The sequence below is a fragment of the Rhodococcus sp. IEGM 27 genome (assembly GCF_033142305.1).
Taxonomy (GTDB): domain Bacteria; phylum Actinomycetota; class Actinomycetes; order Mycobacteriales; family Mycobacteriaceae; genus Rhodococcus_F; species Rhodococcus_F oxybenzonivorans.
Map to the genome: position 1 here is coordinate 115,344 of NZ_JAWLSG010000011.1, position 40,648 is coordinate 155,991.

The 40,648-nt window shown below is 63.0% G+C and carries 36 protein-coding genes (1 of these 36 running past the window's edge); 18 read left to right on the forward strand and 18 right to left on the reverse strand.

The window, feature by feature from the left end:
• From R4P95_RS28180 to R4P95_RS28240, 13 genes are all read right to left on the reverse strand, one after another.
• Positions 1 to 1,395, reverse strand: partial view of a Mu transposase C-terminal domain-containing protein gene (locus tag R4P95_RS28180; protein ID WP_397517774.1) — the 5' portion only. Its footprint begins 561 nt before the window's first position; only the first 1,395 of its 1,956 coding nucleotides appear in the window; it begins with the start codon at positions 1,393 to 1,395; the stop codon falls past the left edge of the window.
• A 119-nt stretch (positions 1,396 to 1,514) separates the two neighbouring features.
• Entirely contained in the window at positions 1,515 to 2,273 is a 759-nt protein-coding gene (locus R4P95_RS28185) for a TnsA-like heteromeric transposase endonuclease subunit (RefSeq protein WP_317747426.1), read from the reverse strand.
• A gap of 352 nt (positions 2,274 to 2,625) precedes the next feature.
• Complete coding sequence (locus tag R4P95_RS28190) at positions 2,626 to 3,480, reverse strand: TniQ family protein (protein WP_317747427.1); 855 nt, start codon at positions 3,478 to 3,480, stop codon at positions 2,626 to 2,628.
• Between the two features lie 59 nt (positions 3,481 to 3,539).
• Positions 3,540 to 4,598, reverse strand: coding sequence for a TniB family NTP-binding protein (locus tag R4P95_RS28195; RefSeq protein ID WP_397504830.1), 1,059 nt, complete (start codon positions 4,596 to 4,598; stop codon positions 3,540 to 3,542).
• Entirely contained in the window at positions 4,589 to 6,670 is a 2,082-nt protein-coding gene (locus tag R4P95_RS28200; RefSeq protein ID WP_317747429.1) for a Mu transposase C-terminal domain-containing protein, read from the reverse strand. The genes R4P95_RS28195 and R4P95_RS28200 overlap by 10 nt, the downstream gene beginning before the upstream one ends.
• On the reverse strand, positions 6,667 to 7,431 hold the full coding sequence (locus R4P95_RS28205; protein ID WP_317747430.1) for a TnsA-like heteromeric transposase endonuclease subunit: 765 nt from the start codon (positions 7,429 to 7,431) through the stop codon (positions 6,667 to 6,669). The genes R4P95_RS28200 and R4P95_RS28205 overlap by 4 nt, the downstream gene beginning before the upstream one ends.
• Positions 7,432 to 8,318: 887 nt before the next feature.
• Positions 8,319 to 9,965: a M23 family metallopeptidase gene (locus R4P95_RS28210; protein ID WP_317747431.1), complete on the reverse strand. Its 1,647-nt coding sequence runs from the start codon at positions 9,963 to 9,965 to the stop codon at positions 8,319 to 8,321.
• On the reverse strand, positions 9,965 to 12,244 hold the full coding sequence (locus R4P95_RS28215; RefSeq protein WP_317747432.1) for a hypothetical protein: 2,280 nt from the start codon (positions 12,242 to 12,244) through the stop codon (positions 9,965 to 9,967). The genes R4P95_RS28210 and R4P95_RS28215 overlap by 1 nt, the downstream gene beginning before the upstream one ends.
• Positions 12,241 to 14,751 (reverse strand): ATP-binding protein, encoded by a 2,511-nt coding sequence (locus R4P95_RS28220; protein WP_317747433.1) that lies wholly within the window; start codon positions 14,749 to 14,751, stop codon positions 12,241 to 12,243. The genes R4P95_RS28215 and R4P95_RS28220 overlap by 4 nt, the downstream gene beginning before the upstream one ends.
• Positions 14,752 to 14,765: 14 nt before the next feature.
• Positions 14,766 to 15,386 carry a hypothetical protein gene (locus tag R4P95_RS28225; protein WP_317747434.1) on the reverse strand — a complete coding sequence of 207 codons (621 nt, stop codon included), beginning with the start codon at positions 15,384 to 15,386 and terminating at the stop codon, positions 14,766 to 14,768.
• 135 nt (positions 15,387 to 15,521) lie between these two features.
• The gene (locus R4P95_RS28230; protein ID WP_317747436.1) at positions 15,522 to 15,872 is read right to left on the reverse strand and encodes a hypothetical protein; all 351 of its coding nucleotides are present in this window, start codon (positions 15,870 to 15,872) and stop codon (positions 15,522 to 15,524) included.
• Between the two features lie 6 nt (positions 15,873 to 15,878).
• Positions 15,879 to 17,087 carry a conjugal transfer protein gene (locus R4P95_RS28235; protein WP_317747437.1) on the reverse strand — a complete coding sequence of 403 codons (1,209 nt, stop codon included), beginning with the start codon at positions 17,085 to 17,087 and terminating at the stop codon, positions 15,879 to 15,881.
• Positions 17,084 to 17,347, reverse strand: a complete 264-nt coding sequence (locus R4P95_RS28240) for a hypothetical protein (RefSeq protein WP_317747438.1) — start codon at positions 17,345 to 17,347, stop codon at positions 17,084 to 17,086. The genes R4P95_RS28235 and R4P95_RS28240 overlap by 4 nt, the downstream gene beginning before the upstream one ends.
• A 491-nt stretch (positions 17,348 to 17,838) precedes the next feature.
• On the opposite strand from R4P95_RS28240, the gene R4P95_RS28245 reads away from it, so the two are divergent.
• Genes R4P95_RS28245 through R4P95_RS28255 form a run of 3 tightly spaced genes read left to right on the forward strand, consistent with a single transcriptional unit; the run spans position 17,839 to position 20,832 of the window.
• Entirely contained in the window at positions 17,839 to 18,525 is a 687-nt protein-coding gene (locus R4P95_RS28245) for a sigma-70 family RNA polymerase sigma factor (protein ID WP_317747439.1), read from the forward strand.
• The gene (locus R4P95_RS28250) at positions 18,525 to 18,788 is read left to right on the forward strand and encodes a hypothetical protein (RefSeq protein WP_016880439.1); all 264 of its coding nucleotides are present in this window, start codon (positions 18,525 to 18,527) and stop codon (positions 18,786 to 18,788) included. Before R4P95_RS28245 ends, R4P95_RS28250 begins: the two co-directional genes overlap by 1 nt.
• 16 nt (positions 18,789 to 18,804) lie before the next feature.
• The gene (locus tag R4P95_RS28255; RefSeq protein WP_317747440.1) at positions 18,805 to 20,832 is read left to right on the forward strand and encodes a cutinase family protein; all 2,028 of its coding nucleotides are present in this window, start codon (positions 18,805 to 18,807) and stop codon (positions 20,830 to 20,832) included.
• Positions 20,833 to 21,081: 249 nt separating this feature from the next.
• Here the strand turns inward: R4P95_RS28255 and R4P95_RS28260 are convergent, their stop codons facing one another.
• The 3 genes from R4P95_RS28260 to R4P95_RS28270 form a co-directional block, all read right to left on the reverse strand.
• Positions 21,082 to 21,666 carry a Shedu immune nuclease family protein gene (locus R4P95_RS28260; protein WP_317747441.1) on the reverse strand — a complete coding sequence of 195 codons (585 nt, stop codon included), beginning with the start codon at positions 21,664 to 21,666 and terminating at the stop codon, positions 21,082 to 21,084.
• A 10-nt stretch (positions 21,667 to 21,676) separates the two neighbouring features.
• Positions 21,677 to 21,844 (reverse strand): hypothetical protein, encoded by a 168-nt coding sequence (locus tag R4P95_RS28265; protein ID WP_317747442.1) that lies wholly within the window; start codon positions 21,842 to 21,844, stop codon positions 21,677 to 21,679.
• Positions 21,845 to 22,055: 211 nt separating this feature from the next.
• Positions 22,056 to 22,367 carry a hypothetical protein gene (locus R4P95_RS28270; protein ID WP_317747443.1) on the reverse strand — a complete coding sequence of 104 codons (312 nt, stop codon included), beginning with the start codon at positions 22,365 to 22,367 and terminating at the stop codon, positions 22,056 to 22,058.
• Positions 22,368 to 22,898: 531 nt separating this feature from the next.
• Here R4P95_RS28270 and R4P95_RS28275 point away from each other — a divergent pair.
• On the forward strand, positions 22,899 to 23,426 hold the full coding sequence (locus R4P95_RS28275; RefSeq protein ID WP_317747445.1) for a hypothetical protein: 528 nt from the start codon (positions 22,899 to 22,901) through the stop codon (positions 23,424 to 23,426).
• A 7-nt stretch (positions 23,427 to 23,433) separates the two neighbouring features.
• On the forward strand, positions 23,434 to 23,655 hold the full coding sequence (locus R4P95_RS28280) for a hypothetical protein (RefSeq protein WP_317747446.1): 222 nt from the start codon (positions 23,434 to 23,436) through the stop codon (positions 23,653 to 23,655).
• 12 nt (positions 23,656 to 23,667) lie between these two features.
• Here R4P95_RS28280 and R4P95_RS28285 read toward each other — a convergent pair whose 3' ends face one another.
• Complete coding sequence (locus tag R4P95_RS28285; RefSeq protein WP_317747447.1) at positions 23,668 to 23,964, reverse strand: hypothetical protein; 297 nt, start codon at positions 23,962 to 23,964, stop codon at positions 23,668 to 23,670.
• A 781-nt stretch (positions 23,965 to 24,745) separates the two neighbouring features.
• On the opposite strand from R4P95_RS28285, the gene R4P95_RS28290 reads away from it, so the two are divergent.
• From R4P95_RS28290 to R4P95_RS28325, 8 genes are all read left to right on the forward strand, one after another.
• Positions 24,746 to 25,453: a hypothetical protein gene (locus R4P95_RS28290; RefSeq protein WP_317747448.1), complete on the forward strand. Its 708-nt coding sequence runs from the start codon at positions 24,746 to 24,748 to the stop codon at positions 25,451 to 25,453.
• Between the two features lie 902 nt (positions 25,454 to 26,355).
• Positions 26,356 to 27,324, forward strand: a complete 969-nt coding sequence (locus tag R4P95_RS28295) for a ParA family protein (RefSeq protein ID WP_208964440.1) — start codon at positions 26,356 to 26,358, stop codon at positions 27,322 to 27,324.
• A 1,213-nt stretch (positions 27,325 to 28,537) separates the two neighbouring features.
• The gene (locus R4P95_RS28300; protein ID WP_317747449.1) at positions 28,538 to 28,795 is read left to right on the forward strand and encodes a hypothetical protein; all 258 of its coding nucleotides are present in this window, start codon (positions 28,538 to 28,540) and stop codon (positions 28,793 to 28,795) included.
• A 192-nt stretch (positions 28,796 to 28,987) separates the two neighbouring features.
• Positions 28,988 to 34,366, forward strand: coding sequence for a telomere-binding protein (locus R4P95_RS28305; protein WP_317747450.1), 5,379 nt, complete (start codon positions 28,988 to 28,990; stop codon positions 34,364 to 34,366).
• Positions 34,366 to 35,097 (forward strand): terminal protein, encoded by a 732-nt coding sequence (locus R4P95_RS28310; RefSeq protein WP_317747452.1) that lies wholly within the window; start codon positions 34,366 to 34,368, stop codon positions 35,095 to 35,097. Before R4P95_RS28305 ends, R4P95_RS28310 begins: the two co-directional genes overlap by 1 nt.
• A 150-nt stretch (positions 35,098 to 35,247) precedes the next feature.
• Positions 35,248 to 35,733: a hypothetical protein gene (locus R4P95_RS28315; RefSeq protein WP_397504832.1), complete on the forward strand. Its 486-nt coding sequence runs from the start codon at positions 35,248 to 35,250 to the stop codon at positions 35,731 to 35,733.
• On the forward strand, positions 35,730 to 35,891 hold the full coding sequence (locus tag R4P95_RS28320) for a hypothetical protein (RefSeq protein ID WP_317747455.1): 162 nt from the start codon (positions 35,730 to 35,732) through the stop codon (positions 35,889 to 35,891). The genes R4P95_RS28315 and R4P95_RS28320 overlap by 4 nt, the downstream gene beginning before the upstream one ends.
• 32 nt (positions 35,892 to 35,923) lie before the next feature.
• The gene (locus R4P95_RS28325; protein ID WP_317747456.1) at positions 35,924 to 36,457 is read left to right on the forward strand and encodes a hypothetical protein; all 534 of its coding nucleotides are present in this window, start codon (positions 35,924 to 35,926) and stop codon (positions 36,455 to 36,457) included.
• Between the two features lie 213 nt (positions 36,458 to 36,670).
• Here the strand turns inward: R4P95_RS28325 and R4P95_RS28330 are convergent, their stop codons facing one another.
• Entirely contained in the window at positions 36,671 to 36,994 is a 324-nt protein-coding gene (locus tag R4P95_RS28330) for a hypothetical protein (RefSeq protein WP_317747461.1), read from the reverse strand.
• On the opposite strand from R4P95_RS28330, the gene R4P95_RS28335 reads away from it, so the two are divergent.
• From R4P95_RS28335 to R4P95_RS28355, 5 genes are all read left to right on the forward strand, one after another.
• Positions 36,923 to 37,474, forward strand: coding sequence for a DUF3560 domain-containing protein (locus tag R4P95_RS28335; protein ID WP_317747460.1), 552 nt, complete (start codon positions 36,923 to 36,925; stop codon positions 37,472 to 37,474). The two genes, R4P95_RS28330 and R4P95_RS28335, sit on opposite strands and share 72 nt — an antisense overlap.
• Complete coding sequence (locus R4P95_RS28340) at positions 37,368 to 37,664, forward strand: hypothetical protein (protein WP_317747462.1); 297 nt, start codon at positions 37,368 to 37,370, stop codon at positions 37,662 to 37,664. Before R4P95_RS28335 ends, R4P95_RS28340 begins: the two co-directional genes overlap by 107 nt.
• Entirely contained in the window at positions 37,661 to 38,008 is a 348-nt protein-coding gene (locus R4P95_RS28345; RefSeq protein WP_317747457.1) for a hypothetical protein, read from the forward strand. Before R4P95_RS28340 ends, R4P95_RS28345 begins: the two co-directional genes overlap by 4 nt.
• 222 nt (positions 38,009 to 38,230) lie before the next feature.
• Positions 38,231 to 39,205: a DUF4192 family protein gene (locus R4P95_RS28350; protein WP_317747458.1), complete on the forward strand. Its 975-nt coding sequence runs from the start codon at positions 38,231 to 38,233 to the stop codon at positions 39,203 to 39,205.
• Between the two features lie 225 nt (positions 39,206 to 39,430).
• A complete protein-coding gene (locus R4P95_RS28355; protein ID WP_317747459.1) occupies positions 39,431 to 40,405 on the forward strand; it encodes a DUF4192 family protein in 975 nt (324 codons plus the stop codon).
• The last annotated feature ends 243 nt before the right edge of the window (positions 40,406 to 40,648 follow it).

Sequence of the window (40,648 nt, forward strand, 5' to 3'; positions counted from 1 at the left end):
CGACGGCAACAGCGCGATGTAGTCATCAGGTGACAGCGGGACCGGCACGTAGCCGGCGACGGTGAGCAGCGCGGCGTACTTCTCGTTAGGGGTCAGCACCCGCTGCGGGTTCAGCGGGTCGCGCAGGCCGTCGTGGGGACGGTTCTGCCAGGAGGTGACAATCCATTCGTCGAGCAGGTCCTGCATCTCGATCAGGGAGAACACCGCCTGCTGGTCGGGATCGACGCCGCGGTGTTCGACCGAATCCCCAAGATAACCGGTAATGTACTGGGCGAAGAGGGTTTTCACCGATTCAAGGGTGCGTTCGACGATCGGTTTGTCGGTGGGAGTGTCCTCGTGCGCGGGCTGCGCATTGATCCCGAAGGTGCGGCAGGCGCTGTGGAACGTCGACGACAGGTAGACGCTGCCGTGGTCGTAGACGATGGTTTCGGGCACGATCACCGGGCGCGTCGCGGCGTTCTCGAGTCGGGCGTCGACCTGGCGCATCACCTGGTACGGCAGCGCGGAATAGGCCATCGACACCGCCTGTGGCCAGCCAGGGCGCATCGGCTCGGGGGTCATCGCCTTCGCTAGCAGCAGGGACGCGTCCACCGCTCGGGTCGTCGGGCGCAGCACCGCCGCGGCGATCGTGCGGGTCGCGACGTCGACGAGTCCGGTTAGCTCGACGCGCCCGTTCACCTCCTCGTCGAGACGGATCGCGACGTCGAACGGCGTGGAGTCGATCTGCATCCACTCACCGGGCCGGGTAGCCACCACGGTCCCGAATGGACCTTCGGGCTGGTGGGCGAGGCTCCGGCGGGTGCGGGCCGAGCCAGTCGCGTGGCGGGCTTCCCGCAGCCGCCCCAAGAGCCTGTTAAACGTCTGCTGGGAGGGAATGGGCACCGTCTCGTCGCCGTGTTCGGCGCGGACGGCCTGGTCGACGGCCCGTTTCAATCGGGTGGCCGTGCCGGTGGAGGCGGTGGTGTTCGCCGCGAGCGCGTGACGCAGGGCATCGACGTAGCGGTCGTCGACCCGGCCGGTCGGCGAGGTCCGACGCACCGGGCGCTTGTCGATCAGCGCCTCGAGTCCGGTGGCCGCATAACGGCGCCGGTAGCGTTGGAACACCTCCAACGACATCGGACGTTCCGATCGTGCGAGTTCGCCGATCTTGGCGAGTTCGCGCTGCCGGAGCGTGGTGCGGGTGATGTCGTACTCGGGGCGCGGAGCACGTCCGGCGCCGCCCTCGGTGATCGGGATCCCGTCGAGCACCTCGGTGACGTGAGCCTCGAGCCACAGCGCGCGCTCGCGTATCCGTGGGGGCAATGCGTCGAAGTACAGGGGCGCGAGGGGTCGGCGTCGATGCGCCGACGAGATGGACTCGAATGTCGGATCATTCAGCAGCGCAGTGACCTTCATCGCCGTGGTGCGGCCGTCGGAGGTGGCGAGCATCGCGGCGTGTCCGTCGATCCCGACCAGCTCGTAGGGCGTGCCACCGAACTGCAGGAAGTCACCGAGACGGAGGTGGGCCGACGCGGTCACGGCGCGCCGCCGGCGGTGACGACGGTGTCGAGCATCAACGGCCGACGGGAGAGGTCGGAGTGCAGCCGCTGGCGCCACAAAAGATGAAACAGAGTCGGCACCACGATAACGCGGTCTCCGACCGCGTCCGCCGCCGCGTGGATCGGCATGCCGCCCGTGCCGGACACGGCGGCGACGAGCGCATCCGCGATGTCGTCGTCGGCGGCTCGATCGTGCCGGTACCCGGCGAGCCAGCGGAGGTTCGCTGCCCGTACCGGCGGCTGCTCGCCGACCCGGTGGTAGACCCAGCCGACCTTGTCGCACATCTGCGCGGTGGCATCGAACGCAATCGCATCGTCGGGCCCGATCCGATCGTCCGGGCGCACATCGACGACGATGCCCTCACCGCTCACCGACCGCAGGAAGAAATCCGGCGTGTGTGCCCGACGCCGCTCGCCAGCACCCGAGTATTCGAGTCGGAACGGTTGCGCGGCGATCCCGCAGACCTGGGCATCGAAATCCGCGTCGATGAGGAAATCCCGCTCCACCCACGACTCGAACGTCACGTGACGATGCGTGGTGGCACACCACCATTCCCCGCTGAAACTCTTCTTACCCTTGAACGACGGGCACCCACGGACCGGCCGAACACGGCTGAACTCGATCGTCCACAGCTCATCCGTCGTCACCGAGAGCGTGGTGTCCCCGACGGCGGGGAGATAGGTGATCGTCTCGCCGCCGGCCCGCTGACGTGACACCGCGGTGGGGACCGGCATTCTCACAGAGTAGAAGCGCAGAGCTCCGAAGTCCGACAACTATGTGAGCGTGTCGCGGACAATGCAGCAACTTCAGTGGAATTCCGACAGAAACACTGAGCGAGGACACGTATCAGATCTGCTGAGTCGGCATCAGATGTACTGTACTGAGTCAGGACAAATCTGTCCTGGCTCAGTGAATCTGGCGAGATGACCGAGTCTCTCACCTGCTGTTCGCCATGTTCATTGAGTCGCCGCGGTGGCCGGTGACTCAAAGAATCTGGCGAGCGTGGAACTGGTGCTGTGTTGTTCGTTGCGTCGGTCGGGACGGCAGTCGGCCCATTCCGGTCGGGCTGATGGGTGGCTTCGTGACTCAGAGTATTTGAGGCGCGTAGAAGTTTCGGGGTGGTCGGCGCTTGGGCCAGTCGATGCTGGCGTGGGTGAGACGGTCGATCCATTGTGCGATGGGGTCGCTGTTGTGGCGTGGCCAGTAGGGATGCCGTTCGCCGGATGTCCGCCATCCGAGCTCGGTGAGGAATCGGGTGCAGGTTTGCTGCCTGGAGGCGACCTGACGCCAGTGCGGCGAGGCGAGTAGTGCGGCGATGTTGACGACGTTGGGGTAGCTGGCGGCCAGGTATTCGAGGTCGTCGAGGGCGATGACAGGTCGCGTAACCGGTTTGAGGATGCCGAGTCTTTCGGTGACGCCGCTGTGGGTGGGGATGGAGGCGAGGTTGTTCCAGAATGCGCGGGCGACGGTGAAGGCGTATTGGGTTGGTTGTGGTCCGCGCTGTAGGGCGAGGCGGCGGTGTTTGGAATGAGCGGCCAGGACGGCGGGTGTGCCGCTGATGTCGAGCACGTCGCGGCGATGGGCGCGCTGGAATTCGCCGCCGCTGACCCAGAGTCGGTGTTTCGGGCAGGCGTGGACGTAGGACGGGTAGTAGCGGGTGACTCGGCCACCGCGGTGTCGGTTCGTGCAGGCTGGGCATGCCGGTCTCGGCCAGTCGGCGAGGAGGGACGAGTCGGTGTGCCGGTTCGCCAGTTGGGGAAGTGCGCGAGTGAGGTGTTCGCGCGAGTAGCCGGTGATCGTGACGAGCCTGGCGAGGTTGTCGGGCCGGATGCGCGGTCCCCGCCGGTCGGGGGTGAGCCCGAGATGAACCGTCAGCGTCTCGTAGCTGATGTGGTTGATGACGGCGAGGCGACGCAGGTAGGACTCGATCGTCTCGTTCATTGCGGGTGGGATGGGAACGGGTAACTGCCGTGCTTGGCCTAGCGCGGGCCGTCGCGATGTCACGCGACGCTGCCTCGCCGTTTGGGTGAACGCTTCTTCGGCGCGGACTCCGGCTGGATGTTGGCGGCCCGGTCGAGTCGCTGGGCGTCGAGGTGGGCTTTGGTGATCTTCTCGCTGCCGTCGAGGATTGCGTCGATGGCGGCGCCGCGGATGAGGTGGGACAGGCTGCCGAGCATCCCGTGGGTGCGCTGGTAAAGGTACTGACCCTGGCGAGCGAGGGTGCCGGATTTGTGCTGGTGCAGGCGCAGCGCCTGTTCGAGGGTGACGACGAGGGCGCGCCAGTGTTCGCGCTGCCCGCTGCTGCCGTAGGCGAACGGGTGGGTGGAGATGGTGGCGAAGCGGCTGGCGATCTGGCGGCCGCGGATGCCGGAGAACAGGCCGGCGTGCTCGACGTCGATTCCGGCGTAGACGAATGTCGCCGGGATGCGTTCGGAGAAGTACTTCAGTTGATCGGAGACTTCCGCGCCCGCGCGGGTGGTCAGCGAGATGTTGTGGATCTCGTCGACGAGGACCAGGTCGCAGCCGACGTCGCAGAGGACCGCGCAGACGGAGTTGGTGATATCGGTGAGGTTGGAGCGGCCGGTGACCGGAAGGCCGAGGAACCGGGCGAACTCGACCGCGACCATCCGTGCGGTTGCGGCTGGGGGCAGGGTGATGTAAACGACCGGAATCCGTTTCCCCCGAACCGGATTGCGCAGCCGGGTGTGAAGCTGATGCGCCAGCCCGAGCTGAGTCAACGCAGTGGTCTTTCCGGTGCCCGCGCCGCCGGTGACGATCAACCCGCGCCGCGCCGAGATCTGGCGGCGATTGAGGATCAACAGTCGCCGAACGGTCTTCGTGATGTCCTGAATCGTCGGGGTGTTCACCACGATCAGATCGGAGTGATAATCCAGCCGGCTGTCGTCGTAGTCGGCGCGTTCGGGCGGTGCCAACTCGCGGCAGTCTTCACGCAGCTCAGGGGCAGTGCGGTCGCGGCCGACCCAACGCGTCCAGCCCTCCTTGGTGGTGAGCGGTGCGTCCGGCGGCGGGTCGAATTCACTCCTCCTGGTCACAGCCACCGCTCCGCCTCCGCTGCGGCGTCGAAGACACCGAACGGGATCACCGTGCCCAACTCGCCGTCATCGCCGCCGTCCTCGTCGAAGTCGTCATCGTCGTCGAGCTCGCGCAGATCGACCGGCTCAGGAGAGGGCCGGTGAGGGGTCGCTGCTCGGGTGCGGGCGGCGACCTTGCGATCCGCCTTGGTCCCGGCCGCCGGTTCGGTGTCTGGGCCCGCTGACGCGCGGTCCAGAAGGTCAGCCAACGCCCGCGCGGCCGCCGTCTCCACCGGTTCCTCGGTCCGCCCGGAGTCGGCGACGATCTGACGGGCATGGCGCCAAGTGAAGTCCGCAAACGGCGCCGACACCATCGGCAGATGCGTCCAGGCCGCCCGGATCCAACCGCCGTCATGGTGGTTGCGGACGAACACTTGGGTCAGGTCGTAGGGGTCGTAGCGGACCTCCCAGGCGCCGCCTCGGGCGGTGACACCGGAATGCTGCCGGCGGTAGGGATTGAGTGCGCGGTCGTCGTAGGTGCGCCGGTCGATCCGGACGCCGTAGTCGTTGATCGTGCGCCAGTGTGAGGGCAACAGTTCGAGATAGTCTTCACCGGTCAGCATCAGCGGTAGATAACCGGCGGCGCTGACCAGCACCGCATACATCTCGTTGGGTGAGCACGCCCGTCCGGTGTCCGGGCTGAGCAGCCCCTCGTGTGGTCGGCGCTGCCAGTGGATCACCCACTCGTCGAACAGGTCCTGCAGCTGCGCCAGTGACCACACCGCCTCCGATTCCACCGCCGCGCCGCGACGGGTCACATCCCGGCCGGTGTAGCCGGCGACGTGCTGGCAGAACAGGGTGTTGATCGACTGGAACGTCCGCTCGATCACGCTGTCGTCGGTCGGGGTGCGCGGATGCGACGGCTGCAGCGAGATCCCGAGCGTCTCACAGGACCGCACGAACGTCTCCGACAGAAAGACCTTGCCACGGTCGCAGCCGATCGTTTCCGGCACGATCACCGGTTTCGCCGCGGCCTGCTCCATCCGGGCATCGATATCGGCCAGGCTGCGATGCGGCAGCCGCGAGACCGACATCCGCAGCGCCTCCGCCCAACCCGGGCGCATGGGCTCCGGCACCAGCATCCGCGCCAGCAGCAACGACGCATCCACGGCCTTCGTTCCCATCGGCCGCAACACCCCGGCGGTGATTGTGCGGGTCGCGACATCGACCCCAGCCGTCAGCTCGATCCGCCGCGCGATCCCGTCGTCGAACACCGCCAACACATCCAACGGGGTGGTGTCGATCTGAACGTGCTGGCCCGGACGCGACGCCCACGTCGCCGTGAACGGTCCGGCCGGCCGATTCGCCGCCGACCGCCGCGTCGTGGCGGCACCGAAGGTGTGCCGGCCCGTGGACATCGCCGCGACCAGGCGATTGAACGTCGCCTTCGACGGCAACCCCACCACCCCGTCCCCGTGCCGTTCGGCCAGGATCGCTTCCACCCGCAGGCGCAGCCGGTCCCGGGTGCCGGTCGACCGCCTCGTCTCGCCGTCCAGCGCGTCCCGGATCGCGTCCACCACCCGCTCATCGGTGCGCCCGTAGACCGACGTCGACCGCGCGGAACGGCCGTCGACCAGCCCACGCACTCCACCGGATCGGTAGCGTGCCCGCATCCGCTGCACGGTTCTCACGCTGGTCGGGGTCCCGGCGGCAGTGAGCTCGGCGGCCTTGGCTGCCTCACGCTCGCTCAGGGGCCGCGATCCAGGATCGTATTCCGGCCGCGGTCGGCCATCCGGGGCGCCACCCGGCGGCAGCCCAGTCTCCAACTCGACAAGGTGACGTTCCCAAAACCGGGCAAGCTCAGCCTGTTCCCGGGGCAGATCATCGAGCCCGTGACCGGCCAAGCCGCCCGGAGATCGCGCCGCACCGCCCCCTCCGACGATGCGGAACCCGTCGGACGCGACCAGGTGCACCAGTGACACCGCCAACGGCTCCCCGCCCGAATTCACCAGCCGCACCATCGTTCCGGACACACCAGCTACCTGGTACTCGTCATCGTCGAACACCACCCGGTCACCGACCTTGAGCACCCGCGTCATCGGCCCACCCCCGCCACGATCGACCACCCCTCCAGACGGACCGCCAGATCCACGACCAGCTCCCTCGACCACAGCAGGTGATAAAGCGCAGGCAGGACGGCGATCGGATCACCCACCGAGCGGGCTCCCTCGATCAACGGCCGCGGTTCGGTGAATGCTGCCAGCAGCGCCGACACAGTCGGCTCGATCCGGTGCCGGCGATGTCGATACCCGGCCAGCCACACGACATTCGCCAACCACACCGGATCATGCCCGGTCACCAGTCGATACCCCCACCCCATCTGCTCGCAGGCACGCCCGGTCGCGGCGAAAGCGGCCTCATCCCTCGGCTTGATCCGCTCTGCAGGACGACAGTCGATCACTACGCCCCGGCCGCCGGACATGCGGGCAAAGAAGTCCGGCGCATGCGACCGCGCTCGCACCCCATCCGACCAGAACAGCCACAACGGTTGCGCAGCAAACCCCACCACATTCTCGTCGAAATCCAGCGCCATCGCCTCGTCCCGCTCCAGCCATGACTCGAACGGCACATGCGCGCCGGTCGTCTCCGAGTAATAGAAACCCGGGTTGCTGCGCTGCCCCCGATACGACGGGAACCGTCGAACCGGTGAAACCCTCTCGAACGCCACAGCCGCAGCCGCCGACAACGGCCCACGCACCTCGTCGCCATCGGGGTCCGTGAATGCCACCTCGAAACCCCGCAGCTCCCCTCCAGAAACACCACCCGACACGGCGCGCAGCGCTGTTCCCGCGTCAGCCACCCATCACCACCCGTTCGCCTCGGTACACCGGTGCCCCCACCGCCCGGGTGATCATGCCAGATTCGCCAGATTCACTGAGTCATGCGCCAGATAGTCTGTCCCACTCGCCAGATTCACTGAGTCGTCGCCAACTTCGCCGAGACAGGACAAAATCCCCGATTTGCACCACCGCCCCTTGACACGTGGTTTACGCTCCAAACAGCGCAACGAAGAGAGCATGGATGGAGCGAATCCCCCGCGTAGGGGTATACTTCCGCTCAGGCAACAACCCATCTCACGCGTGTTGATCCGTTCCTCCTTGAGCCTCGCTTGCGTACCTGTCCTTGGCGCCATGCCACTGATCTCGCTGGTCTCGCACAACGATCGCGAACCCGTCCCAACGCCGTCCCGCCACCGCCGGCATCCGTTAACGGGGTCAACCGGCAGGGCTCCTCTGAACGAACAGCTCGGCGTCGCCGCTCGCTCGCGGCAGGGGCGGAAGAAATGGTTGCTCCGCCAGTCCGAGTAACGCTGCCGGCCGGGCAGCAGTCAGTTACCCTGGGCCTGGGTTTGCAGTACGAGTTTCACGAGTTCTCGAAAGCGCCAACTTTCGACCTCACCTCAGAAAAGTGACGGCCCGGCCAAGGTCATAAGCGGAGGACCTGCCAAGTCCTCCTCGCGAAAACACCCCCCGCCAGGGGTTTTTTCGTGTCTCTGAAGGTCTGCGCTGATGTCCCGAGGCGGGACCGCTTACCCCCTTATTGCCAAGGGGTCGGACTTCACCCGGGACGGGCATGAATTCGCCTCACCCTGCCCGAGTGCGCACTTTCCACTACTACCGAGCGGTGGGTGGCCGGCCTTAGTGCCGGGCGCCGATCTTCGGTGTGGCAATCACGTCCGAGCGAGTGTCAGGCCGCCAACTTCTTCATGTGCTCACGCACGGCCGGTACGTATGCCTGAGTCTGGCCGAATGGCGGAATCCCGCCGTAGGTGACGACGGCACCCTCCCCGCCGTTGTAAGCGGCGATGATCAGATCGGTGAAGTCGCCCTTGACGGCTCCACTGTCGTGATGCGGTCGAAGGTAGTCGGCGATGTGGCAGAGATAGCGCCCTTCCGAGGCGATCGCGTCGTACGGATTGAACGTGTCGGCAGCGTTCGGTGGTTCCGCTTTTCCGCTTCGATCTAGACCTGAATCCGTACCGAAAGCCTTCCAGGTCTCCGGCATGAACTGACTAATTCCTTCGGCGCCGCCCTGGTTTACGCCATCGCCCTTGCTGACCGCCTTTTCGTTGAACCCGGACTCTTGTTGAACGATGCCGGCAACCAGAACCGGGCTCACCTCTGGGCACAGAGACCCAGCAGCCGAGACTGCGTTGGTGTATTGAGGCGGGATGCTGCCAGGGGCGACTTTGGTCTGATCGCCGATCTCTGGCGGGCACGGCTCAGCGGCGGTCGTACCGCCCGGAGCGCTGCCGTACTTGGTGTCTCCAGTCGGCATCCCGCCGCCCTTGAGTGTCACGTGTACGTGGTCGAAGTGGTTTGCAGTGTAGCCGTGGCGGTCCTCCATCAGCGACCAGTCACCGGTGCCATCCCAGTAACGCTGTTGCCAGATCACGTACTCGACATTGAGGGCCATTTTGTTCTGTTGGAGGTACCGGGCGATCTTGTCGCCGAGCGCCTTCCCTTGGGCGCTCGCGGAGTCGGGAATCATGATGTCGACCGCGCGCCCGTCGGGGTGGTCCTGGGCGACGTCGTCCGTTGGGCGCCATCCGCCGATGGTTTTTACTTCGGGGAAGGCCGCCGCGATTGTGCGCATGACGCGGATCGAGTCGACCTGCATGTGCGCTTCGCTGCCTTTGTCAGCGGGCAGCGGCGGGAGATCTCCACCGGTGGAATCGGTATGTGCGACCAGCTCTGCTGGTCCTCCACTCGACGAGATGGTTCCTTGTTGCTTGAGCCACGCAATGGGATCTACGCCGCCGCCCAGTGACCAGCCTCCGGGGTAGATGCCGAAGTGAAGATGCGGTCCGCTCGACTGTCCTTCGCTCCCCACCTTGCCGATCAGTTGGCCCGCTGTGACCTTGTCTCCGGTGTGGACGAGGACCCCGGCCCCCTGCATGTGCCCGTACAGGGATTCGACGATCTGGCCATCGATGGTGTGCCGGATCCGAATCCAGTGTCCGTAGCCGGCGGCGGGCTCGGCGGCGATGACTTCGCCGTCACCGGCGGCGTAGAACGGGGTGTCCAGTGGTGCTGCGTAGTCCTGGCCGTCGTGCATGCCTGTCTCGCGCATACCGAAGGGTGAACTGATTGTGTAGGTGCCTTCGGCCATCGGGACCGCGAGGGATCCGGGCTTGATTCCCATGAGGCCGCCGGCGTCTGGCACAGGTTGACCGCAGTTCGTGTCACTACCGGTCGTCGCGAGGATGACCAGTATCGGAGCCATCATGATGACCATGGCGAAGGCGGGTATTCCGGCGAGCAGCCACCACCACCTTTTCGGGCTGCCTTCCTGTGTGTCCGGGGTCGACGGTGGTGTGTCGAGGAGCGTCATCAGCGAACTCGGTGGGCCAGTGCGCTCGGCTTGACTACCGGCGCGGATCCGGACTGCGCGGCGGCAGCGAGCAGCTGAGCAGTCTTCGACCCTGAACCGTTGGGGATCCCTGTTTCAGGAGAGGCTGGTTTGACTGGTCGCGGGGTGCGGCTCGGTGTAGTCGGCAACATCACCGGCGCCCCAGATGTGGTGGTGAATTCGCGGAATCGGCGACCGTCAGGACCACTTGTTGTCGTGGCCGAGGCGCGGACCTGGCCAGGGTTGGCAACCGGCAATGACGGGGCGACCCCAATGGGGTGCTTGATGCCGGCCTTGTCCGACACCGCCGTCTTCGACAGTCGACTCCGGACAGCGTCGGCAGCAGCGTTCGTAGCGGCGGTTCCACGACTGGACTGGGCACCGATCGTGCCTGAGGTGGACTTCGGGTAGCTGTCGGGATCGGCGATCGAGTCGACCTTGTTCTTCGCTCTCTTCGCCGTCGAGGAGAGGACCCGTCCAGCAACCAGCACGGCAGCTGCCCCGCCGGTTGCTGCGGTCGACGTGGCTCCGGCTGCGACTTTTCCGGTCGTTGCCGCGGCAGTGCCGGACTTCTTCGCTAGTGCTCCTGCCCCCTTTACCACGGTCTTTCCACCCTGGTACATGTGGCGTCCGTTGGCGGCCATCGCAGCGATGTCGCGCGCTGTGGTGGGCGTTGAGCGACTAATGGCGGTCGGTGCGGCGTTAGGCCGTTTAGCCAGAATTGTTGCCAGGTTGTCCGACATTCGCTTCATTCCCTTGACCGCTTGGCGGAAGAGGAGAAGTGCGATGACCAGGAAGATGTCGACGAAGAACACCGTGCGGATCAGGTTCGATTCGTCTGCAGCGAAGAGATCCTCGACGACCATGACGTATCCGACGAGGAAGACGATGGCGAAGATCATCTGCAGCAACGCCATTGCGACGTTGGCAATGGTCCGCCAGAACTGCCCGCGCATCGAGGGTGCGATGGCGAGGACGACTCCTGGTATCGATTTGATGGCATTGCCGATCGAGACACCTGCGGCGATGATCAATCGGCCGGCGAGGTAGATCGCGAAGGCCATGAGGAGTGCGCCGGCGAAGATCAGGAAAAACAGGCCCATCGCTTGTCCGGGACCGGGGTTGTCGGCATAGGCCTTCATCGGCCCCTCCTCCCCCTCACATGTGGCGATGGCATCTTTGACGCGGTCTTCCGGTTTCGCGTCGGGATTGATCAGGTCAAGGGCTACGCCTGCCCCAGGGGCGATCTCGGAGACGACGTCCTGCGCTTTGTCCGCGAGTCCAGGCTCCTTGGGCTTCGCGAGGTACGCGGCGTCGAACTCTTTGACGCATTTCCCGTTGTTTTCCGGGGCATCGAGAACGACTCCGAAGTTGATCAGTTGCGTTGGTTGGCGGATGAACGTATCGATGAGTTTCGATTCGATCGTTTCGATCTCTGTCTGCGGGTTTCCGCTGGTATCACCGCCGTTCGCGAGCCCTGAGGCGACTTCCAGGCCTGCATCTCGCGCCGACAGCACCAGTCCGTCGTCCCCGAGGACGCGATCGACCGGGTTCGAGAGAACCCCCACGGCCGCGGCCGCGATGACGCAGGACATGAGGAGCTCGTAGATTCCGGTGGAGAATCGGCCGCGGATGATCCAGATGGCAACGCTGAGTCCGGCGACTGTGAGCATCAGCGGGGTCAGCGCGAACTGGTCGGTGATGGAGGTGACCGAGTCGGCGATGGTGCGCACGGGCGTGAGGATCAACTCGAGCCATTCGAACGAGAGCACCCAGGTGATGAACCAGATGGCCGTTGCCATCAGGAAGCGGAAGACCTCGTACTCGAGGGTGATGATGTACGCCCAGATCATGCGCCAACCGCCGCCCACCGAGGCGTTGCCTTTGTCGATGGACAGGAAGTAGCCCCACGCGTCGATGCCGTGCGAATCTTTCAGATTCATCCAGGCGAAGAACGGGCTCGCACCGCCGCCGCCGGCGGGATCGGCGAGAGCCGGGGTGGCCACGATCATCAAGAGGGCGCCGGCCGCGTGCCAGCCAGCGATGAGACGGATGAGTAGCCGGCTCCACCAGCGTGCCCACAGCCAGCGGGTTACTGGACGGGTCAGGTGTATCAGTGCGGTCAACCAGGATTGCGGAATCCATGCGGTGACAAGCCACAGCAGTGAGCGTTTGGCCGCGGCGCGAACACTGAAATACTCCCGGGGTTCGGGGGCGCCGACCACCTCCCGTTCACGGGAGGACGCCGCGGCCGCGGTCATGCTTTCACCAGCTTGTTGTCCTTCGGAGTGGTCGACACTGCAATTCGGCGAGACTCGGTTGCCGGCAGCAGCGTCTTGATACGACCGACGTTTCCGCCGCCATCACGCATGTAACCTTCACCGCGGCGGTGAGGTTCGACGTACTTGTCTTTTCCGGTTACCGGAGCTGTCTGCTCCATGTATTGCTTGACCAGTCCGTAGTCGTCCGGGTCGAGGCCAAGCCATTCAATGGCGCGCTTGGCGAGGGTTTCGTCTGTATGACGGTGCGCGATGCGGGTCTTGATCAGTCCGCGCAGTTTCGGGGTGCCGAACGCGCAGTCCTGGTCGCCGAGTCCCACCGCGGCAGAGGACTTGCGGCCCTGCAGCACGAAGTCCTCGACGATGTCGACTCCGTCGTCGGCGTTGAGGAGGTGGTGTGCCTCGTCGACGAGGAACAACGCCATCTGGTCGGGGTCGGCGAAGCACTGTCCGCGGGCGACCTTCGCAATCAGGGTGTACACCGCGTGACCGAACCGCTTCTCCAGCGGCAGGTTCTCGTAGAGGTGCTGCTTCTCGGTTTGCAGCTGGGTCGGCAAGTCGACCTTGTGGGTGCGGAAAATGATGCCGGGAGCAGTAATGGGCAGCGGGGGTAGATCTTTACCGAACAGTGCCGCCGCGTAGGTGCGGCGGGCGTAGACGTTCATCGCTTCGCCGAGATCTTGGGCGTGGGCGATCGGGCAAGCACCGGACAGGAGGTGTTCGGTCAGATCGCCCAAACCCTGGTAGGGGTGCTCTGCGCGGTATACGGGCTCGAGCACCTTCGCCAATGCGATTCCCAGGTCTGAGGAAGGCTGGATCCGGAGCAGTGTCAGCAACACGGACTGAGCCATTTCTGCTGCGACCCCGGCCTCGAAGATCCTCAGTGGATCCATGCTGTATTCGGGTTCGACGAGGTCGACCACGACTGCCTCGGTGACGGCGCGGGCCCAGTTGGCGTACTCGCCGAGATCGCTTTGGTCGATACCGATGACCTGCCCCCCGCAGTCGACGACCTGGCCGGCGATCACCTTCATGGTGACCGACTTGCCCGATCCGAGCTCACCGGTGACCGCGAAGGATCCGGACTGGTCGCGCAGGGACTTTCCGGCGACGTCGTGGTGAACCACACCGATCCGAGAAGTGGTGATGTTCAGTGCCAACAGCGGACCGCTGCCATCGCCGAGATCGTTGCGAATGAACGGCATGTACGCCGCGAAATGCGTCGACGTTGTGATTTGAGCGAACTCGCGGACGATCTTCGATGTGGGAACGCCAGGCAACATCGCCCACCACAGGTCTTCCTGGTAGCCGACCGGCGCGACCACCTTGTATTCCTGCTGTTCGAACGCTTTCACCAATGCCTTCGCATCAGCGAGTGCACGCTCCTCGGAATCAGCTCCTACCGCGAACAACGCCGTCCAGGAAACCTCGACCTCATCGCGGTTCGTCTCGAGCAACGAGGTGTATTCGGTCAACGCGGCGGCAGCGAGGTCGAGAACACCTTGGCCGCCGGCCAACTCTCCTTCCCGCTGTTCGTACTGCTCCTTCAGGTTCTCAAGCGCGCGCTTGTTCGCTCGCATGACATCGAAACCGGCGGTGACCTTGAGCCGTACGGCGAAATCGACATCGATATCGCCGAAGTCGTCAGCGAGGGTGAAGAACTCCGAGCCGGGGAAATAGACGCCACCGGCGGGGGTGTCAGCGAGCGCGAGGAGCACTTGGTAGGAGGCAGGGTGGTCGACGAATTCGTACGGCTGGTCGACTTTCAGGACCCGACTGAACGTCGGGACCTTGCCTCGCCAACCCGAAGCCTTCTCTCGATCCGATTGGGCGCCCTCGTCGATCCGGCATGCGGACAGGGCTGCACCTGACTTTGCTCCTGGCGTCACGGCTGCGTCCGGCAGGTCAGGGTCGGCCTGCAGTCCGCGCGTCATCGCGTGCTGCCACAGCCACACCATCTGAGCGGGAGTGGCCGGTTGCGCATCGAAGACACCGGGGATGTCGGCCATGATCCGGTTGGCCTGCCGGACACGGGCCCGGATCTCGTCATCGTCAATTGCGGTCCGCGGCAGCCCGATGTAGTCGGCGAGTGTGGTCCAGGCCGAATGAGCCGCGACCTTGACCTGATCGACGACCTTGGGTGTGGTCAGCGGAATGCTCAGCCAGTAGATCCGCTGCCCCGGGCGGTATAGCTCGATCGAGTCGAGAGTCGCTTCGCATTCGGTTGCCCAGTCCGGGTGTGCATCGAGATCGACGCCTTCGGTCATTCGGGAAACGATGGCTTCGGCGCTCAACGATGCTGCGATGCCCATCAACAGTGACTCGCCCGGCAGGGCGCGGACGAGCATCGTGTGCAGGGTACGAGCAGTGCGCTTGTCCACGTCGGGGCGGTAACCGTAGTCGATGCCCGTGAGCACATAGTCCGCCCAGACAACGCCAGACTTCGTCCACCGGATATTCGCGGCCATTGACAGTGTCTGCTGTTCCATAGTGGCGGTGCTTTCTACTCGGAGGTGCCTGCAGCAGCCAGAGCGAGGAGTTCCTTGACGCTCGATCGGGAGGCGCGATGGGTGGGCCCGCTTGCCGGTGGGAGCACCGGAGCGGAGGTCTGCGGTCGTGGTGCGACAGGTTCCGCCGATGCGGTTTCAGTGACCTCAGCGGTGGCGATGTGCACTGCCTGCGGGACGACCGTGGCGCTGAGTTCGGCGGCCGTGGGGTCGGCAGTGATGTAGCCACTCGGACGCACGAGGTGGGGTGGCCGGATGGTCACCCGGCGGCCGTTGATCTGAATCTTGGCACCGGCCGGCGCGAAGGTTGCGGCGCAGATTCCCTGTGCCACTGAGGCGGGGCTCCGGCCGGCAAACCGGAGTTTGCCGACGACAAAGACGGTGCCCAGTGACCAGAAGGCGAAGAAACCGACGTTCCAGGAAATGCTGTCCCGAAGCCACAGTGGATGCAGGAGCCACAGGAGCCCACCGACGATTGCGCCGCTGACGGCCTGCGGAACGGTATAGGGACCGAACGGCAGCTTCTTTCCGTCAGGTGTACGCCCGATCAGCTGCGGCACCTTGCGAGCGCGGGTGAAGTTCTTGATGACTTCCCCGGTGGTGCCATCGTCGCTCATCGCAGCACCGTCCCACTCGTGACTTCATGCCGGCGAAGCCGCGAACCCGCATCCACAGTGCTAGCTACATCGAACATTGGAGCCCTCCTTGTAGAGGTCGGTCGCGCAATGAGGTCATTGCCGACAAGGCGTCTCTCAGCCGGTGCGAACGAGCGGAGACCACACCGGAAGGTCTAAGCCGGCGCTCGGCTCGGCCACGAGGTGCACCGCGGCGGGAGCGCTCTCCAACTCCTCACCTGTCGAGTCCTTCAGGACGTCCATGTTGAAGACGACCCACAGTGCTGCACCACCGATGAGCGCTGATGTGATGAGCCGGGCAACTGTGAATGAGGCCATCAGATTCTTGAGAAGGAAGAACAAAACGAGGCAGCCGGCGGCCGACTGGAGAAGCAACTTGCCATCGCTGGTGAACTCCTGCGCCTTGTCGAAAAGCCCTACGGCAAGTACCGCGTTGTTGGAATCGGTGGCTGCGAGCGCAATGGACATGATGGGTTACCTTCCGGATGAATGAGGATCGGTTCCTGACGGGGAAAACAACGGCACGTCGCCGGCAGACGGCACTGAAAGTGCGGGCGTCTGCCCTGATTCAGACGATGCGGGAACCCGACCTGAATCAGATGAAGCCGGCTCCGGGGCACTCGCACTTGGTGTGGTCGAGCTCGGTGCGGTCGTTGACGAGGATGGTGTTCGGGGTGCCGCCGGCGGGTACAACGGCGTTGCGTCAATTGCGCTGATCTCCCACCGACCACCGCGGGAGGTCATCGTCAGCGCGTACTGCCCACTGACCGAATCGACCTCGGTGACTTTCTGCGCTGCCGTCACCAGGAGGCGCACCACATCACCGTCAGGCAGCGGTGCCGATGCACTGGCAGCACTCAGGTCTTCCGACGAATAGACATCGGTGATTGCCACGCTGCGATACGGCGCCGGAACAATCGGTGCGATCGAAACCCCCGGCGTGAGATAGCGGGCTACTTCCCCGTTGCCGGTCAACATCGCGGACAGGAACTCGTGAGCGGACGTGGCGATGGGATGGTTGGCGACCCGAAACTTGTAGCCGAGTTTGACGTCGATCGACGTTGAAGGGGCAGCTACTTCGGCGGGGAGTGCGGCGGCCCTGACGCCCGCTTCGGTGACCACAACCGGCACCTGAAAGTAGCGACGAACTGTGGCCGCATTCGCGTCCGAGGCGGCTCGAACTGACACCGAGACCGTCACCGCGTATGTCAGTGACTTCTGCTCGTAGTCGATCGACGCGACGGCCGGATCAGTCGCGGCAAACAACGGCGCGGTCGGAAGGCTGGGGCTTCCCGAGACGAAATGATCGAGTTCTTGCCCATTCCCACGCGATGCCTGGAGCCAGGCAACGACGAACTGCCGAGCAAGATCTTCGGCTTTCGCTTGACCGATTGTGTCGACGTCCGCGGTGCCTTCGGTGGCATTGTCGGTGAGGCTCGGGGTGGGCGAGGATCCGAAGACGACGAGGATCAGCGCAACTATTCCGGCGCCAAGTGCGGCGAGGATTCCTGCCTTGAGAAGTCGGGTGGTCCACACCTGCCGAAGGCCCCACTGTGCACGCTCCGCGCGCGCCAACTCCTCGGCTTCGTCAACAACGGAGTCGACGACATTTTCAGATGCGGGATCGGTCTTGCTCTTGGGGCTGCGGCCGAAGCTGTTGATTTTCGCGAGGTCGATTTTCATCGGATGCCGGCTTCTGTCGTCGGGTCGGACGTTCTGCAATCGGGGACGGAATCCGCGATGTCGAATGCGGACGCCCGCGACAGCGTGGCGCGCGCGGCTGGCGCTTCGACGAACACCAACAGCCACAGCGAAGTGCTCGCCTCTTCATCGAGAGGGTTCACCGCCAGGGCTGCCGCGACTCGGCGGATCTCTTCGGTGACGGCGTGCACGTAGCCGAGATCGTGCAGCTGGGCTTGCAGCGAGTTGTCGAGCTCGTGCATCCGGTCCTCCTGGCGACTGGGGTGTGGAAGAGCGCCGCACAGAAAAAGTGGGCTTCTACTTGGAGGAAGATCCGGGTCCGGGGCTTGAGTGACATCGCTCGCGAAACTTTCTTGAAGTTTTTTCTGCAGTCACCAAGGGGTTATTGCCTCAGCCGAAAGAGCGCACGTGAGGGGCACTCCCGGCCCACCGCCGCACAGCCGGAACCTTCACGGCAACAACGCCCTGGCAATAACGACAACGCCTCCGGCAACAACAAACACGCAGGTCAGAGGCAATATCCGGTTGCTGAACTGGGCGCGAGACCACCTCGCCCGCGCCCCAGAGGAGACCGATCGTGGAAACGTCCACCCACGCACCCACCGCCACCACAGCTTCATCGGCAACGCCGGTTCGCAGCACCGCGCAGAGCAATCTGTACAGCCGCTTGAACACCGAGTGGATGTACCTCTGCGCTCGCCGCGCAGCCGCCGCCGAAGTCTTGACGTGGTCGGTGAGCCAGGACGCGCTCCGTGAGGTCGCGGATCTCAACGATGTCGCCGCGGCGCACCGCCGAGATCGTGATGGTGTGCTTCTGGCGCTGCTGACACTGCATCAGGAAGGAAGCTCCCTTGCCGGGCGAGCGCTACTGCAGCTGATGCTCGGCAAGCTCATCTCCCTGACGCGCCACGCACGGGTCAGTGGACACGATCGGTATCACGCGTGCGATGAGAGAGCGGCCTCCACTGTGGCCACGTTCATGTCACTTATCGCCACCTACAGGCCCTCCGGTGAGAACGTCTACGCGGCGCTCTTCCTGCATACGCTGAAGAAGATCACGCGCGAGGAAACCTTCGCCCAGGAGATCCCCGCCTCCGATGTCATGGACGAGTCCGACAGTGCTGAGAACGAGCCGGAAGCGGACATCTCTGCTCCGGCGCTGCTCTCCTGGGCGGTCGAAAAGAAGGTCATCAACGACCTCGATCGCACCCTGATTCAGCGGGCATACCTTGAGCAGACCGATTGCGACCTGGCTGTGATTGCCGCGGAGATTGGAATGACTCCGGCGGCGCTTCGCCAGCGGCTCTACCGCGCGGTCATACGCATTCGTAAAAGTGTCGTCGCCTCCAACCAGCCGACTCCTCGACCCCGGTTTGCACGTGGTCGTCGTCGGGCTGCAACGACTACTGCGGCGATCTGATGACGCGTAGTCTCGCGCCTCTGTTCACCGTCATGGTCTTCATCGCGGCGGCGTTTCTTCTGACCGAAACGTCCTTGCTCCTCGAAGCGACGCGAGGATTCGATGCTGCACTCACCCACCCCACAATCGCTCGTCCCGGACTGCTCGCCGAGTCCTCGCATGTGATGAGCAGAGTCGCTCTCACTGTCGCTGACTTTCTCCCCCGCGACATCACCACTCATATCGACAGCGGTCGGGTCCTCGTGCCGGCGCTGTATCGCTGACGAAGAGAGAACACTCATGACGAACCTCCACGCACCAACATCTAAGGACGGTCGCGCCAACTACAGCGGCCGGGTTGCCCTGCTCGTCGCCTCCCTGCTCGTCGCCTCCCTGCTCGCTGCACTCCTCGCCTCGCTCATCGCGGTTGTGTCGCCAAGTCAGGCCGGGGCGGCACCGGCATCCTCGGGCTGCCCGGCAGTGGAAGTGGTGATGATGCCGGGAACGTTCGAAACGGACTCGACCGCTAATCCTGACGTCGCGAAGGGTCTGCTCAAGCAGGTCACCGATCCTCTTTCCCAGCTGTTCGGTAGCTCCATCAAGATCACCTATCCGGCGTACGAAGCGTCCGCCTTCAACAAGGGCAAGACCTATGGCGCCAGTAAGGCAACTGGCATCGGAGCCGGCGCGCGCGTGATGCAGACTCGTGCAACGCAATGCCCGAACACTGTGTTCGCACTCGGCGGCTACAGCCAGGGTGCGGACGTGGCCGGCGACTTGGCATGGTTGATCGGACACGACAAAGGTCCAATCCCGGCAGAGAAGTTGATCGCTGTCGGTCTTGTTGCCGACCCACGGCAGAGTTCGAATGGCGACAACACTCTCGTCGGTCCTCCCGTCGACGGTGCCGGGATCGCGGGGGCCAGGCCGGGCGGGTTCGGAAAGACAGCTGCAGTCACGCGTTCGTACTGCGCCCCCGACGACCTCTACTGCTCGACCAACGCCGGCAAGGATGGATTGCTCGCAGGACTTGGTCGAGTGCTTGCCCAGCCTCCGACTGCTTCCGGTCCGCAGCAGAGCGATAGACCTCAGCCCACCACCGCGGGTCTGCAGAACGCCTTGGTGTCCGACTACTCGAAGGTCAATCTTCCGGGATTGGCCGGCAACATCGAGACCCTGCAGCAGCAGCTGCAGTCCGGCGCTCCGGACCTTGAGAGCATGGAATCGGCGGCGACAGATGTAGCCAACACCCTTGTTCCGGTGGCCGATACGACCAGCTGGGTTACCCAGAATCCGGCCGTGGAACAGACGCTCATGACCGCGGACGCTTCGACTCCCGCATACGCCGCCGGCCAGATCGTCGACAAGGTCAAAGGCATCGACCTGAGGAGTGCATTTCAGGCCGCGGACACCATCGCGCGGACGGTTCAGAATGCCTCCACGCCAGATCAGGTGCAGCAGCTGCAGACATCGGTGGACACCTTGTCCACTCAGGTCTCGCCCATGGCCACCACTCCGGCTGATGGTCTGTCACTCGCGGCGGACGCACTCTCGATCATCAAGCCGAGCGTTCTCATCAACCAGGTCACGCACATCGGGACGAACGCATTCGACCTCGCCAACAACATCCCTGCAGTCCTCGATATCTTGTTCAACCGGATCCCGCACATTGTTCTCGATCCGGGTCTCGATCCAATGGCCAAGGTCAAGGCAGTCCACGCCGAGTTCGACCGCATCAACCTCCTATTCGAGCCACTCATCAAGCTCGCCGCCGGACTCGACTACAAGACAGCGGCGGCCCTGATCGCGATGATTCCCGACCCATCCGGCGCCGCACAAATCATCTCGATGATCGTCAGCCTCGTCGGGAACCTCGACATCATCGGTCTGGCCAACACCGCCGGCGAACTCCAAAAGCAGCTCTGGCACGCCATCGAGACCGGCGACATCATCGGAGCCGGCCTCGGCACACTCCCTCACATCCTCGACTTCGCGAAGATCGCGTTGGCCACACTTAACGGTGGCCAGAGGACCGACGCGTCCAAGCTCGGTTCAGTGTCTGCGTCCATGAGGACCGGACAGCAGATCACCCAGCGGTCACAGGCTGGGGACCTTGGAGGGCTCGCCTCGAGCCTCACCGCATTGGCAGGCTCTGACGGTGCAGACGCCCTCTCCCAGATCGGTTCAGAAGGGCTCAAGTTCGCCTCATTCATCGGTTCTGGAACTCACCAGAACTACGGGGAGTTCGTCGTCGATTCATCAGGCACAACGGCCATACAGGACATGACCAACCACTTCCGCGATCCGATCGCTAAGGCCGTGGCCTAAGTCGGTCGTTCATTATCGAAACGGCGGTCGTCCGATATACGTCGAGAGAACAATGGCCGACCACCCCGACACTGCGTCGCTGCGTCCCGCCTCGTCCGGTCAAACGCATGGGATCAGTCGTGAAGTACAGGGATATGCGCTAGTTCGAGTCGTCTCTCATTCGAATCGATTCCGAGACAGACAGACGATCACTCGATACCGTCCCGCCTCGGGGGTCCGCCGTTCTCGGCGTCTCGGGGTCCCTCGCCGCTAGCGCTCGCTGTCTTCCGGGAGAAGGAATTCACGCAGCAGCTTGAGCTGTTCCAGGATCTCGTCGTACGTCACAATCTTCACGTTCCGTGAGTTTGCTCGGTACATCTCGAACGACTCTTGCTCGTCATCCGAGGATGGAGTTCGCCCGATAACGACGAAGCACGACACCGCGTATGCCTCCAGATCCGCCCGCGAAGCCAGTTTCAGGCCCGCGAAGGAAGTCATCAGTTGATACGCCTGATCCATCACCTGCGTCACGGCGCCGCCGAAATCATTGGACGGACCGTACACACCCCCTCGATACTCCTTAGTGCTGAGCAGTGACGTCGACGGCTTCTTGATCTCCACCAGCGCAACATTATTGGTCAGTGGGTTCATGAGGAGGTAGTCGGCAACCTTGCCGCCACTACCGGCGAATCCGACACCACTGACAGAGGCACTCGACTGAAAACTGACCATTGGCGTGCCGAACACCTGCTGGAGTGCAAAGGCGTTGTTATCGAAGAAGTTCTGCCAGAACCCCTCCTTCTTGCCCCTAGCCAGGGCATCGTCGTAGGACTGAATGAGTCGATCAAGGTTCACGAGCTCGACGTCACGGTGGAGCTTCAGAAACCGCCTCCGGCCGTGTCCGCGCCAGTGCAGCGGACTCGGATGCGAAGGTGTCGATCAGCGCGTCCTGCTCTTGCTCGGTCAGTTCCTTGACGCCATCAGCGGCCTTCGTCAGCACCTGCGACACCGGGTGGCGGCCGAGGCTGTACACCGCCGGCTCCAGGCTGAGGGTAGCGGCCAGTTCGTTATGAACGAATGCATCTTTGACGCGCGCAGCACCGTCGTAACCGCGGCTGTTGATTCGCCGGATCTCTGAAGAATCGCCTCGAAGCGCCCCCGGCCGAGTAGCAGCTGCTTTCCGGCCACCGCGACGTTCGTTCTTCCCATGAAGTAGATTTCGTCGCACTCGGTGTGCTTCTCGATCAGTCGCACGAGGCGATTGCAGTCCTTGACCAGCCCCAGACCAAATTTGTAGTCCGTGACGAAACCGCTCGGCAGCCAATCGAGAAGAAGCTCCCTGAATCAAGAACGCCGACGTCCATATCCGGCACGCTCATCGTCAACGTGTGAATCTGCGGATACTTCGGCTCGAGATACTTCTCGTTGTCCGGAAACGTGTAGATAGGGAAGATACGCAGCTCCGAACTGTCACCCGAGAAGGTGAGTATCCGCGTCCCGTCAGCAGCACTTGGGTCGTCGTCGGGAGGATCGAGCGGGACGAAGAATCCGTCCACCTCATTGTCATGGCGCCGGTCGACTACGCCTCACGTACAGCGATGACATGTCTGGACCTCTGTGCCGCAGCGGCCTATCGGCTGCGAAAGTCTGGCCAATACGACGCCCACGGGGGCAGGGAATCAGATTTTGATCACCTGCGTGATGCTAAGAGCCATGGTGTTCTGCTGCACGCCGAACAGGAATGCTGGCGCGCGGAAGTCACTGGATCGGCGGCTCGGAGCCTTCTAAAGCGGACGCGTGACATCGTCACCCATCGACCGATTTCGGAGTACTCAATCGTCGGCAGCGATCAGCCGACCACCTCGATCGAGATCGATGGACAACGATACGACGGAGTCGCCCTAACTTCTCGTTTCGCTCGATTCGCCGAGACTCAATACGAGGCGTTCGTCCAAGCAGTTCTTGCGGACTTTCCCACTAATCGGACGAAGACGACGGGCTAGTCGGGCACAGACCCCTCTGGGCCCCGGTGGGCAGGACACTCATCGAGAACGAAGCAGTCCAAGCCCGCACCTACCCTGCACGCCATGGCTCCCCCTTCACAGTTCGAATACCGTGGTCGCGATCTGTTCGTCGTACACGTGACGACGTCAGTAGGCGGTGACGGTATTCCCCAGGTAGGGAACATCGCTGCCATCGACACGAGCACCGGAAGGTACTGGAACATCACCTCTCCGAGTCACAGCGAGCTCACAGAGGACGCAACTGCGGTACTCGGTCTCCGGACTCTCGCGAGGAGCATGGAGGGGCACATCGCCGGCGGATTCCACCCCGACGAGCACGCGCAATTGCTCACCCGACTGTTCGCCGAGGTCAACCTCTCCCCCACCTGGTATCAGAGCGCTGATATCCGGCAATTGACAGCTGGCGCCCTAGGGATACCACCGACTCACACACCCACTGCCAAACAGACGTGCAACCTCTGGGGCGTTTCGGTCAGGAACGCCCGCCACAGCGCCGCTCAGATGGCAAAGGCGGCCGCCGCTTGCTTCGACGCGCTCGAACATTTCGCAGCTGGGGGTCGGACTGCCAGTGTCGACCCGATGACGAACTGAAAGCCAGATGCTCCGACGCGATCTCCAGATCCCACCGCGAATCCTCGGAATCTTCCGGCGCCTTCGCGGCCGTCATATTGCAGGGTTGTGGGTTCTTGCGGCCCTTCTCGTCAGTGCGATCGATGGTGCCGCCGCAACCGGGACGACCGTCCACTCACTTCTCGCCGTCCCCGTCGCTGTTGCGCCGATGATTGTCCTTGCGCTCTGGGTAGTCGCGAACAAGAAGTAGGGCTCGTCGGCGCTACTTTGCCGCCTGTGTGCGTTCGTCGTCCCCGAAGAAGTACCCCGTCAGGGCCGCTGTGATCAGATGCGACCGCGACTTCGCGGCAAGATCGATAACAAGTTGATCGATGACATCGAAGTCCGCCTTGAACAGGCGGTATGTCACTTGCGTCTCGGCATCGTCACGTGACGTTTTGGCGCGAATACCTCGGGGTGCGAAGAGCCCTCCCCCGATTCGGCCACCGGGATACAACAACTCGGGCAGACTGTCGTGCGTCGCCTCGATCGCGACAATGAAGATCTGACCGTTGGTCATTCCTGTCTGCTCGCGAAGCTGCTCGAGTTTCGCGTGGCACTTTGCCGGCACTCGAACGCTGGACGACTTCCCTCCGCTGTCCGGATCCGTCACCACGGGCCCTCGTTCGGGTGGCGCTTCTCGAGACGGCTCGTCAACTCCCGAATCCTCCCCACCCTCAATGAACTGGGATGCGACGTGTTCGACCGATCGAGCAGCCGGTGACCGAAAGGTCGAAGCTAACGGACGGTGTCCCCCGGTGGCTCGAGGTTGACCATGTTCCTGCGTCACGACGATGTACTCCGATGCTGAACAGGGAGCGAGGCGCGCTCGCTCGAACCCAAATGATCTTGATGTGCTTTATACAGCCCGCCCTGGACTACTTCGACCAACAGTGCATACGACAAACAGTTGCATGAAGGGCGCGCTTTCAACGTTAAACGTGACGTTGTAAGAAGAACATAGACCAACAATGACATACGCCGAAGAGCGTAGCGCAACTTCACATGAGCGGTATCGACTGGCGCTGTGCAATCGACATCAACAGCGTCCCAAACTCGTACCATAATCGTCCCAGATTTGTTTTTCATTGGCTCTGCTAGCGGTTTAGGGTGAGCTGCAATCAAATCAACTTGTATTGATAGTCGAATCTGGGATGGAGCTGGGACGCTCGTTGGACGATCTAGGGAGAGATTTGTAGCACTAGTTGCATGCCTGCCTAGATGCTTTGACTTCATGCTCGGTATCTATGTGATGTGCGTTTGAGCTACGCCTTAAAAACGTTTGGGACGATTGCATAACTATGGATGACACACCCATCGCCCGATGTCATCATGTTGGTATGACGGTGCCAAACGGTGAGGGCCTCGAGCTTGGCCGTCCGTGGATCGAAGATCTGCGCTGGCACCGCGATCAATACAGACAGTCTCGCTTTCAATGGAGTGGCAGTGAGGCGCTCCTCGCGGCTACAGAATTCACCCACGGGCGCCAGGACTTCACCTCACTGATGGATCTGCGCGAGCTGAATCTATGCCGGCGTGCTGCCACTGAGTACGCCGCAGTCTGCCAACGCGCGTTCGGAGAGGCTGCAAGGCAGGCGCGTCGGTCCATCTGCCCAACTTCCTGGGTCGCTGTCGCCATCGAACTGGACTCGACAGTCGACGACTGTTCGGCCAGCTCTCACTTCGCGACCTGGTCGAGCCCTGCAGATAGAACAAACACCCAGGTGGATCGTGTTCAACGGATTGTCGACGGCCTCTACTTCTCGAACCCTTTGATCCGGGCCTGGGAGCTCAAGCAGCTCTGGGACCTGTACACGGCCGCCGAGAACATTCTCGAGGACACCTTGATCGACCTCGTTGTCGAGCTCGACGGACATCGTCGAGCTCAGGACATTGCCGATGCGATCGGCGTCTTCACTGTGGCGGGCCTCAGTCATCGGGTAGACCTCCAGAGAAGCCAGCGCGGCGTCGTCGGCGATCCCCGCAGAACACCGCATCAGTACAGGTAGAGCGCAAGTCTGCACCACTTCACGCATGTGTTCACGCAAAGGCTTCCCCATACGTTCACGCGCATAGACCCATCCCAACGGGGCATTTGCCCTGTGCCGCACTCGACGTTCGATCCGCAGAGTCTTCCGCTCGGGCACCAGCGTGCTCTCACGCACTGTGCCTAGCACCGAACTGCGGCACCCCATCACGCATCTGATTCAGTTCACCCCCTCGCGCTCAAACCAGCAGCAGCGCACGGAACTGCTCACGTCTTACAACCAGTGGTGTTGCCCGCATTGACGACAGGGTCAAGTTCACGCGCACGTACCGGCATCGCCTCCCAGTGTCTGATCACTTACTCCAACACGCGTGATTACTGGCATGCAGCCATGTGCAATCCATCGCGGTTAATCCCGCCTACTTCCACGTAGGTTGTCCTGCTTCGCATCCTGCATGACATCATGCGTGTCTTCACGTTGTGCTTCACGTATAAGGTCCCGTAGCTATTCATGCAGCTTCACACGCATTACCTACCGTATTACGTCCCGTCGTGTTTCACGCTTGTCGCCAAGCGCATTCACACGCATGCATACACGCGTTGCTAGCTGCAGTTAGATCCGCGTGTTTTCCCACCTGCCTATAGGCCTGTTCTCACGCTTGTTCTCACGCCGTATGCCATGCCTGTTCCCGCGCTTGTTTTCACACTGGCAGCCTTGCCTGTACGCACGCCGGTCATCACGCTTAAAACCACGCTTGACAACCCGCTTTACCTCATACGGTTGACCCCGTCGCATCTCACGCGTTTGCTCACGCAGATTTACCTACGGTTCACCCCGCGTGGCATACAGCAAGTTGTCCAGGAATCCTGCTAGCTTCACTGGGGAACCACTCGTCACAACCAAAGTCCAATGGGAGAACTGCCATGTCCATGCATGTCGTCGAGACCTCAACTGCGGAGCAGCAGGAACTGCCGGTGTCGTTCGGATTCTTCAACGGCAAGGGGGGAGTGGGAAAGACAAGCTGTGCCGCCAACTGCGGCGGACTCCTTGCCGCCGCCGGATACCGAGTTCTGATCGGTGACTTCGACCCCCAGGGGAACCTGTGCCGCGATCTGGGCTACGACAAGCGAGACGGATCTGAACTGTTCACTGCGCTCCTGCAAGGGTCCGCGCCTCCGATCGTCCACAATGTCGGGGGCCGCGAGAATCTCGACGTGGTACCGGGTGGTCCCGCGATGTTCGACCTGGCGGCCGTCATGGTTTCCCGGCAGCAGCGTCAGGGTGGTAAGCGGCTCGGACAGCTCGTTCGCGCCATGCTCCTACAGGTTGCGCACAACTATGACGTGATCATCTTCGATACCCCGCCCGGTGATTTGACCATCATGGAGGCACTGATGGAGGTCGTCCAGGCTGTGGTCATCCCGGTCAGGGCTGACGACGCAAGCCTCGACGGGTTGGAAACTATTGCCGGCCAGTTCTCGGCGACACGGGATGGTGATCCAGACCGTAATCTGCCGGCTGTCAACCCGCGGCTGCAGTTGGCAGGTATTTGCTTGTTCGGTGTGGGCTCGCGTTCAACCAAGCTCACGGCGAAGATCCGTCAATCCGTCAACGAGATGATCGGGGATGCCGCCCCGATCTTCGAATCCCGGATCCGGACGATGGAAGCTACTGCCTATGATGCCCGCCGGGAGGGCTTGTTGGTCCATGAGCTGGAACAGCAGACCGAAGTCGCCAAAGTCGCACGTTTCGCCGCTTTGAAGAAGGGCGCCAAACCGACGGATCAGATACTTTCGCGCAATGCGTCCGGATTGGCCGAGGACTACGCAGAACTGACACGCGAAATCCTCGTGCGCCTGTCGACCATCAGCGAGGAGGTGGCTTCGGCATGACCGAAACCAGCACTCCCCGTCGCAAGAGCCTTGCCAGTGCTTTCGCTCCGAAAGGTAACCGAGCGGAAGGTTTGGCCGGCCTCCTTCCGACTGCTGGCAGCCCCACCCAGCCGCGGCGCTCTACCCCGGTCACCGAGGTAGAACCAGCTGCGGAGAAGTCTCGGCCTGTCGAGAAAGCGCCTGCAGCGCAGGAGCCGCCAGAAGCTCAGGCCGAATCACCCGCGCCTACTACTACGGTGCCCGTGCCCGTTCGCTCCGAGCCGGTCAGTAAGCCAGAACCAACCCCACCACCCGCACCCACACCCACACCCACCGAGAAGCAGGCTCCCATTTACGAGCCGGCCCCGGACCCGACCCCGGTCACCGACGATGATGTCGAACCTCCGACGGAAATTGGGAAGGTGACCGTGACGGCTTACCTGGATCGCGCCACGCGTGATGCACTGCAGAGCCGCGCGGCCGAACGTAGATGTGATCACGCTGATGTCGTTATCGAGGCCTTCGATTCTGTGGGGATCGCGGGACTTCGTAGCCTGTTCCAGCCGGTGGCCGGGCGATCCGCAGCCGGGATCCCGGTGCATCAGGAGCCATTTGCGGTCAAGGGTCCCGTTGAGACGTGGTTCCGGTTCACGACGGCTCAGCGGGACTGGCTTGACGCTCAGGTGAAGGTGGTCGGGTCGAAGTCCAGGAGCCGGCTTCTTGCTGGTGTCTTGTCGCTACATCTTCGGACGGTGTCTCGCTAGTGACGATGGGGTAGGGCGACGGGGGAGTAGAACCTCGCCGCCTACCTCTCAGTCGATTCCCGACAGCTCATCGGTGGTGCACGCGAAGGCACTTCGGGTGTCTTTGAACCCACTCCCCACCCCACTCCCCACGCCACTCCCCACCGTCGTGGGGAGTGGTTTTTACCGTTTGATCAGGTATTTCTTCCCACTCCCCCCACTCCCCACCGATTGGCCCCGCAGGTCACACGTAGGGGTAGTTGTTCATCTGAAACCGCGGTCGGGCGAGTTTGGTGAAACAGTCCATGCTCCGCCGCATGATGCGGCGACGAAGATCTTGTTTCCCATCTGTCACACAGCGTTGGGTCGAAGGATCTTCCTCTAACCAGAAGCGGATTTTTGGTGAAGGTGAGGGGATGCACGATGAACGGCGACACACCGACAACACGTCCTTCGACGTTTCCGAAGCAGTTTCTGTTTAGGCTCATCGCATGGGACGGCCACATAAGGGAACGCGCAAGTGCATATCAGTTCGTGCACCCCTTCAACAGCACAGCTTCTACGAAGCACGCGCCGAAGAGCTCGGACTTGAGCTCGGCGACTACGCCCTGCTCGTCATGGCCCGTGCGTACAACCTGGATGTCCCGGACTACATCCTCAAGAAGTTGGACCCGGAAAAACTACGGGCCCACGACGAGCGCTATACGGTCTGCGATTCGTCCGATAGCGAATTTTCAATCTCGGCATGACCTGGCCATAGATAGCGAAAGACCCCCACTGCTTGGCGGCCTGCGGGGGTCCTTCGATCCGTTGATTACGAACTGAAGTCCTGGAGGGGACCTGGTTCATAAATACGAGTCCTGGAGGGGACCTGTGCCCATACTAACCCGGGCCGCACCGCGCTTGCCAGATCTCCTGGTGCGTGTGTCTGAGGCGGCTTCGTGACTGCTATCACTGCTGGGGCCAACGAGAACGGTCGGATGTCGTCATTCGACCGGGTTCGTGCTGCTGCCGAACGCAATGGCGGGGTGAACGAACGCGGCTCTACCCAGCTGATGGCGCGGTGCCCGATACATGGCGATCGTAACGCGTCGATGTCCGTGACCTGGGTCGATGGGCATCGGGGAGGAATGGTGCTGCTTCACTGCCATGGCTGTGAAGCTCCCGTCTCGGAGATCGCCGACGGCCTGGGGTTGTCGATGACCGATCTCTTCGACGAACCGCTGTTCGGTCGTGACGCGCTCACACGCGTAGGCCGATCTCCGCACCGACGTGGTGCTGGGCGGCGTAGGCCAAAAGGCGGTCGGCTACCCGCCCGAATCGCGTTTCCAGACGTAACACCGGACGCGCACCACCGGTGGGATCGGGTCAAGGTCTACCCGTACGTATCAGCCGACGGTGCCTTGGTGCAGGAAGTGATCCGAGAGGAATGCACGAGCTGTGAAGCTGGCCGGCACAAGCAGTTCCGACAGGTTTTCGTGGATGCCACTGGGACCCGGCTCAAGCGTAAGCCGGAGGGTTTTGAACCGGTCTTGTATCGACTACCGGAACTGCTGTCGGCAATCTCGAGCCATTCGCCTGTGTGGTTACTCGAGGGGGAGAAGGATGTCGAGACAGCCGAGTCGCTTGGACTGGTTGCCACGACCAATGCTCAAGGCGGACTGAACTTCCCTCTCTCGTGTGCTGACCTTTTCGAAGGCGCTGAGGTTCGCGTCGTGCTTGATCGTGACTCCGTCGGATGGAAGCGGGGTATCGAACTCGCATCTCTGTTGGGTGGCAGTGGTGCCCAGGTCCAGCTCTTGCTGTCCGCACCGGCGGCACCTAAATCTGATTTCACTGACCACGTCGATGCCGGCCATTGGTTGGCCGACTCGACGTGGGGTGGTCTCCTCCCTGTTCGGCCTGGGGAGGTCGCTGCCCACGGCTTTGCTGCCGACGTAATCGAGAAGCAAGCACTAATCGAACTTGCGCTGGCAGAGGCGACCGCCAGAGCTGATCGTGCAGATGGGCGGGACGGAGACGAAGAGTTCCGACGCGCACAACGTTGGGCGCTCGAATCGGAGCGACGTTTCGAAGATTTGACTGAACTTCTGGACAAAGTTCGACAGCAGGCCGCGGCTGAAGGCACCGATTGGGCGGGAGAAGCGGTCGAGAATGCCATGACCGCATGGCGTGCTGCGCGTGTTGCAGCGCGAGCGGCACACGATGTCGCGCGAGTTCCTATTCCGCCGATTCTGCAAGATCCCGAGCTTGAGCCCGTACCGGGTGCGGTTCAGGAATCGCTCAGCCCAGTTGATTTACAGTCGGTCCGGTCCGGCTCGGAAAGCCTGGCCACGCCACTGAACACGATCCGGGGGCGCAACTTTATTGCTCCGGTGTATCGGATCATTGACGGGAACTTGGTCGAAATCGTCACGACCAAGAGCGGTGATCAACAGGCGAAACTCGTACTGGACCTCGATGCCCGGATCGTTGAGATGGAGTATCTCGAGGTTGCCGAAGCGGGTATTGACGTCGACGAGCCGGAGTTGATGGGCCGAGCGCCGATGGCCGGTCAGAGTGAAGTCAACCCCGCCGCACCTCAAGAACTCACCGCAGTGGTTATCGGCTACACCCATCCGGAGAGCCGAGAGTTTCTGCGGATTCGGATCCCGGCGAAGGAGTACCGGGATTGCGGCTGGGTCGATACCTTGCCAGGTCCGCCTGCCTACGACTCTCGCCCCAGCGGAGTGGCGAAGCTGCGAGATGCACTCAAGGGCGCAGGTGGGCGCGAAATCCAACGGGTGGTGCGATACCGCTCCACAGGGTGGCGCCGCGATGATCAGGGAAAGTGGTTCTTCGTTCATGCTGGGGGAGCCATCGACGAGAACGGCGGACGGGTAGCCCCCGTTCTGCTGACCGGCCCCCTGAAGATGTATGACCTTCCCGCACCGACGCCCGACCCAGTAAGGATCCGAGAAGCATTCCTTCTTCATTCCGGCTCGATGCTCGAACGCACCCCGACGCGGGTTTCGGCCGCTCTACTTGGGCAGGTATTCAGGTCCGCATTGGGTCCGAACCCGTGGGTTCTTACGTTGGTCGGATCGCCTAACAGCTACAAGACATCACTCGCATCATTGGCGATGCACCACTGGGGAGAGAAATGGGATCGCCGGCGACCGGCGACATCGATGTCGGGCAACGGCGACACATTGAATGCATTGCGAATCAAGCTTAACGCCGCAAAAGATGCTCTGTACTGGGCGGACGATGTCGCACCAACCCGAGACTTCGGGACTGCGCAGAAGGCACTCGAAGAGTTCGCTCGCATGGTGCACAACGGTGAGCAACGCTCGAGAAGCACACGTGATGGTCTCGGTGTTCTGGACGGAACCCCACCCCGCGCGTCTGCCTTGGTCACCTCCGAGATCATGCCGCGGCCAGGATCTGCAGCTCAGCGGATGCTCGTGGTGCCGTTGCAGGCGCGGGAAATCGAACTGAACGTTTTGAAGGAACTCGATACTGCGCATTCCCGTCATGGCCGTGCCTTGTTGATGGCCACGTACCTGCAGTGGTTATGTCCTCGGTTGGACAGTGTCCGCGCTGAGGCGTTTGCCGAAGGTGAGCGGTATAGCGAGCGTTTGCGCACGAGTGGCGAAAGTGTTCGTCAGGCAGACGCTTTGGGGTCTCTGTGGGCGGGCTGGCATGCGATGTCTCGTTTCCTTGTTGATGTGGGGGCGTTGACAGAGAACGAAGTCGCGCAGGTCGGAGACCTGGTCACGATGGGCTTGTCTGATGCCGCTGCTGCGGCGACTGACCCAGATCTGCCCATGCGGACCGGTGCGCGAGTACGGGAGTTGTTGGTACACGCACTGAGAAATGGCCACGCCTACGTGGAGGACGTCGACACCGGGCAAGCTCCCGCGGATTGGTCGATGGCTGCATGTCTTGGATGGCGGCGCAGTGTGGTGGGTGAAACATCCGACGGCACCCCTCGATGGCGTGCGGAAGGTCGTGGCGTTCGATTGGGATATGTCGTGGCCAACCCGCGGCCGTGCGATGGTCAACCACAAGTCTTGTTGGACCCGATGGCCCTCGAACAGGTGTTGAAGGCCACTGGTCAGACGATGACCGATACCTTGCAGATCGATCGTGGTACCGCCTTGAGGGCTCTCTATGACGAGGGCGTGCTGATCGCGGAGGAACGGAAAGGCCGGATGCCGCGGTACACGGTGCAGCGGATGGTCAAGTGCGAAAACCGCAGGCAGCGCATGGTTGCACTGCGGCTACACAAGTTACTCGGTAGCGATGATCCGGAAGACCAAGTAACCAGCGATGCAGGATCAAGTGACCCGACGCCCGGCGCCGAATCCAGCGACTCGTCCACGCCTGATGTAACCGGTAGTCCGGCTCTGTTCGACGGTTGGCTCGCCGATCTGAACAGTCCAGGCCCCGGCGTAGCTTCGGGTGATTCGTCCAACGAAGTCATGAGCCTGACCAGCTCTCATTCCGAACAGGAGCCTGAGATGGCTATCGAGACCGATGCCGAGGGGCATTCCGCTGATGGAGTGCAGATTTCGCCGGTTTCCACCTGCGCCCTGTGCGGCGGCGAGGACGCCGGATGGCAGATCGACGGCTTGGTGATGCACCTCCCCTGCTGGTGGCAAAGCACCGCCGCCACCCGATCTGCAGCTGCAGCAACCGGCGACACAGTCGGCCAGGTTTCGCCAATGATGGTGGACGAGCCGGTGGCGGCTCCCGTCGAAACGACGTCTCCTGACACTGCTGCCGCAACGCCGTCCATCGTCGCGACGGCGGAGACCACGCAGCAGCCGACCACGACAACCCCGGCGCCGAATCCTGCAGCAGGAGAAGCACCGACCACCTTCACCGCACCCGCGGCAGTACTCGACGTCGATGGCGCATGGCTACCCGATGGCACCCGTCACGACCTTGCCGCGCCGATCACCCATGTCGGCGATGTCGCGGAACTCGTAGCGACGTTGAACCTCGGCACGTGGACGTCCGACAAATGGTCAGTGCCTGGGCAGATCTGGATCACCGACGCGATGGCGCAGCACGTGGGAATCGACACCAGCAGTTTGGGCAAGCGCAACCGAAACGACCGGATCAAGGAACTGACCGCACAATCTCCGTTCGTCACAGAGGCTCTCTCCGAGGGCTGGCAGCTCGGCGGCAAGGAGGGGGACCGGCTCGGCACTTGGACCCGCGTGTGGAAGGGCGAGACGCGTGGTGTCTGGGTGGCACTGGTCTCCGGCATGAGCCAAGACCCCAAGGAGATGCCCATCCTTGGTGACTCGCCGGCACCCGCCACTCTGGCGCGGCGCCTGTCACTGCTTGCAGGTGCTCTGCGGTTCCCCTGGGCTGTGAGCCCGGCATCGACGGGCATCGACCTGATGATCGCCGCCCGGCCGAAGGAGTGGAAGCGCGTATTCGCATCCTCCGATGCCGAGTTCGCCAAGAAGTTCCAGATCTTCGAAGCGGATATCGACTGGTCACGGACCTTGTCTGACGACGAAGCGAAGTGCCGTTACGTCCATGCCTTCGACCGCGGCGGTTCGTACGCGGCAGGAATCGCCGGCCTCGAACTTCCGATCGGCGAACCTGTGCATCATTCGAATGGACTACCGTTCGATCGCAAGCTCCCCGGGTACTGGCTCGTGGAGATCCCCGAGTGCGCGGACTGGCGGCTCCCAAATCCACTTAACCCGATGGGCTTGTCAATTTCTGAGCCAAAGTGGGTGACTACACCCACCCTCGAACGCGCCAGCAGTCTCGGGTACGAACCAGAGATTCTGGAGGCCTACGTGTGGCCTGACCACGGACGGGTCCTCGTCCCGTGGTACGAACGGATCCGGGATGCGCGCACCGCCTTGGACGTCAAGGACGATCTCGACGCGCAGTTGGCTCGCGAACAGAACAAAGTCATCTATACGCACACGATCGGCATTCTCAATTCCGATCTGCACTTGGCAGGACGTCCAGGATATTCACCAGAGCGTCACCACCACATCGTCGCCAAGTCGCGGGCCAACATCATGTACCGGATAGCTCAGATCGGCGAAGACACCGGACAATGGCCCGTCGCAGTCACCAAGGACACCGTGCTCTACGTGTCGGATGAATCCGATCCCCAGCTGGCGTGGCCTGGAGGACCGAAGCAATTCGGGCGTGGTTTCGGCCAGTACAAGCCGGAAGGATCCGCACTTCTCGCTGAACATCAGCAGTACCTGGACGGCAAGGGCTACCGGGGCAAGTCGGAACTGATCGCACCGGCTGAGTGGATGTCTGCCGACATCAGCGCGGGAAGTGACTCGTGATGGCACGGAAGCCCCTCAGCCGCACTGCCTATTCGCGGATCGCCGACAGTCTGGCGGACTACGGCTCGGTGGTGGACAACCAGATCAATGTCGTAAGAGCTGCCAAGGAACTTCGTGTTACCCAGACAGCGGTGCGTGAAGTGCTGCGCGCTGAGCGCGGAAAGATGCAATCGGAATTCTTCGGCAAGCTGACCGGACGTCGAGGCGCCGACACTTCCGGTCGACCTGGATCCGCCAACCTGAAGGCTCAGCTGCTTGCCGCTTACGGGCCCGGCAAACGGAGCGAGATCAACACTGCCGCCGCAGCACGCGATCTTGGGGTCTCTCGACGCACCGTGGAACGCTGGTTGGCCCCGGAAGGTCGGCAGCGAATCGCCAAACCACGAGCTGAGACCCTCAAGGCCCTAGCCCACAAGGCCAAACGAGCGGCATCTACGCAGAGCGCACGTCGCGCGGCGATGTCGATTATGCGAAGCAGCAAGCAAGGTAAGGCGCTGGCCAAATACGGCGGCAAGATCAGGATCGATGCTGTTCAGGGTCCGGGACCGCGGGAGTATGCCCGCGATCGGTTGATCACCTTGGCGCTGACGCCCGACCAGGTCGAGGCGATGTGGAGTGCGTATGAACGCGGTGGCGACAAGGGAATGACCGACTGGATGAACACGCGAGCGCAGGACTACCTCGGTGGGTGGGAGTTCTTTCAAATTAACAGCTTCGACGTGGAACGGTAAGTTGTGGTCGGCCATCGAGGGCCTCGCTGGACGCGCAAACGTCTCGAGGCGATGCTCCGGACCTGTTACGGCGAAACTGCGCGTGGAAGTGTTGACGTTCAGGCGGTCGCGGACGCTATGCATGTCTCGTCGCGCACCGTTAGGCGATGGTTGGCCGGCTCCAACCGACAGTTGGCGGCCGTCCCACATCGTCGACTCGAGCAGCTGCGTCTGCCGGCCGCCGAGTCTGAGTTGCGGGGCCGGCAGCAGGCCGACTACGCCCGCGAGGCGATCGCCCAGATCGCTCTCCCGAAGGACAAAGGAATTTTGCCTGTTTGGCGTGAGCGAGGTTGGCTCGAGCCACACGTCGTGGCGATTCTTGACATCACTGGCAAGCCCTGGAAGCAGATTGTGATCAGCAATGGTTCGGCCCGTTCGATGAGTGAGTTCCGACGCCGCGGCTCCATTGTCGATGTCACGACGGTGCCGACGCGTTTCCATGGTGTCGTGCTTGCTCAGGAAGTGCTCGATGAGATCGAGCCGTGGAGGTTGCACCCGCTACCGGAGTTGCTTCCTCATGGTCGTACGCATGTGTGGTCAAACGACGCGCCGGCGGTAGATCTGTCGGTGTTAGCTGTGTCGAAGGAGTTGAGATGACAAACGAGAAGGGTATGAACATGGACAACGAAGCTAGCTCTGTCCAGAAACGAGCCAAGGCGCTGCTTTCGGAGTTCGCGCTCGATGACAACGCCGAGGGGGCGCACCGTCGTGAGGTCGATCTTTCGTGGTCATCGTCGGGCCGCTCACTGCCGTGATCGATTCGGTGGGGCCGCGCCCATGGTTGCGCGTGAACGATCCGCAGCCGTTGCCCGAGGCATCGAAGCCAGCACTCTTGGCGCGTCAGCTGCGTGAGCTGGACGCGAACAGCCTCGGCCGGCTGCTACGCGATCACCTTGTGCCGCTCAGTTCGGACCGCAGTTACCGCACGCGGTGGAACGGATTCTGGTCATCTGTCGGGTTCGACCCGGTGCTGCGTGACCGCGCGACGGGGATCATCAATGGATTTCTCGATCTTGCTGAGGGAGCGCTCGAAGCCAGCGATCAGGATGACAATCAGACTAAGCGCACCGAGAAGTTCTTCGACCGGTGTGAGGGTGCGCTCGATCGGATCCTGAAGCGCGAGGACGAACCGCTCGCCTGGGCGGGTGCGGCAGCCATGACGTTCAATCCGCCGGCTCGGGTAGTGATTGACCAGCTCGTGTCTGCCATCGAGAAGCACCGAAGCGATCTGGACAACGAAGCGCTGTGGGCGACACTCGACAGCGTCCGGAAGCAGTCCCTGGGCGGATCTGGACCGCGGAAACGCCGATCTCAACGCTGAGATAGTCAGTCGGTTACAACGTCAGTCAGTCGGTTACAACGTCAGTCAGTCGCTAGACACAAACGTCCCCGGCACCGGGTGTGCCGGGGACGTTTTCACTGTTCAGAGACTGTTTTTGACGGTGCGTGGGGGTAGATTCGGTGTTGTCCTGTTGAAGGGCGGACTGACCATCTGCCCCCTTGTTTTGGGAGTTGTTCTGGCATGGTGACGATTTCACATAGTGCGGCCGAAGGGACCTTGATAGAGGGGACGTCGCGCGGCGATGGTACGAACGAGGCGTTGAAAGCACTGGGGTGGCGGTGGTTTCGTTCGCTCGGGACTTGGGGAATCCGCGGGAGCCGGGATCGGGCGCCGAAGTTGCACTTGATCGAGAGCACCGCGGCGGCGTTGCGCGCTGCTGGGTTCGAGGTACAGATTGAGATCGATGCCACCGCGCGGCCAACTGCCGAGGTCGAGGCCGATCGGATTGAGCGTCAGGCCGGCCGCGTCGCTGCACTCGAAAACAAGGCACAGCGACGAGCCGATCAGGCCGACCAAGCGTGGGAGGCTGACCGGCGCGCACACGATGCGCTTCCGGAGGGTGGCGAGCCGATTCACGTGGGGCACCATTCGCAGAGGCGACACCGGAGAGCTATCGAGACCGCGCATCGCACGCTCGGGCAGGCCGTGGCTGCCGAGGAGGATGCGAAGGCGGCTCGGCGGCGGGCTGAGTCGGCGGCGGTGACGACGTCGGCTCGGTACAACCCGGAGACGGTCAAGAATCGTATCGACTCGCTGCAGGCGAGCCAGCGTGCAGATCAGCGGCTTTTGGACGGGCACGAACGGACATTGTTCGTCGTGCGGGGAGTCAAGCAGGTCGAGAAGACTGCGCCGGTCGAGGGGTGCTTACCGGGAATCGGTTATTGCTCGGATGGAGGAACGCGCAGATCAGATCTCGTATTGGGAGGGGATTCGCGCGGAGCAGATCTCATCGGGGCAAGCAACGAACTACGGGCCCGAAGACATCGAGAAGGGTGATCAGGTTCAGCGTCGTGGCCAGTGGTACAGGGTCGTTCGTGTGAACAGGAAGACCGTGAGCATCCCCTCGATCGTGGGTGGGGGCTGGACGGACAAGGTTGCGTATCACGAGCTCAGCGGCCATATCCGTGCCGAGGCTCAGAAAGAGCCGGCGGAGACCTTTGTCGACGTGGAGGACGCCCGGTCATGAATCAGTTCCGATCCGAGATCCACAGTGGCGAGTTTCGGTGCTCACGGCACTACCCGGTTTCGCGGCGGGTGGAAGATGCCGCAGCACAAGCGTTTATCGAGTGCTTGCCTGGTTCGGAGTGGCCTCCGGTGAACACTCAGTTCGCCGATGTCTTCCGGCTGGCGGCCTGGCGCCTTCTGGTGCCGATCGAGACGGTCGCTGCGCTGGACTGCTCGACGCTGACCGGGCGGGACTGGTCAGCGCTGGCGCCGGACGCGCAATCGGAGTGGATCGATCGGGCGCGCGCGAGCATTGCTCGGCTCACGCGCATGCCGCACTGGAAATGGCTTAGTTGCACAGCCTGATTGAGCGTCACTTGGTGGTGTCCAGCGTGTAGCCGCGGCCGACCGCTGGGCGCCGCCGAGTCAGTTTCCGCCGACGTCCCCGGCACCGGGTGTGCCGGGGACGTTTTCGCTGTTCCAGGGTGTTTTTGTCGGAGGATTCAGCTAGTTTTCGAGGTGCAGTAAGTCCAAATTTCAGCGGGTGAGTCTGACCAGCTCACCCACCGGCCCAAAGGGGTTTGTGTGATGGAACCGATTCGTATCAGTTCGGCAGTGGATGCGGCCGCGTTGGCGGTGAGTCTGGCGGGGCACTTGCCTACGGCGGAGGTTGTGGTGGCTCCGCTCGATGAGAAGGCGTTCGGGACGGTGCTGCTTGCCCAGCTTCCCGAGGTTGTGTCGGAGGCCGATCGTGAGGAGTGGGTCGAGGTCGCACGCGAGCGTGTCGGTGACATCGAGGTGCTGCTGGTGGTGGTGTTCGGCTCACCGGCTCACGCCGAGTTGGTGGTGCAGGCGCTGCGCGAGGCTGCGCCTGATCGGGCGTTTCACGTCTTCGCGTACTTCCAGGGCCAGGCTCGGCGGTTTCATCCGCTGCCGGGGGAGTGGGAATCCGGCGACCTGGCGTCGCATCCGGTCGTGACGCTGGCCTTGACGGAGGGCAAGGTACGGCTGCAGACGCGTGGGGAGATCAGTGCAGGGTTTGCACCGGCTCAGCTCGGCGAGGAGCGAGCACAGGCGGTCACCGAGTCCGCCACAGCGGAAGTGACCCGACTGGGCCGTGCGGACGCGTTCAGGGCGGCGGAGGAGCTCTCCCGTGATGTCATCACCCGGTATCTCGAGGAGTACGAGACTCGTGGGGTGTGCGTCAGCGATGAGCACGCGGCGCGGTTGGTGGCGGCGGCCTGGCATACGCCGGTGCGGGATGCGCTGCTGTCGGGCATCACTGTCGAGCATGGCCGGGCGCTGGGCGAGATGTGGCGGCAGGTTGCGGCCGTGACGATGCGGTATCCGGCGGCGGCCCCGCTGATCTTGGCCGGGGCCAGCTTCTGGGTCGGTCGGGACGCGGTAGCGGCCAGGGAGGCGATCTCTGCCGGACTCGAGGCGTTCCCGGATCACCCCTTCGGTCAGGTGATGGAGCAGATGCTCGACGCCGGATTGAACCCGTCGATGTGGGACCAGTTGTGCGCGGCCGTACGTGTGGCCAAGGGTATCGCCGACCAGTAGTCCAGTTCTGTTGTGAGCTGTTGCCGGCGCCCGACCGGCCACCGGCAACAGCTGTATGCGCCTATGTCCCCGGCACCGGGTGTGCCGGGGACATAGGCGCAGTTCAATGCGGGTTTTTGTCGGATGTTTCGGCTAGGTTCTGAGGTGTTCGTAAGTCCAATCCACGGGTGAGTCTGACCAACTCACCCACCCGACTCAAAGGGGTTTGCTGTGAGTGTTTTTCGTATGTCTTCGCCGTCCGATGTTGTTGCCGGTGCGGTCGCGTTGGGCGGTCATCTTCCGGTCGACGAGGTGGCGGTGATGAGCCTTGACCGCCACCCGGCGGCGGTGATGCTGGTCCAGTTGGGTGACGATGCGGAGCGGGAGTCGGGGCGCATCTTGGACGCCCTCGAGAGCGCCGCACCCTTGGAGGAGAGCCAGTCGATGCTGGCGGTGGTGTTCGGCCCGGCCGAGCGGGGTGATGTGGTGGGCGCGATCCTCGAGCAGCTTCGCCCCGATGCGGTGACCCCGGTGTTCGTGTTCACCGATGGGCTGGTGCGTCAGTGGCACGGGGCCGGGTCCTTGATCGGGCAGCCGGGCATGCCGGTCGATCTGGCGGCGCACCCGATCATCGCCGAGGCACTCGTGGTCGGCTCCACCACGCTCATGACCCGCGCCGAGATGCGAGCGAGTTTCGCACCGGCCCAGCATGGTCGAGACCGCGCCGCTATGGTGGCCGCTGGTTTCGGGCGCGAGCGCGTGATTCTGGCCGCTAGGGACCCGCAGAACGCCGCCGACCGTGCCTACGATTTCGCGTTGGCACCGTACGTCGGGGGAACCGCGGGAGCGGGGGAGCGGGGCATCAGTGTCACGGACGAGCACGCCGCGATCATCGCGGCCGCGATGCACGATGTGCCGGTGCGCGATCTGCTGTTCGCCCGGATCGACGCACACAATGCCGATGCCGCCGCCGAGGTAATGCGCCAGGTCGGGGCGGTATTGCCCCATGATCTCGCCGGTGCGGTGATCATTCTTGCCGGAGTGTTTCATTGGGTGAGCCGTCACGCCGCGCTGGCACGTGAGGCGGTGAACGTGGGCCGTGCGCTCGATCCCGCGCACTCCTTCGGGAAGCTGTTCGAGCAGTTTCTCAACCACGGGATGAACCCGGCACTGTGGGAGCAGCTGCGTGCTGCGGCGGTGCGCGCCCATCAGGACCAGTAGGTAACGAAACAGCGGTGCGGTGATCGAACGGGGACGGTTCCGCAACCGCTGGATTCGGTCAATCCTGTTGGTAATGAGCACTTCCGAAGTGATCATTTTGCTTGTTCCGAATTCCGTTATACAGCAACCTAACCCGTTACCCAGCGCGCAGCGCGTGGGTGAATTCCGTTATTGGGCGGCTTGCTGCCCAGTCGGTTCAGGCCCCGGGCGCAGCCCGGGGTACCGTCGGGGAGGGTACCCCGG

Bases quoted from the DNA above. Each gene is read 5' to 3' on its own strand.
- R4P95_RS28185 (WP_317747426.1), bottom strand. From the start codon at position 2,273: ATGCCGGTCCCCACCGCGGTGTCACGTCAGCGGGCCGGCGGCGAGACG.
- R4P95_RS28190 (WP_317747427.1), bottom strand. From the start codon at position 3,480: ATGAACGAGACGATCGAGTCCTACCTGCGTCGCCTCGCCGTCATCAAC.
- R4P95_RS28200 (WP_317747429.1), bottom strand. From the start codon at position 6,670: ATGACGCGGGTGCTCAAGGTCGGTGACCGGGTGGTGTTCGACGATGAC.
- R4P95_RS28210 (WP_317747431.1), bottom strand. From the start codon at position 9,965: ATGACGCTCCTCGACACACCACCGTCGACCCCGGACACACAGGAAGGC.
- R4P95_RS28215 (WP_317747432.1), bottom strand. From the start codon at position 12,244: ATGACCGCGGCCGCGGCGTCCTCCCGTGAACGGGAGGTGGTCGGCGCC.
- R4P95_RS28220 (WP_317747433.1), bottom strand. From the start codon at position 14,751: ATGGAACAGCAGACACTGTCAATGGCCGCGAATATCCGGTGGACGAAG.
- R4P95_RS28225 (WP_317747434.1), bottom strand. From the start codon at position 15,386: ATGAGCGACGATGGCACCACCGGGGAAGTCATCAAGAACTTCACCCGC.
- R4P95_RS28230 (WP_317747436.1), bottom strand. From the start codon at position 15,872: ATGTCCATTGCGCTCGCAGCCACCGATTCCAACAACGCGGTACTTGCC.
- R4P95_RS28235 (WP_317747437.1), bottom strand. From the start codon at position 17,087: ATGAAAATCGACCTCGCGAAAATCAACAGCTTCGGCCGCAGCCCCAAG.
- R4P95_RS28240 (WP_317747438.1), bottom strand. From the start codon at position 17,347: ATGCACGAGCTCGACAACTCGCTGCAAGCCCAGCTGCACGATCTCGGC.
- R4P95_RS28250 (WP_016880439.1), top strand. From the start codon at position 18,525: ATGACGCGTAGTCTCGCGCCTCTGTTCACCGTCATGGTCTTCATCGCG.
- R4P95_RS28255 (WP_317747440.1), top strand. From the start codon at position 18,805: ATGACGAACCTCCACGCACCAACATCTAAGGACGGTCGCGCCAACTAC.
- R4P95_RS28275 (WP_317747445.1), top strand. From the start codon at position 22,899: ATGGCTCCCCCTTCACAGTTCGAATACCGTGGTCGCGATCTGTTCGTC.
- R4P95_RS28280 (WP_317747446.1), top strand. From the start codon at position 23,434: ATGCTCCGACGCGATCTCCAGATCCCACCGCGAATCCTCGGAATCTTC.
- R4P95_RS28285 (WP_317747447.1), bottom strand. From the start codon at position 23,964: ATGACCAACGGTCAGATCTTCATTGTCGCGATCGAGGCGACGCACGAC.
- R4P95_RS28290 (WP_317747448.1), top strand. From the start codon at position 24,746: ATGGATGACACACCCATCGCCCGATGTCATCATGTTGGTATGACGGTG.
- R4P95_RS28295 (WP_208964440.1), top strand. From the start codon at position 26,356: ATGTCCATGCATGTCGTCGAGACCTCAACTGCGGAGCAGCAGGAACTG.
- R4P95_RS28300 (WP_317747449.1), top strand. From the start codon at position 28,538: ATGGGACGGCCACATAAGGGAACGCGCAAGTGCATATCAGTTCGTGCA.
- R4P95_RS28310 (WP_317747452.1), top strand. From the start codon at position 34,366: ATGGCACGGAAGCCCCTCAGCCGCACTGCCTATTCGCGGATCGCCGAC.
- R4P95_RS28320 (WP_317747455.1), top strand. From the start codon at position 35,730: ATGACAAACGAGAAGGGTATGAACATGGACAACGAAGCTAGCTCTGTC.
- R4P95_RS28340 (WP_317747462.1), top strand. From the start codon at position 37,368: ATGGAGGAACGCGCAGATCAGATCTCGTATTGGGAGGGGATTCGCGCG.
- R4P95_RS28345 (WP_317747457.1), top strand. From the start codon at position 37,661: ATGAATCAGTTCCGATCCGAGATCCACAGTGGCGAGTTTCGGTGCTCA.
- R4P95_RS28350 (WP_317747458.1), top strand. From the start codon at position 38,231: ATGGAACCGATTCGTATCAGTTCGGCAGTGGATGCGGCCGCGTTGGCG.
- R4P95_RS28355 (WP_317747459.1), top strand. From the start codon at position 39,431: ATGTCTTCGCCGTCCGATGTTGTTGCCGGTGCGGTCGCGTTGGGCGGT.